The organism is Microbacterium galbinum, assembly GCF_023101185.1.
Taxonomy (GTDB): Bacteria; Actinomycetota; Actinomycetes; order Actinomycetales; family Microbacteriaceae; genus Microbacterium; species Microbacterium galbinum.
On record NZ_CP078077.1, the window covers coordinates 3,257,431 to 3,314,178 of the forward strand.

A 56,748-nucleotide genomic window follows, 5' to 3' on the forward strand; every position below is an offset into this window, starting at 1 on the left:
CGACCTCCGCGCCGGCCTCCGCGACGAGGTCGTAGAAGGGCGGGTACACCGGAGGGGTGACGACGACGCGCTCCCCCGGTTGGGTGACTCGGCGGAGGATCTCTACGATCCCCATGCTCACATCCGCCGTGCTGCGCATGAGCGACGGGTCGGGCGCCCACCCGAACCTGCGCTCGGCGAACGCCGCGTAGGCCTCCTTCAGGGGAGTCCGCGACGCGATGTACCCCGTGTCACCGAGATCGAGCGCGCGCTGGAGCGACGCCGTGATCGCCGGTGCGAGCGGGAAATCCGTCTCGGCCACGAACAACGGCAGGACGTCCTCGGGGTATTCGCGCCACTTCTCGCTCGTGCGTCGGCGCAGCTCGGAGAGAGGCAGCGCCTTCACCTCGAGCATCAGATGGCGAAGCCGAGTGCTCGCATCATGTCGCGGCCGTCGTCGGTGATCCGCTCGGGACCCCACGGCGGCATCCATACCCAGTTGATGCGGAAGCGGTCGACGACCTTGTCCAGGGCCTGCGCGGTCTGCTCCTCGAGCACGTCCGTCAGCGGGCACCCGGCGCTCGTCAGCGTCATGTGGATGACGAGAGCGTCGTTCTCGTCATCCCACGCCAGGTCGTAGATGAGTCCGAGGTCGACGACGTTGATCCCGAGCTCGGGATCCATGACGTCCTTCAGAGCCTCGGTGACCTCGTCGTACTTCTCGTCGGTCAGCGTCGCGGTCGCGGTCATGCGGTCAGCCTACGCCTCGATGGGAGCGGCGGGGTCGAGGAAACGGTCGTATCCCTCGTCTTCCAGCCGGTCGGCGAGCTCGGGACCGCCCTCTTCCACGATCTTGCCGGCGACGACCACGTGCACGAAGTCGGGGCGGATGTAGCGGAGGATGCGCGTGTAGTGCGTGATGAGGAGCACGCCGAGGCCGGTGGCCTCCTTGGCGCGGTTGACGCCTTCGGAGACGATCTTCAGCGCGTCGACGTCGAGGCCGGAGTCGGTCTCGTCGAGGATCGCGAACTTCGGCTGCAGAACCTCGAGCTGGAGGATCTCGTGGCGCTTCTTCTCGCCGCCGGAGAACCCCTCGTTGACATTGCGCTGAGCGAACTTCGGGTCCATGCGCAGGTTCGCCATGGCCGCCTTGACGTCCTTGGTCCACGCGCGGATCGCGGGGGCCTCACCGTCGAGCGCGGTCTTGGCGGTGCGCAGGAAGTTGGTGACCGTCACGCCGGGGATCTCGACGGGGTACTGCATCGCGAGGAACAGACCGGCGCGTGCGCGCTCGTCGACGCTCATCTCGAGCACGTCCTCACCGTCGAAGGTGATCGAACCACCGGTGACGGTGTACTTGGGGTGGCCGGCGATCGTGTAGGCCAGCGTGGACTTGCCCGAGCCGTTGGGGCCCATGATGGCGTGGGTCTCACCCGTGTTCATGGTCAGGGTGATTCCGTTGAGGATCGGGGTGGCCCCCGCCTCGGTCTCGACCGTCACGTGGAGGTCGCGGATCTCGAGAACAGACATTCAGATTTCCTTCGTCACAGTCGGGTCGATGAGCACGTCGTCGCCGTCGATCTCGACGACGTAGACGGGGACGGGCTCGTAAGCAGGGAGGTTCTGGGGCTTGCCGGTGAGCAGGGAGAACGCCGAGCCGTGGGCCCAGCACTCGACCGTGTCACCTTCGACGAAGCCCTCGGAAAGGGAGATGTCGCCGTGGGTGCAGGTGTCGCCGATCGCGTGGATCACGCCCTCGCCGTCCTTGATCACGGTGATCGGGACGCCATCGGGCTCGACGCGGATCGGCATGTCCTGCTCGAGCTCCGCGACACCGCACACGCGCTGAGCGCTCATGCCGAGACCGCCGCGAGCTCCGCCTCGATCGCAGCGAGGAGTTCGGACTCGAGCGCCGGGATGCCGAGGCGCTGGACGATGTCGGTGAGGAAGCCGAGCACGACGAGACGGCGTGCCTCTTCCTCGGTGATGCCACGAGCCTGCAGGTAGAAGAGCTGCTCGTCGTCGAAACGCCCCGTCGCGCTCGCGTGTCCGGCGCCGAGGATGTCGCCCGTCTCGATCTCGAGGTTCGGGATCGAGTCGGCGCGGGCGCCCTCGGTGAGCACGAGGTTGCGGTTCGCCTCGTAGGAGTCGGTGCCGGTGGCATCCGGGCCGATCAGCACATCGCCGATCCAGACGCTGTGGGCGCTCTCGCCCTGCAGCGCGCCCTTGTACAGGACGTCACCCTTGGTGTGCGGGCCCTTGTGGTGCAGGTAGACCTGGCTCTCGAGGTGCTGGCCGGCGTCGGCGTACGACAGACCGTAGAGGTAGCCCTCCGAGCCTGCACCCGCGAGCTCCACGTTGGGGTTCACGCGCACCACGCCACCACCGAAGCTGATGACGAAGTGCTTGAGCACGGCATCCGCATCGACACGGGCCTGGTGGGCCGACGTGTGCACCGCGGCATCCTGCCACTGCTGGAGGGTCACCACGGTGAGACGCGACCCGGCGCGGGCGATGATCTCGACGTTCTGCGCGTACTGCGCGGCACCGATGTGGTTCAGCACGACGGTCGCCGAGCTGTGCTCGAGAGCCTCGATCACGATGTGGGCGTCGGCGCGCTTCTCGGCACCGCGACCCTCGATGGTGAGGAGGATCGGCTCCGCGACCTCTTCCTCACGCGGGATGCGGATGTGCATCGCCTCCGTGGCACCCTGCCAGGCAACCGCGCCGGTGATGTCCTCGCCGCGGAAGAACTCGCCGCGAGGAGCCGCGCCGATCGCGAGCGGTGCCGCGAGGTACTGCTCGCCGGCGGAGAACTCGTAGGAGACGCCGTCGTTCTGCGCGGCGGTCTCGAAGAGCGCCGTCAGCTTCGCGACGGGGGTGTGCTTCCAGTTCACCTCGCGCCCCGTCGGCACGCCGAAGTCGGCGGGCTCGAAGGAGTGCGGGCGTTCGGAGCGGGTCTGCACCGGCACGAAGCCGGCGTCCGCCACCTGCGCCGCCGGGTCGACGTGCGCGCTCGAATAGTGCGACGCCGTGGGCGTCGTCGTCTGGGAGGTCATCTCAGCCGACCGATCCTTCCATGCCCATCTCGATGAGCTTGTTCAACTCCATCGCGTACTCCATCGGCAGCTCGCGCGCGATCGGCTCGATGAAGCCGCGCACGATCATCGCCATGGCCTCGTCCTCCGGCATGCCGCGCGACTGCAGGTAGAAGAGCTGCTCCTCGCTGACCTTGGAGACGGTGGCCTCGTGACCGAGCTGCACGTCGTCGACGCGGATGTCGATCGCCGGGTAGGTGTCGGAGCGCGACTTGGTGTCGACGAGCAGCGCGTCGCATCGCACGGTGTTCGCCGAGTGGTGGGCGTTCGCATCGACGCGGACCTCGCCGCGATATCCCGCACGACCGCCGCCACGGGCGATCGACTTCGAGACGATCGACGACTGCGTGTACGGAGCCATGTGGATCATCTTCGCGCCGGCATCCTGGTGCTGGCCGGGGCCGGCGAAGGCGACCGAGAGCGTCTCGCCCTTGGCGTGCTCGCCCATGAGGTAGATCGACGGGTACTTCATCGTCACCTTCGAGCCGATGTTGCCGTCGACCCATTCCATCGTCGCTCCCTCGTGCGCGACCGCGCGCTTGGTGACGAGGTTGTAGACGTTGTTCGACCAGTTCTGGATCGTCGTGTACCGAACGCGGGCGTTCTTCTTCACGATGATCTCGACGACGGCCGAGTGCAGCGAGTCGGACTTGTAGATCGGAGCCGTGCAGCCCTCGATGTAGTGCACGTAGCTGTCTTCGTCCGCGATGATCAGGGTGCGCTCGAACTGCCCCATGTTCTCGGTGTTGATGCGGAAGTACGCCTGGAGCGGGATCTCGACGTGCACGCCCTTGGGGACGTAGACGAAGGAGCCGCCCGACCAGACGGCCGTGTTGAGGGCGGCGAACTTGTTGTCGCCGGCGGGGATGACCGAGCCGAAGTACTCCTCGAAGAACTCGGGGTGCTCGCGGAGAGCGGTGTCGGTGTCCATGAAGATGACGCCCTGCTGCTCCAGGTCCTCGCGGATCTGGTGGTAGACGACCTCGGACTCGTACTGCGCGGCGACGCCGGCGACGAGACGCTGGCGCTCGGCCTCCGGGATGCCGAGGCGCTCGTAGGTCTCGCGGATCTCGGCGGGGAGGTCCTCCCACGACTGCGCCTGCTTCTCGGTCGAGCGCACGAAGTACTTGATGTTGTCGAAGTCGATGTCGCTGAGGTCGGCGCCCCAGGTCGGCATCGGCTTGCGGCCGAACAGCTGATAGCCCTTGAGACGGGTCTTCAGCATCCATTCGGGTTCGCTCTTGAGCGCCGAGATACCGCGGACGACCTCTTCGGAGATCCCGCGTTTCGCGACGGCGCCGGCGGCGTCAGCGTCGTGCCAGCCGAACTCGTACACCCCCAGGCCATCGAGCTCCGGGCGGTCGATCAGCACATCCGACATCACACTCTCCTCATTGGGCCTCAACGGTGTCATCCGCCCCGACACACCTGATCCCCGTCGAGTCTGCGGGGAGCGGGTGCCGCTGGTGGGCCCTCATCACCGGCGCATCCTTCGCGCCTAAACTGTTATCGATGCTTCCGCGCCCTCGAGCGCGCATCGCAACAATCCGATTCTACAGGCTCCGCTTCGCGGACGGGCCGCCCGTCCTGCGCGAAGCGCGCCGGAGGACCCATGCCCGACACCGCCACGCCCGCCCGCACCACCGCCGCGGAGCTCGATCTGCGACCCGCAGCATTCACTTCGCCGTGGGGACGCGTCCTCCGCGTGTTCGCGTGGCTGTCGTTCCTCACCGAGACGATCATCATCGGGACCGGTGGGGCCGTGCGCCTGACGGGCTCCGGACTCGGATGCTCGGAGTGGCCGCTCTGCACACCGGAGTCCCTCGTGCCGATTTTGGCGGACCAGGGCATCCATGGCGCGATCGAGTTCGGCAACCGGCTGATGACCGGAGTCGTGGGCGTCATCGCGCTGGTGGTCGTGCTGCTCGTGCTGCACCTGACCGACGGATCGCGCTCGGTCTTCCGTGCGCTCCGCTATGCGGCGGGCGGCATCGTCGCGGCCGCGGCCGCGTTCGCTCTCGTCACCCTCACCGGCCTTCCGGTGCCCGCGTTCCCCGTGGCATCCGCGGTCCTGCTCCTCGCGGTGATCGCCGCCGCGATCCACACGACGCGTCGCACCTCGGCGCGCCGCGATCTCCTCGTCCTGGCCTGGGTCGTGTTCGCCGGCGTCATGGCGCAGGCGCTCGTCGGCGGCATCACGGTGCTCACCGGCCTGAACCCGTTCATCGTCGGATTCCACTACACGTCGTCCCTGCTCCTGGTGTGCGTCACGGCCGCATTCCTGGTGCGCCTGTACGCGGCTCCGGGACCGCGCGAGCGCGCGGTGCCGACCTGGTTCATGATCCTCAGCCACGTCACCGGGCTGGCGCTCGCGGTCACCATCCTGTTCGGCGTGCTGACGACCGGATCCGGCCCGCACTCCGGCGACCAGGACGTGCTGCGGCACGGATTCGACGCGACCGTGCTCGCGCACGTGCACTCCTGGCCCGGGTACATCCTCGCCGCTCTCGTGCTCGCCCTGACGATCGCCGCCTGGGCGCTGCGCCTCCCGCCGCGGAAGTGGCTCGTCGTCCTGGTCCTGGCCATCGCGGTCCAGGTCGGCGTCGGGGTCTGGCAGGCGCGCGCGGGACTCCCGCCTCTGCTGGTCGGCATCCACATGGTGCTCGCCTCGCTCTCGGCAGCGACCTACACCGTCGTCGTCCTGAAGCTGAAGCGCCCGGCAGCCGACGAGGTCAGCACCCCCTCCGCCGGCTGAACGGACGTCTCAGAGTCCGCGGACAGCCGATCCATAGGCTGCGCATACCGGAGTCATCAGCGCGTCCGTGATCGTGGTCGGCATGAACAAGTCACTGACACGCAGCATCGGATTCTGGCTGCTCCTCGTGCTCGCACTCGCCTCGACCGCGGTGGGTGGGTGGCTCATCTCCGGGCAGATCGGGACGATGACCACGACGCTCCTCGACGGGACGGCCACGGGAATCGAGGTGTACGTCGGTCAGTCGCTGGTCGTCGTCGGCTCCGCGCTGCTCGGCGCGGGCGTGCTCGGCATCCTCCTCGCCGTCGCCCTCGTCGCCGTGCAGTCGCTGATCCCCGCGGCGACGCCCGTCGTCGTCGAGCCGATCGACTGGACGGCCGAGGCCGATGACACGACCGCTCCGGTGGACGACGACGCGACGGTCACGGCCGTCGACGGAGAGACCTCAGCGGCCGGGGCCCTCGGCACTCCGGCGAACGACGATGTCGAGGCGGATGCCGAGACCGACGATCAGAAGGGCAGCAGCGGGTCGACCGCGACCGCGACGAAGATCAACGTCAAGTAGGTGATCGAGGCGTGGAAGACTCGCATCGGCCGCGCCTCGGTCCCCCGCACCGCGCGGTTGTACAGGCGGTGCGACTCGTAGACGAACCATCCTCCGAAGACCAGGGCCGACACCGTGTAGACGAGGCCCATGTTCGCGATCGGCACCAGCAGCAGAGAACAGGCCAGCGTCGCCCAGGCGTAGAGGATGACCTGGAGTCCGACCTGCGAGGCGTTGCGCGTCACGCCGAGCATGGGCACGTCGACGTCGTCGTAGTCATCGCGGTACTTCATCGACAGCGGCCAGTAGTGCGGCGGAGTCCACAGGAAGATCAGCAGGAACAGGATGAACGCGGGCCAGTCGAGCGATCCGGTCACGGCCGCCCAGCCGATCAGCACCGGGAAGCACCCGGCGATCCCGCCCCAGACGATGTTCTGCTCGGTGCGGCGCTTGAGGAGCATCGTGTAGATCACGACGTAGAAGAAGATCGCGAAGGCCGAGAGAGCGGCCGCGAGCCAGTTCGTGGTGACCAGCAGCCAGACCGTCGAGAGCACCGCGAGGGTCCAGGAGAACACCAGCGCGCCGCGCGGCGTGACCTCGCCCGTCACGAGCGGGCGGTTCTCGGTACGGTGCATGTGCGCGTCGATGTCGCGGTCGAGGTACATGTTGAACGCCGCGGCGGAGCCGGCGCTCATCGCGCCGCCGATCACGGTCGCCAGCACCAGCCACAGATCGGGCATGCCGCCGTACGCCAGGAACATCACCGGCACGGTCGACACGAGGAGCAGCTCGAGGACGCGCGGCTTGGTGAGGGCGACGTACGCCTTCACCGTGCGACCGATGGACTGCTTCCCCACGGTCTGATCAGACATCGTCGAGATCTCGATCGCCTCCTCCACACGCGTCATGACAACCCTTCCAGTCTAGGGCACGCGGCGGGGCGGACTCGGAGCGTAAGACGGGGTTTGGGGTCGGACCCACCCCGCTATGCTGAAAACACTCGCGCCCGGCGCTGTGCACACTCTCCGTGACGATGCGGAGGCGCAGGGAATACGGGCGCCCTCGAAACTGTCGGAAAGGGCATGAACGTGTCGGAATTGCAGTGGGATGAGATCGATCGGCGCGCGGTGGACACCGCTCGCCTCCTGGCGGCGGACGCCGTGGAGAAGGTCGGAAACGGGCATCCCGGCACGGCCATGAGCCTCGCTCCCGCCGCCTACCTCCTCTACCAGCGCGTGCTGCGGCACGACCCGACCGACACCGATTGGCTCGGTCGCGACCGCTTCATCCTCTCGGTCGGACACTCCTCGCTCACGCAGTACGTGCAGCTCTACCTCGGCGGCTTCGGCCTCGAGCTCGACGACCTGAAGGCGCTCCGCACCTGGGGCTCGCTCACGCCGGGACACCCCGAGTACGGTCACACCAAGGGCGTCGAGATCACCACCGGTCCCCTGGGTCAGGGCCTCGCGTCGGCCGTGGGCTTCGCCTATGCCGCCCGCTACGAGCGCGGCCTGTTCGACCCCGAGGCGGCAGCGGGCACCAGCCCGTTCGACCACTTCGTCTACGTCATCGCCGGTGACGGCGACCTGCAGGAAGGCGTCACGAGCGAGGCCTCCTCTCTCGCGGGCCACCAGCAGCTCGGCAACCTCATCGCCATCTACGACTCGAACCAGATCTCCATCGAGGACGACACCAACGTCGCCTTCACGGAAGACGTCGCGAAGCGCTACGAGGCTTACGGCTGGCAGGTGCAGACGGTCGACTGGAAGAAGACCGGCGAGTACGTCGAGGACGTCGCCGAGCTGAACGCGGCCATCGACGCCGCGAAGGGCGAGACCTCCAAGCCCTCGCTCATCATCCTCAAGACGATCATCGGCTGGCCGTCGCCCGGCAAGCAGAACTCCGGCAAGATCCACGGTTCGGCACTCGGCGCCGACGAGCTCGCCGCCACCAAGAAGGTCCTCGGCTTCGACGCCGAGGAGACGTTCGTCGTCGCCGACGACGTCCTCGCCCACACCCGCGGTCTCGCCGACCGCGCCGCCGGCATCCGTGCCGAGTGGCAGGAGTCCTTCGACGCCTGGGCCGCGGCGAACCCCGAGCGCAAGCAGCTCCTCGACCGCCTCGAGGCGGGCGAACTGCCCGCCGACATCCAGAACACCCTGCCGGTCTTCGAGGCCGGCAAGGACGTCTCGACCCGTGCGGCCTCCGGCCAGGTCATCAACGCCCTCGCCGCCGAGCTCCCCGAGCTCTGGGGCGGATCGGCCGACCTCGCCGAGTCGAACCTCACGACGATCAAGGGCGCCCCGTCGTTCATCCCGGCCGAGTGGTCCACCCACGAGTGGTCGGGCAGCCCGTACGGCCGCGTGCTGCACTTCGGCATCCGCGAGCACGCCATGGGCGCGATCGTCAACGGCATCGTGCTGCACGGGAAGACGCGCGCCTTCGGCGGTACGTTCCTCATCTTCAGCGACTACATGCGCCCCGCCGTGCGTCTGGCCGCGCTCATGAACGTACCCAGCGTCTTCGTCTGGACCCACGACTCCGTCGCGCTCGGCGAGGACGGACCCACGCACCAGCCGATCGAGCAGCTCGCGACCCTGCGCGCCATCCCGAACCTCGCGGTGGTGCGCCCCGCCGACGCGAACGAGACCTCGGCCGCCTGGCTCGAGATCCTGCGCCGCCAGGCGGGTCCGGCCGGCATCGCCCTCACCCGTCAGAACATCCCGGTGTTCGAGCGCGGCGAGGGTGACGCGGAAGGCGAGGTCTTCGCCTCGGCCGACCGCACCGCCCGCGGTGCCTACGTGCTGGCGGAAGCCGCGAACGGCACCCCGGACGTCATCATCGTCGCCACCGGATCCGAGGTGCAGCTCGCCGTCGAGGCCCGCGCCGCACTCGCCTCCGAGGGAATCGGCGTGCGCGTCGTGTCGGCCCCCTCGCTCGAGTGGTTCGACGAGCAGGACGAGGCGTACCGCGAGAGCGTGCTCCCCGCCGCCGTCACCGCGCGCGTGTCGGTCGAGGCCGGCTCCGTGCTCACGTGGCGCGGCATCGTCGGCGACCGCGGACGCTCGGTCGGCATCGACCACTTCGGCGCATCCGCCGACTACAAGACCCTGTTCCAGAAGTTCGGTATCACCACGGAGGCCGTGATCGCGGCCGCTCGCGAGACCATCGCCGCACACAGCACCAAGGAGAACGCATGAGCACCCCCACCGCACAGCTCGCCGCCGCCGGCATCAGCATCTGGCTCGACGACCTCTCGCGCACCCGCATCTCCTCCGGCAACCTCGCCGAGCTGATCGAGACGCGCAACGTCGTCGGTGTCACCACGAACCCGACGATCTTCGCCAACGCGCTCACCGACAAGAGCAACACGTCGTACGACGCCCAGGTCACCGAGCTCGCCGCCGCCGGCGCCTCCGCCGAGGAGGCCGTGTTCGCGGCCACCACTCAGGACGTCGCCGCCGCACTCGACGTGTTCCGTCCGGTGTGGGAGGCCTCGAACCACGTCGACGGCCGCGTGTCGATCGAGGTCTCCCCCGACCTCGCTCACGACACCGACGGCACCGTCGCGTCGGCCAAGGAGCTGTGGAGCAAGATCGACCGTCCCAACCTCCTCGTCAAGATCCCCGCGACGAAGGCGGGCCTGCCGGCGATCACCGAGGCGATCGCCGCGGGCATCAGCGTCAACGTCACCCTGATCTTCAGCCTCGAGCGCTACGAAGAGGTCATCGACGCCTACCTCGCGGGCCTCGAGCGCGCGCAGGCGGCGGACATCGACCTCGCCGGCATCCACTCGGTCGCCTCGTTCTTCGTGTCGCGCGTCGACACCGAGACCGACAAGCGCCTCGACGCGATCGGCACCGATCAGGCGAAGGCCCTCAAGAGCAAGGCGGGCCTCGCCAACGCGCGTCTGGCCTACGAGCTGTTCGAGAAGAAGTTCGCCGAGAAGCGCGCGCAGGATCTCCTCGCCGCCGGCGCGAACCTGCAGCGCCCGCTCTGGGCCTCCACCGGCGTCAAGGACCCCTCGCTGCCCGACACGCTCTACGTGACCGAGCTCGTCGCGGCCGGCGTCGTGAACACGATGCCGGAGAAGACGCTCGAGGCGACCTTCGACCACGCCGTCGTCAGCGGTGACACCATCACGGGCGGTTACGCCGAGGCGCACGCCGTCTTCGACGCGCTGGCGGAGGTCGGAATCGACCTCGTCGACGTCACCCAGGTGCTGGAGGACGAGGGCGTCGCGAAGTTCATCGACTCCTGGCACGACCTGCTCGCACAGGTCGCCGAGACGCTGGAGGCACAGCGATGACCTTCGGCATCCACGCCTCCGGCGACGCTCGCGTCGCGATCGACGAGGTCGTCCCCGCACTCGTGCGCGACCTGGTCGCCTCGCGGATCACCGGCGGAGACCCGACCCTCTGGGGCCCGGCGGCCGAGGCCGAGGCCTCCATCCGTCTGGGCTGGGTCGAGGCCGTCTCGGTCTCGCGTCCGCTCGTCGACGAGATCGTCGCACTCCGCGAACAGCTCGCCTCGAAGGGCGTCGACCGCGTCGTCCTTGCGGGCATGGGCGGATCGTCGCTCGCCCCCGAGGTGATCGCTCAGACCGCGGGCAAGCCGCTCACGATCCTCGACTCGACGGCCCCGGGCCAGGTGCTCGCGGCCCTCGACGAAGGACTCGCCGACACCGTGCTCGTCGTCTCCTCGAAGTCGGGCTCGACGGTCGAGACCGACTCCCAGCGCCGCACGTTCGAGGCCGCCTTCCGCGACCTCGGCATCGACCCGCTGGAGCGCATCGTCGTCGTCACCGACCCGGGCTCCCCGCTCGACGTCTCGGCGCGCGAGACCGGCTACCGCGTGTTCAACGCCGACCCGAACGTCGGCGGACGCTACTCCGCGCTGACCGCGTTCGGCCTCGTGCCGTCCGGCCTCGCGGGCGTCGACATCGACGAGCTCCTGAACGAGGCCGAGGCCTCGCTGCTCGAGGTCGCGGTCGACTCGGCCGAGAACCCTGCACTGCGCCTCGGCGCGGCCATCGCCGCGACCGATCCCCGCCGCGACAAGCTCGGCCTCATCACCGACGGCACCCACATCAAGGGCCTGCCGGACTGGATCGAGCAGTTGATCGCCGAGTCGACGGGCAAGGACGGCACGGGAATCCTCCCCGTGGTCCTGCTGCCGGTCTCCCCCGAGCTCGATTCGAAGCCCGCCGACCTCCAGATCGTCCGTCTCGTCGACGACGCCAACGAGTTCCACCTGCACGAGCGTCACGAGGGCGAGATCCTCGTCAGCGGCTCGCTCGGCGCGCAGCTCATCGTCTGGGAGTACGCCACCGCGATCGCCGGCCACCTGCTGCGGATCAACCCGTTCGACCAGCCCGACGTCGAGTCGGCGAAGGTCGCGGCCCGCGGTCTTCTCGACGCGCGCCCGGAGCCGACCGCTCCGGCGTTCACCGAGAACGGCGTCGAGGTGCGCGTGTCCGACCCGGCTCTCGCCGTCTCGGGCACCGTCGAAGGCGTGCTGGACGCCCTGTGGGCGCAGCTCGCCGAAGACGGCTACGTCTCGATCCAGGCCTACGTCAACCGCCTCGAGGTCCCGCAGCTGCAGGGTCTCCGCGAGCTCGTCGCCGCCGACTCCGGCCGCCCGACGACGTTCGGCTGGGGACCGCGATTCCTGCACTCCACGGGTCAGTACCACAAGGGAGGCCCCGCCCAGGGCGTCTTCCTGCAGATCCTCGAGCGCACCGACGTCGATCTCGAGATCCCGGAGCGACCGTTCACGTTCGGCCAGCTCATCGAGGCTCAGGCTGCCGGCGACGCCGCAGTCCTGGCCGAGCACGGTCGCCCCGTCGTCTCCCTGACGATCACCGACTCGTCGGCCGACGTGCTCACCCTCTTCGAAGCCGCACAGAAGTAGTCAGCAGGAGAATCCCCCACCGATGTCTGTTCCCCTCTCGCGCGGGCACAACCCGCTGCGCGATCCCGATGACCGCCGTCTCAACAGGATCGCCGGGCCCAGCGCCCTGGTGATCTTCGGCGTCACCGGAGATCTGTCTCGCAAGAAGCTCATGCCGGCGGTCTACGACCTCGCCAACCGCGGTCTGCTCCCGCCCGGCTTCGCACTCGTCGGGTTCGCCCGACGCGATTGGGAGGACCAGGACTTCGCCCAGGTCGTCTACGAGGCCGTCAAGCAGCACGCGCGCACGCCGTTCCGTGAGGAGACGTGGGAGCAGCTGCTGCAGGGCATCCGGTTCGTCTCGGGCGAGTTCGACAACCCCGAGTCGTTCCAGAAGCTGAAGGACACCGTCGACCAGCTCGACGTCGAACGCGGCACCATGGGCAACCACGCCTACTACCTGTCGATCCCGCCGAAGGACTTCCCGCTCGTCGCGAAGCAGCTGAAGGACTCGGGACTGGTCGGGGAGGATGCCGACGAGGATTCGCGCTGGCGGCGCGTGGTGATCGAGAAGCCGTTCGGGCACGACCTGGACTCCGCGCGTGCGCTCAACGCCGCGCTCGAGGTCGCGTTCCCGGCCGACTCGATCTTCCGCATCGACCACTACCTGGGCAAGGAGACGGTGCAGAACATCCTCGCTCTGCGCTTCGCCAACGAGCTCTACGAGCCGATCTGGAACCGCAACTACGTCGACCACGTGCAGATCACGATGGCCGAGGACATCGGCGTCGGCGGGCGCGCGGGGTACTACGACGGGATCGGCGCCGCGCGCGACGTCATCCAGAACCACCTGCTCCAGCTGCTCGCGCTCACCGCGATGGAGGAGCCCATCAGCCTCTCCGCCGAGCATCTGCGCGCCGAGAAGGAGAAGGTCCTCGCAGCGGTGCACGTACCCGACGACCTCTCGCAGGCGACCGCGCGCGGCCAGTACGCGGGTGGATGGCAGGGCGGCGAGAAGGTCACCGGCTTCCTCGACGAGGAGGGCATGAACCCCGAGTCGACCACCGAGACGTACGCCGCGATCAAGCTCGAGATCGACACGCGCCGCTGGTCGGGTGTGCCGTTCTACCTCCGCACCGGCAAGCGACTGGGCCGCCGCGTCACCGAGATCGCCGTGGTCTTCAACCGCGCTCCGCAGCACCTGTTCGGACGCGGCAACGCCTCGGAGCTCGGTCAGAACGCACTGGTCATCCGCGTGCAGCCCGACGAGGGCGTCACGATCCGCTTCGGCTCGAAGGTGCCGGGCAGCGGGTCGAACGTGCGCGACGTGACGATGGACTTCGGATACGGCCACGCCTTCACCGAGGCCAGCCCCGAGGCCTACGAGCGCCTCATCCTCGACGTCCTGCTGGGCGATCCGCCGCTGTTCCCGCGGCACGAGGAGGTCGAGCTCTCGTGGAAGATCCTCGACCCCGTCGAGAAGTTCTGGGCGTCCGAGGGCGGCCCGGTTGAGCAGTACGCACCCGGTTCGTGGGGTCCGGCATCCGCCGACGCCCTGCTGGCCCGCGACGGACGAGTCTGGAGACGACCGTGATCATCGACCTTCCCGACACGACCGTCAGCCAGGTCGCCAAGCAACTCGTGAAGGTGCGCGAAGAGGGCGGCGCCGTCGCCCTCGGCCGCGTGCTGACCCTCGTGATCTCGGCCCGCAACGGCGTCGCCGAGGCGGCCATCGACGCGGCCAACGACGCATCGCGCGAGCACCCGATGCGCGTCATCGTGCTCACCACGGGCGAGGGCGAGTCCCGTCTCGACGCCCAGATCCGCGTCGGCGGGGATGCCGGAGCGAGCGAAGTCGTCGTCCTGCACGCTTACGGCGACGCCGCGAGCAACGAGGAGAGCCTCATCACGGGCCTGCTGCTGCCGGATGCTCCGGTCGTGGCCTGGTGGCCGGAAGAGGCACCGACCTCTCCGTCGTCGTCGCCGCTGGGCCGGATCGCCCAGCGCCGGATCACGGATGCCGCGACCGCGCACGACGTGCGCGACCGCCTCGCGCTGCTCGGCAAGACCCACGCCCCGGGTGACACCGACCTCGCGTGGACCCGTCTGACGCACTGGCGCGAGCAGCTCGCGGCCGTGCTCGATCAGCCGCCGTTCGAGCCGATCACCGCGATCGAGGTCCGCGGCGCCGCCGCCTCCCCGTCGACCGCGCTGCTGGCCGCCTGGCTGCAGCTCGCTCTCGAGGTTCCGGTCCGCTGGTTCTCCGAACAGCCGGAGGTCTGGCACGACGGCATCCGTTCCGTACGGCTGACCCGCGAGTCGGGAGACATCCTGCTCGAGCGCCCCTCGCCCGGCGTCGCCCAGCTCACGCAGCCCGATCAGCCGAACCACGACCTGCACCTCCCCCGGCGCACGCTTCGCGAATGCCTCGCCGAGGAACTGCGCCGCCTGGATCCCGACCTCCTTTACGGTCGAGTGATCACCGAGGGCTGGGAGAAGCTGGGCCCGCCCGAGACAGGAGAGTGACGACGTGAGCGACGCAACGTCCGCAGAGAAGCGGGTCGTGATCGAGGCCACGCCCACCGACGTGGCTGCACGGGTCGCCGATCGTTTCTTGACGCGCCTGCGCGCCCGTACCGTCAACGGTCGCGTCGCCCACGTCGCCCTCACGGGCGGTTCGATGGGCGGCGCGGTCCTGGCAGCGACACGTGACGACCCGCGGTCCGCATCGATCGACTGGTCGCTCGTGCACTTCTGGTGGGGCGACGAGCGCTTCGTGCCGCGTGACGACGCCGATCGCAACGCACTCCAGTCGCGCAACGCGTTGCTCGACCACATCCCGGTACCGCCCGAGAACATCCACGAGGTCGCCGGCTCCGATGACGGCCTCACCCTCGACGAGGCCGCGTACGCGTACGCCGCCGAGCTCGCGCGCTTCGGCACCGACGAGAACCCGTGGCCGGCGTTCGCCGTGTGCTTCCTGGGGGTCGGGCCCGACGGGCACATCGCCTCGCTCTTCCCCGATCGCGAAGAGGTCACGGTGACGGATGCGGCCGCTCTCCCCGTGCGCAACTCGCCGAAGCCTCCGCCCGAGCGCGTCACGCTGACGCGTCCGGTCATCAACACCTCGAAGCGCGTCTGGCTGGTGCTCACGGGCGCCGACAAGGCGTCGGCGCTGGGCCTGGCCCTCGCCGGTGCGAGCTACACGAGTGTTCCGGTCGCCGGTGCCCGCGGGCGCAAGCGCACGGTGTTCTTCGTCGACGAGGCCGCGGCCTCCGAGGTCTCGCCGGATCTCATCGATCAGGCGTACTGATCGGGCGGACCGAGAACCGCTCTACGGACGATCCGTCTCCTCGGACCCCGGTGCCTGCTCGGCGCCGGGGTTCGTCGTTGCGGTACCGCCGTCGCTGCCGCGCGTGATGCCGATCTCCTGGCTCTCGCTGAGCACCTGCGGGTGGTAGCGGGCGAGGTTGACCACGCCGTAGACCGCGATGGCCCCGGCGACGCCGTAGATCACGAGCGCCCATGGCGGCGCAGCGGCCGCCTCGCCGAGGATCACCATTCCGATGAGCACGGCGATGAGCGGGTCGACGACCGTGAGGCCGGCGATGACGAGGTCGGGCGGGCCGGAGCTGTAGGCGGTCTGCACGAAGTACGCCCCGACCGCCGCGGCCGCGACGAGGGCGATGACGCAGATCGCGGTTATCCACTCGAACTGTCCCGCCTCGATGCGCTTGATGACGACCTTCGCCAGGGTGGCGACGAAGCCGTAGAGCACACCGGCGCCGATCACGTAGAACAGGGCGCGCATGCGGTGCCGCAGAACGAGCCAGCAGGCGCCGAGCACGATGATCACGACGAGGAGGATCGCGAGGATCACGAACAGTTCGCGATCCTGCACCTCGCGCTCGGTGGCGAACAGCGCGGCGAAGAAGACGAACAGGAAGATGCCGCCGACACAGCAGATGATCGCGGTGATGGATTTCTTCGTCGGCGAGTGCCCGGAGATGCGGGCGTTCAACAGTGTCGTGATCACCAGCGCGATGGCGCCGAGCGGCTGCACGACCATGAGCGGAGCGCGCACGAGCGCGGCGAGCTGGCATACGATCGCCAGGCCCAGCATCAGGGTGCCGATGATCCACGAGGGGCGGGTGAGCAGCCGGCGGAGCTGGTCGAAGCTGAGGCCCGACGTCCCCTGCGAACCGCTCAGGCGCTCGACCTTCTCGACTCCGCGGTGCTGGTACTGCGCGCCGAGCGACATGAACACCGCGCCGGCCAGCGCGAGCGGGATGCCGAGGAGCAGCCCGGGGTTCTGGAAGACACCGACGAGCTGCTCGCCGACGTCTTCTACCGAGTTCATTTCCACACCCCTGCGCTCACCCTACGACCCTACCCGTCGCAGTGCGCCCAGTAGGGTTGTGACGTGGCTGTACTTCCGATTCGCATCATGGGCGACCCCGTCCTGCACTCCCCCGCTTCTCCCGTCGACGAGATCACCGATGAGATCCGCACCCTCGTCGCCGACATGTTCGAGACGATGGACATCGCTCCGGGTGTCGGCCTGGCCGCACCGCAGGTCGGCGTCGCCCTGCGCATCTACACCTACTCGTACGTCGACGACGACGATCAGCCCTGGCGCGGCGTGATCATCAATCCCGAGCTCTGGATCACTCCGATCGAGCCCGGCTCCCCCGATCCCGACCTGGAGTCCGAGGGCTGCCTGTCGTTCCCGGGCGAGCGCTTCCCTCTGCGTCGCTCCGAGCACGTCCGGGTCACCGGCATTGACCTCGAGGGCGCACCGGTGTCGATCGCGGTCGACGGATGGCGCGCACGCATCATGCAGCACGAGTTCGACCACCTCGACGGCATCCTCTACGTGGACCGCCTGTCGGACGGCGACTGGAAGACCGCGCAGAAGATCGCCCGTAAGCGCGGCTGGGGCCGACCCGGCGCCAGCTGGCTGCCCGGCGTCGACGACCTGGAAGGCTGAGGGCGCACATGACCCGGCGTACACACCGCGGCCTCGCCGCGCTCGCACTCACGGCGACTCTCTCACTCACCCTGCTCGGCTGCAGCAGTTCGGACGAACCCGAACGCGATTCCGGGACCGGTCAGGTGACGGAGGAGGGCACCATCGACATCGTCGCCCTCGAGCTCGGCGACTGCATGATGGACGCCCCCAGCGGGCTGCGCGAAGACATCGACGTGGTGCCCTGCACGGAGCCCCACGACCAGGAGGTCTTCCACGAGATCACCATGCCCGACGGCGATTTCTCGGAGACCGACATCGACGCGGCGAGCATGGAGTGCATCGGAGAGCCCTACACAGCGTTCATCGGTCTCGAGAAGGCCGAGTCGGTGTTCGAGGTGTTCCCCCTCATCCCGAGCGAGACCTCGTGGGACGAGCACGACGACCGGACCATCCAGTGCGTGATCTTCGACCCCTCAGGCCCCGTGACCGGCACGCTCGCGGGAGCTTCCCGCTAGAACGTCGCGGTCGTCGGGTCGGAGGTCGAGCCGGCGCAGGAGCTGGGCGTTGAGCGCGACGACGACCGTCGACAGCGACATCAGCACCGCACCGACCGACATCGGCAGCACGAACCCGATCGGCGCCAGCACACCCGCGGCCAGAGGCACGGAGAGCAGGTTGTACCCGGCCGCCCACCAGAGGTTCTGCGACATCTTGCGGTAGGTCGCACGCGACAGCTCGATCACGGACACGACGGAGCGCGGGTCGGAGCTGGCCAGGATCACCCCGGCCGAAGCGATCGCCACGTCGGTGCCCGCGCCGATCGCGATCCCGACGTCCGCCTGTGCCAGCGCGGGAGCATCGTTCACGCCGTCCCCCACCATCGCGACGATCCTGCCCTCCCGCTGCAGCTCCGCGACCTTCGCCGACTTGTCCTCCGGACGCACCCCCGCGAACACACGTCGTATGCCGAGCTCCGCGGCGACGGCATCCGCGACCGCCTGCGCATCTCCGGTGATCATGACGACCTCCACGCCGCGACGACGCAGGTCGTCGACCGCGGTACGGGACTCGGCGCGCACCTCATCGGCCAGCGCGAACGCGCCGATCACCGTACCGTCGACCACCGCGTGCAGGATGATCGCGCCCGTCGCCCGCCACGTCTCGGCGACGGGCAGCTCGTGCGCTCCGATCTCATCGAGCAGTTTCGGACCGCCCACGCGCACATCGGCACCGTCGACGGTCGCCCGAACCCCGACCGCCGGCGACGACGAGAAGCCGACGGCCGACGGGGTGTCGAGTCCACGCTCCTCCGCCGCGCGGACGATCGCCCGGGCGAGGGGGTGCTCGCTGTCACCCTCCGCCGACGCCGCCAGTGCGAGCACGCGGGCCGGATCGACTCCATCGACCGCCGCGATGTCGGTGACGACCGGCTCGCCGCGCGTCAGCGTTCCGGTCTTGTCGAACAGCACCGTGTCGACGGTGCGCATGCGCTCGAGCGCCAACCGGTCCTTCACCAGGATGCCCGCGCGAGCGGCCCGTTCGGTCGCGATCGAGACCACGAGCGGGATCGCCAGACCCAGCGCGTGCGGGCAGGCGATCACGAGGACCGTGATCGAGCGCACGACGGCGGCATCGACGTCGCCGACGGCCGACCACACCACGGCGGTCACCGCCGCCGAGATCAGGGCGAACCAGAAGAGCAGCGCCGCCGCACGGTCGGCGAGCCGCTGAGCGTGCGAGGTCGAGTTCTGCGCATCCTCGACGAGTCGACGGATGCCGGCCAGCGCCGTGTCGTCGCCGACAGCCGTGATCTCGACGCGGAGGCCCGAGTCGGTCGCCACCGTGCCCGCCGTGACGATGTCGCCGGGCGTACGGGTCACAGGACGCGACTCCCCGGTGATCATCGACTCGTCCATCGCCGCGCTGCCGTCGACGATCCGGCCGTCGGCGGGTACCCGCGCGCCGGGACGCACGACGACGAGATCGCCTACGCGGAGTGCATCCGGCGGCACGCGCACGGTGCGCTCGCCCTCGATGCGTTCGGCTTCATCGGGCAGGAGCGCGGCCAGCGAGTCGAGTGCCGACGTCGTCTGCGCGAGTGAGCGCATCTCGATCCAGTGACCGAGCAGCATGATGACGATGAGGAGGGCGAGTTCCCACCAGAACTCCAGCTCGTGATGCAGCACCCCGAGCGTCGCTCCCCACGAGGCGAAGAAGGCGACGGTGATCGCGAGGGCGATCAACAGCATCATGCCGGGGCGTCGCGCGCGCAGTTCGCCCACGGCGCCCTGGAGGAACGGCCGGCCACCCCACACGTACATCACCGAACCGATCACCGGGGCGACGAAACGCACCGGGCCGTCGGGGATCTCGTAGCCGATGATCATCGCGAACATCGGGGAGAGCAGCACGACGGGGACCGCGAGCACCAGGTTGATCCAGAAGAGTCGCCGGAACTGGCCCACGTGGTCGCCGTGGCCGGAATGACCGGCGTGCCCGGAGTGGCCGGAGTGCCCGGGGTGTCCGTCGTGCCCGGAATGGTCGTCGACTTTCGCCTGGCCTCCGTGGGGTGGCGCCGAGTGCTCGTGCTCCGGGTGCGCGTGTGGGTGCGTCTCGCTCATCGTTCTCTCCGCTCGTCGCGTGCGCCACTGCGGAATCCGCGCAGGCGCAGACTGTTGCCGACCACGAACACGCTCGACAACGCCATCGCGGCGCCGGCCAGCATCGGGTTCAGCAGTCCGAGGGCGGCGACCGGGATCGCCGCCACGTTGTACGCGAAGGCCCAGAACAGGTTTGTCCGGATCGTGCGCAGGGTGCGGCGCGACAGGCGGATCGCGTCGACGGCGCTGCGCAGATCCCCGCGGACCAGCGTGATGTCGGATGCCTGGATCGCGGCATCCGTTCCCGTTCCCATCGCGATGCCGAGGTCGGCACGCGCGAGCGCAGGCGCATCGTTGACGCCGTCGCCGACCATCGCGACCGTTCGTCCCTCGCTCTGCAGCCGCGCGACGACCTCGGCCTTCTGCGCGGGGAGCACCTCGGCGATGACCTCGTCGATGCCGACCTCGCGAGCGATATGACGCGCGACGGCCGCGTTGTCGCCCGTCAGCAGCACCGGGGTGAGGCCGAGCGCCTTCAGCTGCTCGACCGCTGCGGCGCTCGTCGGCCGCACGGCATCCGCCACGACGAGCACGCCTCGGACCGCTCCGTCCCAGCCGACCGTCACGACCGTGCGCCCCGCCACCTCGTGGGAACCGTGGATGGAGTGGTCGCGCGTGCTCGTCGCTCCGGCGAACATCGCCGCGCGGCCGACGCGCACACGATGCCCGTCCACGACGCCCTCCACTCCGATGCCCGGGTGGTTGACGAAGCCGTCGACCGCCGGAAGCGTCCCGGCTTCGGCCTCCGCCGCCTGCGCGATCGCCCGTCCGATCGGATGCTCGGAGGCGGCCTCGAGGGCACCGGCGAGGCGGAGCAGTCGTGTGCGATCCGCTCCCGGCTCGACGATCACGTCCACGAGGCTCATCGCGCCCCGGGTGACCGTTCCCGTCTTGTCGAGCACGACCGTGTCGACCGCGCGCGTGGATTCGAGCACTTCGGGGCCCTTGATGAGGATCCCCAGCTGGGCTCCGCGACCGGTACCCACGAGCAGCGCGGTCGGCGTCGCCAGGCCGAGGGCGCACGGGCAGGCGATGACCAGCACCGCGACGGCCGCCGTGAACGCCATCGTGGCCGACGCACCGACGGCGAACCAGGTGACGAGCGTGCCGAGCGCGATCACCAGAACGACCGGCACGAAGACACCCGAGATGCGATCGGCCAGGCGCTGCACCTCGGCCTTCCCGGTCTGCGCCTCCTCCACCAGTCGCGCCATCTGCGCGAGCTGGGTGTCGGCCCCGATCCGTGTCGCCCGGACGACGAGGCGGCCGCCGGCGTTCACGGTCGCGCCGGTGACGGAGTCTCCCACGGCGACCTCGACGGGAACGGACTCGCCCGTCATCATCGAGGCGTCGACGGCCGACGTACCCGACACGACGATGCCGTCGGTCGCGATCTTCTCACCGGGGCGCACCACGAACTCGTCGCCGATCCGTAGCTCGTCCGCCGGGACGCGTTGCTCGACACCTCCCCGGAGCACCGCGACGTCCTTCGCCCCGAGCTCCAGCAGAGCGCGCAGCGCCGCTCCCGCGCGACGCTTCGACCGCTTCTCGAAGTAGCGACCGGCGAGGATGAACATCGTCACGCCCGCCGCGACCTCGAGGTAGATCGCATCGGCGCCGTCGGACGGCGTCAGGACGAACTCGAACGGATGGGTCATCCCCGGCATGCCCGCCATGCCGAAGAACAGCGCGTAGAGCGACCAGAGGAACGCCGCGATCGTTCCCATCGACACGAGCGTGTCCATGGTCGCCGCACCGTGTCGGAGGTTCACCCAGGCCGCCCGGTGGAACGGCCACCCGCCCCACACCACGACGGGAGCCGCGAGCGTCAACGAGGCCCACTGCCAGTACGTGAACTGCAGCGCCGGGATCATCGCCATCGCGATGACGGGGACGGTCAGCGCGACGGAGACCCACAGCCGGGTGCGCAGGCCGTCGAGCTCGGGGTCGCCCGCGGCATCCGGTTCGGCATCCTGGGCGCGGGCGGGCAGCGCCGCCGTGTACCCGGCCTTCTCGATCTCGGCGATCAGGACGGCCGGGTCGTAGCCCTCCGGCGCCGCGACCGACGCCTTCTCGGTCGCGTAGTTGACCGTGGCGGTCACCCCGTCGAGCCGATTCAGCTTCTTCTCGATCCGCGTCGCGCACGACGCGCACGTCATCCCGCCGATCTCGAGGTCGACGCCGATCGCCCCGGCGGTCATCAGACGCGGACGGCCGAGTACCCGGCCTCGGATACGGCCGAGAGGATCTGCGCATCGTCGACGTCCGCAGCGGTGATGCGCAGCATGCCGGTCTGCGCGCTGACGTCGACGATCTCGACGCCCTCGATCTGCTCGACCTCCTCGCGGACCGACATCTCGCAATGGCCGCAGGTCATCCCGGTCACCCGGTAGTCGGCGGTGGTGTCGCTCATGAGAACTCCTTCGGAGTGTTCGTGGATACCCCCTGGGGGTATTAGATGCAACGCCACTCTACCCCTCGTATTCCCCGAGCGCACGCGAGAGCGGCCGGACACCTTCGCCGAACGCCTGAGCGGCGAGGCGAGGAGGGCCAGCCGAGAAAAGGGAAAAGCCCCTCCGAAGAGGGGCTTTTCATTGGCTCCCCGGCTTGGACTCGAACCAAGAACCTGCCGGTTAACAGCCGGCTGCTCTGCCAATTGAGCTACCGAGGAATGTGCTCCGCTGCGCGGGCAACTCGACAAGCTTAGCAAACTCCGAGCGGTGCACGTGACACCAGAGGCGGTTATCGCGCTCTCGGGCGTGTCGCGCTCAGCGCCGGGAATCCGCCTCCGCGTTCGGCACCCAGAGCAGGTCCTTCCCGACCCCCCGCGCGACCACGTGCCCGGCGCGGAGCATGAGCGTCTCGGCGTTGAGCTCACGGATGAAGTCGGCGTCGTTCGTGACGAGCAGAGCCGCCATCGACTGCTCCTTCCGGCGGCGGGTGATCGCATCGAAGACCACCGGACGCACCTCGAGATCGAGGTTCGCGAGGATCTCGTCGGCGATGAGCACCTGCGGTTCGAGCACGAACGAACGGGCGATCGCGACGCGCTGGCGCATTCCCGCGCTCAGCTCGTAGGGGAACTTCGCCGCGGTGCCGAGCGGCAGATGCAGCTCGTCGAGCAGCGTGGCGACGCGGATCGAGAGCGCCTTGCTGTTCACGCGCTTCTCGCGCATCAGGATGGGTTCGGCGATCACCTCGTTGACCGTGAGCCGGGGCGGAAGATCGGCGCCGGCTCCTTGCGGCACGAAACCCGTGCGGTAGGTGAGCACGCGGTGCTTGCGACCGGGACGCCGCGCGTCGACGCCGCAGACCTCCGCGCGGCCGCCGACGACCTTCACCGAGGGATCGGTGGATCCGGCCAGCGCCGCCACGAGGCTCGACTTACCCGACCCCGTAGGACCGGCGATGCAGAGGAGCGCGCCCGGGGCGAGCGAGAACGAGACGCCGTCGACCGCACGCGTCGGAGAGCCGTGCCCGATCCGGTCGATGACCAGATCGGAACAGTCGATGGCGTGGGTGGAGGCGTGCCTGCGGGACATGCATCCCATCCTGCCCTCCCCCGACGGCCGTGGGGGGTTACGACTCGACGAACCGCTGACGCTCGATGTCGATGTCGCGCAATCGCATGCGGAGCGCACGACCGCCGTCGGAGTCGGCGGGCACCCGCTGGACCGCGCCCAGGAGCTCCTGCTTCTCACTCTCGAGCTGCCGCATGATGAGGCGTCGCGCGAGATCGGTGGTGCTGGCCACGGCGCCCTCCTCGTTGCGCGCGGGGAAGGGCATCATGAGCAGTTCACCCGCGAGCGTGCGGTACGGCTCGCGCACGCTGTTGACGGCATCCGTCGCCCACCCCGCCCGCGTGCGGTCGGCAGCGGCGGCCACGGCCTCGCGCACCGCATCGAGGGCCGGGGTGCGCAGGGGGGCGCCGAGCGCCCGCGAGAGCAGCGGCTGGTCGATCTGGTGACCGTACTGCAGCGCTCCCATCAGCGCATCGCGCTCCACGGCGACATCGGCCGAGCGCGGCAGGCTCGCGAGCGTGACCGGTGCGATTCCGGATGCCGCTCCCTCACCCCCGCCGGACGGTACCGTCTCGCGCCGCGACGGGGCACTCTGCGAGCCGCCCCGCGCCGAGCGCTCCACTTCGGTGTGCACCTCGGTCGGATCCATGCCCAGACGGCGGGCGAGCACGCGCTCGTATCCGGGACGCAACAGGCGATCGCGGATCTCGGCCACGATCGGGGCGGCCGCGCGCAGGGCGCCGACGCGCCCCTCCACGGTCGCCAGGTCGAAGCCGGCGAGCTTGCGATCGATCGCGAACTCGAACATCGGCACCTTGGCGTCCATCAGCCCGCGCACGGCGGCGTCGCCACGCTGCAGTCGCAGATCGCAGGGATCGAGGCTGTCGGGAGCCACGGCCACGAAGGTCTGCGCGTTGAAGCGGTCGTCCTCGGTGAACGCGCGCAGCGCCGCCTTCTGTCCCGCCTCGTCGCCGTCGAACGTGAACACGACTTCGCCCGAGGCGTTGTCGTCGCCCATCACCCGGCGCAGCACCTTGATGTGCTCGGCCCCGAAGGCCGTTCCGCAGGTCGCCACCGCCGTCGTGAGGCCGGCGAGATGGCACGCCATGACATCGGTGTATCCCTCGACGACCACGACGCGCCGCGGATCGCCGCGGGAGATGTCGCGCTTGGCGAGATCGAGACCGTAGAGCACCTGCGCCTTCTTGTAGATCGGCGTCTCGGGGGTGTTGAGGTACTTCGGCCCCTGGTCGTCGTCGAAGAGCTTGCGCGCGCCGAACCCGATCGTCTGGCCCGACACATCGCGGATCGGCCAGACCAGGCGCCCGCGGAACCGGTCGTACACGCCGCGCTGCCCGGTGGAGACCAGGCCCGCGGTGCTGAGTTCCTCGCGCGTGAAGCCCTGGGCCGTCAGCGCCTTGAGCATGCCGTCCCATCCGCGCGGCGCGAAGCCCACGCCGAAGTGCGCGGCGGCACCCGCGTCGAAGCCGCGCTCGCCCAGGAACCGTCGCCCCGCCTCGGCATCCGCCGACAGCAGCTGCGACCGGAAGAACTCGGCCGCCGCGGTGTTCGCGGCGTAGAGCCGGCTCCGACCGCTCGTCTCGGGAGCAGCACCGCCGTCCTCGTAGTGGAGGGTGTATCCGATGCGGCCGGCGAGCCGCTCCACCGCCTCGGTGAAGCTCACGTGGTCCATCTCGCGCAGGAACGAGTACACGTCTCCCGACTCGCCGCACCCGAAGCAGTGGTAGTACCCCACCTGCGGGCGCACGTGGAAGCTCGGGCTCTTCTCGTCGTGGAACGGGCAGAGTCCCTTGAGCGATCCGACACCGGCTGATTTCAGCGCGACGCGCTCCCCCACGATGTCGGCGATGTTCGTGCGCGACTTGACCTCGTCGACGTCGGCCTGCCGGATGCGGGGCATCAGCGGGCCCCTTCGACGACGGTCGACCTCTCGGCGTGCGCGCGCGCCCCGGGGCGTGCGTGACGGGGGGTCCAGATGCCGACCTCGGCCGGGTCGATCTCGCCCACGAGGCGGTTGTGCCAGTCGATCGCGCTCTGGTCGGTGAGGCTGGCGATCTGGTCGACGATGACGCGGGCGCGCTGATCATCGGTGTCGGCGTCGTGAAAGTCCGCGGCGAACGCCGGTTCGAGCACATCGGCACCGGCCGACCACAGCGTGTCGGTCTGCCAGAGTGCGTCTGCGAGACGGGTGAGCACCCGGCGCTGCTCCTTGTAGACGCCCTTGCGCGCCTCGATCGTCACGATGGCCTGGCCCATGATGCCCTTGAGCACGGCGATCTCGGCCTCGACCACGCGCGGCACGACGACGTGTGCGTTGTAGCGCACCAGGGCCTTGCTGCCGTAGGCCTCGCGGGTCGCCGAGACGGCCGCGCGGGCGAAGCGCCCGATCAGGTCGCTCGTCAGGTTCTTCAGACGCGCGAGCGACTGGCGGCTGCGGTCGAACGACGAGAGCCACATCGACTGCGAAGAGAGACGGTAGAGCGCGTCGGCCAGCTCCTCGCGCGTGAAGTCGTACCCCACCCACTGCTGGATGCGTCCGAGCAGGGCCTCGTGCTCTGCCGGATCCGAGAGCTGGGCGACGTCGAGGTAGCCGTTGACGATCGCATCCTCGAAGTCGTGCACCGAGTAGCCGATGTCGTCGGAGAGGTCCATGATCTCGGCCTCGATGCAGCGCAGACGCCCGGGCGCACCCTCGCGCATCCAGCGGAAGACCGCCTCGTCCTCGGGGTACACGCCGAACTTGAGCCGGCCACCGGGGTCGGGCACCGGGCTGTCGACCGTCCACGGGTACTTGCACGTGGCGTCGAGACTCGCGCGCGTGAGGTTGAGTCCGACGGAGCGCTCGTCGTCGTCGAGCACCTTCGCCTCGAGACGGGTGAGGATGCGCAGCGACTGCGCGTTGCCCTCGAATCCGCCGATGTCGGCCGCCCATTCGTTGAGCGCACGCTCACCGTTGTGGCCGAAGGGCGGATGCCCGAGATCGTGACTGAGGCAGGCGGTGTCGACGACGTCGGCCGAGACACCCAGAGCGGTGGCGAGTTCGCGCCCCACCTGCGCCACCTCGAGCGAGTGGGTGAGGCGGTTGCGGGCGAAGTCGGCCGTGCTCGCGGGGCTCAGCACCTGCGTCTTGGCGGCGAGGCGGCGCAGGGCCGCCGAATGCAGGACGCGGGCCCGGTCGCGGGCGAAATCGTCGCGCTCCGAACGATGGGTCTCGGCGAAGAAGCGCTCGGCGTCGCGCGGGTCGTATCCGTCGCCGCGAGGTGCGCGCGCCGGTGTGACCGCGTCACCCACCGCTGTTCTCGATCTCTGCTCCGCGCATCATCTCCGAGGCCGATGCGGCGATCTCGCGCGAGTCGAGCCACTTGTCCGGAAGCGCCGGGCGCTTGGGACGGCCGGCGCGTCCGCGCTGGCCCTCGGCATCCGCTCCGGGATAGGGCGCGGTGTGATCGAGGCGTCCGAGCAGGTCGTCGATCTCGGCGAGGCTCGACGCCGTCGCGAGTCCGGTGCGGATGTCGCCTCCCACCGGGTAGCCCTTGAAGTACCAGGCCACGTGCTTGCGAACGTCGCGGCACCCGCGGTCCTCGTCCTCGAAGAACTCGACGAGCAGCTCGGCATGCCGGCGGAAGGCATCGGCCACGAATCCGAGGGTCGCGTCGACCGGGTGGCTCTCGGCGCCGAAGGCGGCGGCCAGTTCGCCGAACAGCCAGGGGCGGCCGAGGCATCCGCGTCCGACGACCACGCCGTCGCAGTCGGTCTCGGCCATCATGCGCACGGCGTCGTCGGCCGACCAGATGTCGCCGTTGCCGAGCACCGGAATGCTGGTGACGGCCTGCTTGAGCTCGCCGATCGCGTTCCAGTCGGCGTTGCCCGAGTAGAACTCGCTGGCGGTGCGGGCGTGCAGGGCGACCGCGGCGACACCCGCGTCTTCGGCTGCGCGCCCGGCGTCGAGGAACGTGAGGTGGTCGGGATCGATGCCCTTGCGCATCTTCACCGTGAGCGGAACGTCGCCCGCGGCCTTGACGGCCTGCGTGACGATGTCGCTGAAGAGCGAGCTCTTCCAGGGGAGCGCCGCTCCCCCGCCCTTGCGCGTCACCTTGGGGACGGGGCAACCGAAGTTCAGGTCGATGTGATCGGCGTGATCCTCGGCGACGATGATGCGCACGGCCTCGGCGATGGTCTTCGGGTCGACGCCGTAGAGCTGGATCGACCGCGGCGTCTCGCTCTCGTGATGGCGGATCAGACGCATCGTCGTCTCGTTGCGCTCGACGAGCGCGCGCGAGGTGATCATCTCGCTGACGTAGAGGCCGGCGCCGTACTCACGGCACAGACGACGGAAGGCGGTGTTCGTGATCCCGGCCATGGGCGCGAGGACCACCGGCACGTCGAGGTCGATGGGACCGATGCGAAGCGTGCGCGCGGATGCGGTGGCGAGAGTCATGTCCTGACCATTCTCCCAGACGCGGAGCCTGTGGTGCCCCATCGACCTAAGCTGTGGAGTATGACCGATTCCGCGCTCCGTTCGATCCCCTTCACCGATGCGCAGGGCAACGAGAAGACTCTCGATGACCTCGGCGCCGATGTGCTGCTGGTGGTGAACGTCGCGTCGAAGTGCGGACTCACCCCGCAGTACGAGCAGCTCGAGGAGTTGCAGCGTCTGTACGGTGATCGCGGCTTCAGTGTGGTGGGCTTCCCGAGCAACCAGTTCCTGCAGGAGCCCGGTTCCGTGGAGCAGATCACGGAGTTCTGCTCGACCACCTACGGCGTCACCTTCCCGGTGAACGACAAGGTGAAGGTCAACGGGCGGAACGCCGCCGAACTCTTCAAGGCTCTCAAGGAGACACCCGACGCGAACGGCAAGGCCGGACGCGTGGAGTGGAACTTCGAGAAGTTCCTGGTGCTGCCCGACGGCGAGGTCCTCCGGTTCCGGCCGAAGCAGAAGCCGGACGACCCCGCGATCGTGAGCGCCATCGAAGGCGCGCTCACGCGTTAGACGGCGGCGGCTTCGGCCTCCGCGTCGCCCTCGAGCTCGGCGTCTCCGCGCTTGGACCACAGGTCGCGCAGCACGTTCTCGAATGCGGCCGGCGGCTGCGCGCCGCTGATCCCGTACTGCCCGTCGATCACGAAGAACGGCACACCCTGGATGCCGTAGGCGCGCGCCTGCGCCTGGTCCTGACGGACGGCGGGAAGGTACTGCTCGGTCTCGAGCGCCTCCCGCGCCGCGTCGGCGTCGAGTCCGACCTCGACCGCGAGAGCAACGAGGTCGTCGATGCGGCCGACGTGCTTGCCCTCGGTGAAGTAGGCCGACATGAGACGCTCCTCCAGCTGGTGCTGGAGGCCCTGTGCCTTGGCGAAGTGCAGCAGCTCGTGCGCCTTGACGGTGTTCGTGTGCTGCAGCAGATCGAAGCGGTACTGGAGGCCCGCCTTCTCGGCGACGCCGGTGACGTTGGCGAGCATCTGCTCGACCTGGTCGCGCGGCATGCCCTTGTGGCCTGCGAGGAAGTCGATCTCGTCGCCGTCGAAGTCGACGGGGGTGTCGGGCGAGAGTTCGAACGAGTGGAAGGTGACGTTCACCTGCGGGGCGTCGTCATCACCGGCGACGGCTTCGAGCCCCTTCTCGAGATTGCGCTTGCCGATGTAGCACCACGGGCAGGCGATGTCGGACCAGATGTCGATGGAGATGGGTTCGCTCACACCCTCATCCAACCCCATCACTCCACTCCGTATTCCGGCGTCGCTAGGATCGACGGATGCTGTCCGCCGACGATCCGCTCCCCCGGGCGCCGCAGCGCGTGCTGGTGGCGGGGGTCACGGGTTCGGGCAAGACGACCCTGGCCGGCCGCGTCGCTCGGCTCTGGGGGCTGCGCCACGTCGAGATCGACGGGCTCTTCCACGGCCCGGACTGGACTCCGCGGCCGGAGTTCCTCGACGATGTGCGAGCCTTCGCGTCCGAGGACCGGTGGGTCACCGAGTGGCAGTACACGAGCAAGGGCACCGATCGGATCCTCGCCCCGCGCGCGCAACTCGTGATCTGGCTCGACTACCCCTACCGAGTCGTGCGCTCGCGACTGCTGCGTCGCACGATCGGTCGCAGCATCCTGCGCACCAAGATGTGGAACGGCAACGTCGAGAAGCCGATCTGGCGCATGTTCCGCGGTTCGCCCGAGGAGAGCATCCTCGCCTGGCAGATCGCGACGCTCGACAAATGGACGGAGCGGATGCCCGTGGCCGCCGCCGCGTTCCCGCATCTCACGATCGTGCGTCTGCGGCATCCGCGCAAGGCGGAACGGTGGCTCCGCGCTCAGGCCGAGGCGTCGGGCGCGTCGATCGCGCCGCCGAAGCGACGGTCGCGCGACAGGTAGATCCCGATCGCCCGCCAGAGCTCCTCGCGCGAGAAGTCCGGCCACAGCGTGTCGAGGAAGACCATCTCGGCGTAGGCCGACTCCCAGAGCAGGAAGTTCGAGGTGCGCTGCTCACCCGAGCTGCGCAGGAACAGGTCGACGTCCGGCATGTCCGGCACGTAGAGGTTGCGACGGATCATCTTCTCGGTGATCGCGTTCGGCTTCACCCGGCCGGCCGCGACATCCGCCGCGATCGAGCGCATCGCATCGACGAGTTCCACGCGTCCGCCGTAGTTCACGCACATCGTGAGCGTCAGGACGTCGTTGCCGCGCGTCAGCTGCTCGGCGTACTGCAGCTCCTTGATGACGCTGCCCCACAGCCGCGGCTTGCGCCCCGCCCAGCGCACGCGCACACCCCACTCGTTGAGCTGATCGCGGCGCCGGTGCAGCACGTCGCGGTTGTATCCCATGAGGAAGCGCACCTCCTCGGGCGAGCGTGCCCAGTTCTCGGTCGAGAAAGCGTAGACCGAGAGGTGCTTGACCCCCGCCTGGATGGCACCGGCGACGACATCGAGGAGCACCTCCTCGCCGGCCTTGTGGCCCTCGACGCGGCTCAGTCCCCGACGGTTCGCCCAGCGCCCGTTGCCGTCCATGACGATCGCCACGTGCTCGGGCACCGCGCGGAACGCCGGCGGGTGCACCCCCGTCCAGTCGAGGGGACGGTACGCGACGGCGTCCTTGTGCGTGTAGGGCTTCGGGGTCACCGTGCTCCTCCGGGGATGTCGGATACGTGCGCGAGCGAGCGGATGCCGCGCTCGAGGTGCCATTGGGCGTAGGCGCTGATGAGGCCCGATGCGGCGGCGGTGTCGGCCGCGGACGCCGCGTCGACGGCATCCCACTCGCCGGCCATGAGCGCGCGCAGCAGACCCAGCGCCTTCTCGCCGATGCGCGGGCTGCCCGCCGGCGCGCACGACGTGCACACCAGGCCACCCAGTTGAACGACGAAGGTCGAGTGCGGGCCGGGAGTACCGCATCGGGCGCACTCGCCGAACGAGGGCGCCCACCCCGACAGGGCCATGACGCGCAGGAGGTAGGAATCGAGGATGCTGCGGGGGGCGTGTTCACCTCGTGACAGCGCCCGCAGACCGCCGACGAGCAGCAGGTACTGATCGGGAGTCGCCTCGGCATCGCTCAACCGATCTGCCGTCTCGACCATCGCGTTGGCGGCGGTGAAACGCTCGTAGTGCGCGACGATGTCGGCGCCGTAGGAGCCGAGCGACTCCGCCTGCTGCACGATGTCGAGCGAGCGCCCCTGATAGAGCTGCACGTCCGCGACCATGAACGGCTCGAGCCGCGAGCCGAACTTCGACGACGTGCGCCGCACACCCTTCGCGACCGCGCGGATCTTGCCGTGCTGCCGCGACAGCATCGTGACGATGCGATCCGCCTCCCCCAGCTTGTGGGTGCGCAGGATCACCGCTTCGTCTCGATAGGTGGGCATCCCTCGATTATCCTCCGTGCGAGACAATGGACGGGTGACCGAACCGCTCTTCATCATCCCGTTCTGGGCGGATCTGCTGGGCGTGGGGCTCGGCGGCGTCCAGGGAGCCCTGTTCGCCTCCGGTTTCCAGGGTCAGCGACGCCTCGACTGGCTCGGCGTCGCGATCATCGGGATCATGATCGGGATGGGTGGCGGTCTCATCCGCGACATCCTGCTCGGGCAGACCCCGGCGACACTGCAGAACCAGTGGTATCTCGTGACGGCGACCGGGGCCGCGCTCTTCGGAATGCTGCTCGCCGGGCTCTTCACACGTCTGAACAAGGTGATCGTCGGGCTCGACGCGATCGTCATCGGCATGTTCGGCGCTTTCGGCACGAGCAAAGCCCTCGCCCTCGGCATCCCCGAGGTTCCCGCCGTCTTCATCGGCGTCTGCGCAGCGGTCGGCGGCAGCGTGCTGCGCGACATGCTCATGGGCCTGCCGACCGCGATCATGCACGTCGGCTCGCTGTACGCCGTGGCCGCGGGTGGCGGATGCGCGTTCATCGTCATCGCGCACGCCCTGGGCATGTCGATCCCCCTCGCGGCGGTCATCGGCATCGCCGTCACCGCGGTGATCCGCGTGCTCGCGGTCAGCTTCGACGTCTCGTTGCCCGAGCAACGGCGCCTCTACCGCCGCAAGGTCGCCGCCGAGACCGGGGCGATCCCGATCGTCAAGCCCTGACACGTTCTCACTGGGTCCCTGAGCTCGTCGAAGGGCCCCACCACGCGCAACGGCTCGTCGTGGGGAACGCTTCGACAGGCTCAGCGACCCAGTGCAGGTCAGCGACCTGGAAAGCCGCTCAGACGGCGGCGAGTTCGCCCTGCCGAGCGCGGATCGAGCGGTTCACACCCGACACGATCGCCTTGAGCGACGCGGTCGAGATGTCGCCGTCGATGCCGACGCCCCACAGACGCTGATCGCCGATCTGCAGCTCGACATAGGCCGCGGCCTGCGCGTCGCCGCCGGCGCTGAGAGCGTGCTCGACGTAGTCGTAGAGCGTGATGTCGAAGCCCTGTGCGCGCAGCACCTCGATGAAGGCGGCGATCGGTCCGTTGCCGTTCCCCGCGACAGCCACCTGCTGGTCGTCGTCACGGAGAGTGACGTCGAGCACCACGTCACCCGACATGTCGCTGCGGGTCTGCGTGGCGAGCAGTTCGAAGCGCCCCCACTTGTCCTCGCTCGATGCGGCCGGCAGGTACTCGTCGTTGAAGATCGACCAGATCTGGTCGCTCGTGACCTCACCGCCCTCGGCATCCGTCTTCGTCTGCACGACGCCCGAGAACTCGATCTGCAGCTTGCGCGGCAGGTCGATCGCGTGGTCGGCCTTCAGCAGGTAGGCGACGCCACCCTTTCCGGACTGCGAATTGACGCGGATGACGGCCTCGTAGGAACGACCCAGATCCTTCGGATCGACCGGCAGGTAGGGCACCGCCCATTCGATGTCGTCGACCGTGACGCCCTCGGCGTCGGCCCGCACGGCCATGGCCTCGAAGCCCTTCTTGATCGCGTCCTGGTGCGACCCGCTGAACGCGGTGAAGACCAGGTCTCCCGCCCAGGGGCTGCGCTCGGGCACCGGCAGCTGGTTGCAGTACTCGACCGTGCGCTTGACCTGGTCGATGTCGCTGAAGTCGATCTGCGGGTCGATGCCCTGGGTGAACAGGTTGATGCCGAGTGCGACGATGTCGACGTTTCCGGTGCGCTCGCCGTTGCCGAACAGGCATCCCTCGATGCGGTCGGCACCGGCCATGTAGCCGAGCTCGGCCGCGGCGATCGCGGTACCGCGATCGTTGTGCGGGTGCAGCGAGAGGATCACGTTCTCGCGGTGGTTCAGGTGCCGGCTCATCCACTCGATCGAGTCTGCGTACACGTTCGGCGATGCCATCTCGACCGTGGCGGGCAGGTTGATGATGACCTTGCGGTCGGGCGTCGGCTCGAAGACCTCGATCACCTGGTTGCAGATGTCGGCGGCGAACTCGAGTTCGGTACCCGTGTAGCTCTCGGGCGAGTACTCGTAGTAGACCTGCGTCTCGGGGATGCGCTTCTCGAACTCGCGGCAGAGTCGTGCACCCTCGAGGGCGATGTCGATGATGCCCTGCTTGTCGGTGCGGAAGACGACCTCGCGCTGCAGCACGCTCGTCGAGTTGTACAGGTGGACGATGGCCTGCTTCGCACCGGCGATCGACTCGTAGGTGCGCTCGATCAGGTGCTCGCGCGCCTGGGTCAGCACCTGGATCGTGACGTCGTCGGGGATCAGGTTCTCTTCGATCAACTGGCGGACGAAATCGAAGTCCGTCTGGCTGGCCGACGGGAAGCCGACCTCGATCTCCTTGTATCCCATGTTCACCAGGAGCTCGAACATCACGCGCTTGCGCTCGGGCGACATCGGGTCGATGAGAGCCTGGTTGCCGTCACGGAGGTCGACGGCGCACCAGCGCGGCGCAGTCGTGATGCGGGCATCGGGCCAGGTGCGGTCCGGGAGGTCGACGGTGATCTGCTCGTGGAACGGCCGGTACTTGTGGATCGGCATCCCGGAGGGGCGCTGCGTGTTCTGCATGATGGGCTTCTTCTCTTCGTCAGAATGTACGGGCCAACACAAGCGCCGCGACGAGGAAGGCCCTAGCTCTTAGGACTCGTCGCGGCAGCTAAGAAGAAGCAGACCGCCGAAAGGCATGTGGTCATGCTAGCAGGATGCCCCGTCCGGCGTGCACGTGAGACGAACGCCGTCTCGACGACACTGGTGGGTATGAGCACACCACTGCGTCGCCGTCTCCTCTGGTCCGCTGCCCTCGCGACGGCGCTCGCGTCGACCCTGGCCGCCTGCGCGACGGGTCCCGGCGCGGGCGGGTCACCGACGAGCAGCGCCGACCCTCAGGTGCAGGACTTCTCAGGCATCGTCACCGAGCCGCCGACGGGACGCGTGCGCGGCACCGGCACGGTGCTCGACGTCGACGGAGAGGTGCAACTGTGCCTCGGCGGCGTCGCCGAGTCGTACCCGCCGCAGTGCACGGGTGTGCCGCTCATCGGATGGAGCTGGGACGGCGTCGACGGGAGCGAGACCAGCGGTAAGACGACCTGGGGCGCCTACGCGGTGACCGGACGGTACGACGGCGAGAGCATCACCGTCACCGACCCGCCCGTGCTGCTGGCGCTGTACGACCCGGTGCGACCCGACGATCCGACCGGAGGCGTCGAGGGAGATGCGAGCGCCGGCGAGCTGACGGAGATCCAGGACGACCTGAGCTCACGCCTCGGCAGCGACGCACTGACCCTCTGGACCGAGCGCGGCTACGTCTGGGTGCAGGTCGTCTGGGACGACGGACAGCTCCAGCGGGCGGTCGACGCGGAGTACGGTGACGGCACGGTCATCGTCCTCCCCGCTCTGAACGAGTTCGACGCGTCCTAGGAGGACGATGGGCTCAGAGGACGCAGCGGACCGTCTTCGCCGTCCCGCCGACGTTCACCCATCCACCGGCGTTCGCCGTCGCGAGCACGCCGCCCGCGCTGTTGCGCGCCTGGGCGTAGCCGGAGCTCCGGGCATTGGCGAGGGACCGGGGCACGAAACCGCTCGGCACCGTGAGCGTTCCGCACGTGCCCCAGGACACGCTCGTGCCCGACAGCGAGCCGGCGCTGAAGGCGCAGATCCGTCCGGACGCGCAGTTTCCCACGGCGGCGCGGGCGAAGAGCCCACCCGGGCCCGACGGAACCGTGACCTCCATGTCGAGCGCCGGCCAGACCGCGCGATGCGCGTCGATCAGCACGCCCCCGGGAATCTCGTCGAGCATCTGCGCGATCTGCGGATCGACCTCGTCTCCCCCGGTCGCGGCGGAAGCCGCAGTGGGAGTGGCTACCACGAGCAGGCCTGCGACGATCAGGGCCGAGAGCACGGCACGGGGAGACCTCATCACAGAATCCCTTCGATGTCCCAGAGCTGGTACGAGATGATGGCGCCCGCGGCGAACGCCTCGTTGTCGAGGAGGTTGGTGCGCTCGACACCGACGATGCGCCCGGTGTCTGCGGAGAGCAGAACCACATCGCTCGAGGTGCCGTCCGGTGACGGGACGCGCAGCGCGGTCACGGGTCGCTCCAGTCGATCGGTCGAGGTGCCCAGCGCCTCGACCCCCGGCACCTGCTCCAGGATGCCGAGCATCTCGGCCTCCTGGGCGTTCGTGAGCGTCCACTGCCCCTTGGCCGAGCTGATCGCGGCGACGACGTCGAAGCCGGTCGGATCGCTCGGCAGCCAATAGGCCTCGAGCACCGCGCGCATGTTCTCCGGCGTGGCAGCGGGCATGTCGACGACGGGGGCGGCGAACTCGCCCGGCGCCATGTCGAGCTCCCACGCGACCTCGCCGCTGCTCGAGATCTCGGAGCCGACGTTCGCGGCGGCATCCGCGGGATCGTAAGGCACGCCCTCGATCGCGACCGTTCGCCCGGACAGATCCGGGTTCCAGGTCGTCGTCACGAGCTGCGGCACGACCTCGGTCTCGCGGGTGCCCATGTCCACCGCGAACGACCACGATGCGGACTGAACGGCGCGTTCCGCTCCGGCGGGTCCGTCGCTCGTCGCGAGGGCGGCCTGCGCGTCGTCGAGAATCTGAGCGGTCGTTCCGCCAGCATCGAACTCGAGCGGGAGGGGTGTGCCGGCCACGGCCGCGTTCTGCGGAACCATGACGGCGACCGCGACGACGGCGGATGCCGCAGCGACGGTGAGCCCCGACGCCCATCCGGCGACGACCGCGCGGCGCTGGCGCGGGGCGCGCGTATCGCGCAGGATCCGATCCCGCAACGCGATGGCTCGCGGGTCGGGTGCGGATTCCCGCGGTGTGCGCGCCGGGTCGGCGTCGGTGAGCACGCGCTCGAGCAGAGCACTGTCAGTCATCGACGATCACCCCCTCCGATCTCAGCGCTTCGCGCACGTGTTCCTGTGCGCGAAGCAACGTCTTGCGCACACGGGCCACGGAGATCCGCGCGAGTTCGGCGATCTCCCCTACCGACAACCCATCCCAGTACGTGAGCACGATGATACGCCTCTCGCGGACCGGGAGTACAGAGAGAGCACGCAGAACGGCCGCCTGCTCGGTCGCATCCGCCTCGTCGCGTGGACCGCGGATCCCCTCGTGCACCGCCGCCGCCGTGCTCGACCGGGTGCTCGCGCCGTGCGAGCGCGCGCGCAGCGCACGATCGGCGGCGCGCAGGAGCCACACGCGCCCCATCGGCTTGCGCGGATTCAGTCGCGCCCAGGCCGTCACGAAGACCTCCGAGACGATCTGGGTCACCTCGCCGTCATCGACGACGACGCCTTCGATGTGGTGACGGATCGCCGCCCAATGGGCGTCGAAGACCGTGGAGAAGACCTCGTCCCGCAGCGATTTCGGGTCGTCGCTGCCGGTGATCATGCGCTCGGGGGTGGCGGTCCCGCGTACGCCGCCTGAGTCCCTCGGGAAGTCATGTCAGAACCCGAGCCGGCCCAGCTGCTTCGGGTCGCGCTGCCACTCCTTCGCGACCTTCACGTGGAGGGCGAGGAACACGCGGGTGCCGAGGAGCTCCTCGACCTGCGCGCGGGCGCGCGCACCCACGTCACGCAAGCGCTTGCCCTTGTGCCCGATGATGATCGCCTTCTGACTGTCTCGCTCGACGATGATCGATGCGTGCACATCGGTGAGGTCGCTGCCCTCACGCGGGGCCACCTCGTCGACGACCACCGCGATCGAGTGCGGCAGTTCGTCGCGCACACCCTCGAGCGCGGCCTCGCGGATGTACTCCGCGATCCGGTCGTCCTGCGACTCGTCGGTCGTGATGCCCTCGGGGTACAGTGCCGGCCCCGTGGGCATGAGGGCCAGGATCTGATCCGAGAGCACGTCGAGCTGATCGCGCGTGAGCGCCGAGAGCGGGACCACAGCCGCCCAGTCCTCGCGCAGCGCATCGACCTCGAGAAGGCGCTCGGTGATCTCGTCGCGTCCCGCGGCATCCGTCTTCGTGACGATCGCGACCTTCTTCGCGCGCGGGTATCCGTCGAGCGAGGCGGCGATCCGCCGATCGCCCGGGCCGATCTTCTCGGTGGCCGGGACGCAGAAGCCGATCACGTCGACGTCGCCGAGCACCTGCTCGACGAGATCGTTCAGACGCTCACCGAGGAGCGTCCGCGGCTTGTGGATGCCGGGGGTGTCGACGATCACGAGCTGGCCGTCGGGGCGGTTGAGGATGCCGCGGATCGCGCGCCGGGTCGTCTGCGGCTTCTCGCTGGTGATCGCGATCTTCTCGCCGACCAGGGCGTTCGTGAGAGTCGACTTCCCGACGTTCGGTCGGCCCACGAAGGTCACGAACCCGCTTCGGTTCTGCTCAGTCATCGTGTCGTTCTCCTTCGTCGTCCGCAGCATCCTCGCCACGCGCTGCTCTCTCCACGAACACCGTGGCGATCCCTCTGCCGCGTCCTCGGGACGCGCCGCCCGTCAGGACGAGCCCGTTGACGACGGCCGTCGCACCGGGCTGCGGAACCTGCCCGAGCGCCTTGCCGAGGAGGCCGCCGATCGAGTCGACGTCCTCGTCCTCCAGTTCGAGCCCGAACAGATCGCCCACGTCCTCGAGCGAGAGGCGGGAGCTCACGCGGTAGCGCCCGTCGCCCAGGTCGAAGAATTCGGCGGATACCCGATCGTACTCGTCCGATATCTCGCCGACGAGTTCCTCGATGAGGTCCTCGAGCGTCACGAGTCCCGAGATCCCGCCGTGCTCGTCGATCACCAGGCAGACGTGCACCGCATCGCGCTTCATCTGCTGCAGGAGCGTCTCGGCGCGCATCGACTCGGGAACGAAGGTCGCAGGCCGCGAGATGGGGCGGATGGACGCTCCGCGCCAGGCACCCTCGTCACGGTAGGCGAACTGCACGAGGTCCTTGAGGTAGAGCACGCCCACGACGTCATCCGCCTCGTCGTCGACCACGGGCATGCGCGACACCCCTCGGTTGAGGAAGAGTTCCATCGCCTCGCTGGTCGACGCCGTGGCATCGACGGTGACCATCTCGGTGCGCGGCACCATGACGGCGCGCACGAACTGGTCGGTGAAATCGAACACGGAGTGGATGAGGTCGCGGTCGTCGGCCTCGATGAGGTCGTTCGACGCCGCCTCGTCGACCATGCTGAGCAGTTGCTCCTCGGACGAGAAGGAGCTGCGTCCGGCGCCCGGCGTCACGCGGTTGCCGAGGAGGACGAGCCCCTGCGCGATCGGGCCCAGGATGATGCGCAGGCCGCGCACGATCGGGGCGTTCGCACGCAGCAGACCGTCGGCGCGGTGACGTCCGACCGTGCGCGGGCTCGCACCGACCAGCACGAACGTGATGCCGGTCATGAGCACGGCGGCGGCGAGCATCGCCCACCAGATGTCGTCGAACAGCGAGGTGAACGCGACCGTGACGAGCACGGCCGCCGTCACCTCGGCGAGCACGCGGATGAAGGCGACGGAGTTGACGTGGGCGTCGGGATCGGCGGCGATGCGCGCGAGCTGAGCGGCGTTGCGCCCCTCGGTGCCCATCTCCTCGAGGTCGGCGCGCGACCGCACGCTGAACGCGGCGTCGATCGCCGACATCAAGCCACCGAAGGCGACGAGGAGGACGGCGGCGGCGAGGAGGGAGACGGCGACGAGCGTCATCGCCGACGCTCGGCCGCGGCGAAGCTCTGGATGAGCTCCTTCTGCAGGCCGAACATCTCACGCTCCTCATCGGGCTCGGCGTGGTCGTAGCCGAGCAGGTGGAGCAGGCCGTGCGTGGTGAGCAGGATGAGCTCGTCCATCAGGGTGTGCCCGGCGGCCTGGGCCTGCGTCTCGGCGACCTGCGGGCAGAGCACGATGTCTCCGAGCAGACCGGGAGCGGTCGGACGGTCCTCGGTGCCGGGACGCAGTTCGTCCATCGGGAAGCTGAGCACGTCGGTGGGACCGGGCTCGTCCATCCACTGCACGTGCAGGGCTTCCATGGCGCCCTCGTCGACGAGGACGATCGCGACCTCGGCATCCGCACTCACGTGCAGTTGAGCGAGGTTGTGGTCGGTCAACCGCTGCAGCACGGTCTCGTCGACGTCGATCGCCGACTCGTTGTTGATCTCGATCATGAGAGTCCTCGTTTCGGCATGCGGTCACGGGGACCGGGTCGTTGCGCGCCACGTCGATCGGCGCGGTTCGCGAACTCGGCGGCCTGCTCGCGCTCGAACCGCTGCGCCGTGCGCTTCTCGTCGTACTCGCTGTAGGCGTCGACGATGCGGCCGACGAGCGAGTGGCGCACCACGTCGTCGCTGGTCAGTCGGGAGAAATGGATGTCGTCGATGTCGCCGAGCACGCGTGTCACCATGCGCAGACCGGACGAACCCTGCGGGAGATCGACCTGGGTGATGTCGCCGGTGACGACCATCTTCGTGCCGAAGCCGAGACGCGTCAGGAACATCTTCATCTGCTCGGGGGTGGTGTTCTGCGCCTCGTCGAGCACCACGAACGAGTCGTTGAGCGTGCGACCGCGCATGTAGGCGAGCGGCGCGACCTCGATCGTTCCCGTCGCCATGAGCCGCGGCACGATCTCCGGGTCCATCATCTCGTTGAGCGCGTCGTAGAGCGGTCGCAGGTAGGGGTCGATCTTGTCGGTCAGGGTGCCGGGCAGGAAGCCCAGGCGCTCGCCCGCCTCGACGGCGGGGCGGGTGAGGATGATCCGCGTGACCTCCTTGCGCTGCAGTGCCTGCACCGCTTTGGCCATCGCCAGGTAGGTCTTGCCCGTTCCGGCGGGACCGATGCCGAAGACGATCGTGTTCTCCTCGATCGCGTCGACGTACTCCTTCTGCCCGAGAGTCTTCGGGCGGATGACCTTGCCGCGGGTCGACAGGATCGCCTCGCCGAGCACCTCGCTCGGACGAGGTCCCCCGTCGCGGAGCATCCGGGCGGAGCTGGTGACGTCGCTCGGAGCCAGATCGGCACCGCCCCGGGTCATCTGGAGCAGCTCCTCGACGAGCGTCTTCGCCGCGGCGACCGCCGATGCCGAACCGCTGAGCGTGATCTCGTTGCCGCGCACGAGGACCTGCACATCGCGGTGCTCCTTCTCGAGCATCCGCAGGAGCCGGTCCTGCGGACCGAGCAGCTGCACCATCGCGACGCCGTCGGCGTAGATCTTCTCGACGGACTCCGGAGCGGATGCTCCGCTGCGGCGTTCCGGGATCTCAGGACTCTGGTCGTGGTTTTCAGGCACCGACACTCTTCTCGTTCAGTCCCCCGCCCAGCACGTGGGCGTGGACGTGGAACACGGTCTGTCCGGCGTTCGGGCCGGAGTTGAAGACGAGGCGGTAGTCGCCGTCGTCGGTGTGCTGCGCGGCGAGTTCCTTCGCGAAGGAGACCATCTCGGCGAGCAGCGTCGGGTCGCCCGCCGCGATCTCGGCGACGTCGCGGTACTCCGCGGTCTTCGGGATCACCAGGAGGTGGACCGGCGCCTGGGGCGCGATGTCACGGATGGCGAACACGCGTTCGGTCTCACCGAGGACCTCTGCGGGGATCTCACCGTTCAGGATGCGCGTGAAGATCGAGGGTTCGCTCATGTTCCCAGTCTAGCGGCGGGGTCCGCCGGCACGGCGGTGCGCTCACCAGCGGCGGAGGGCGACGGAGAGCACCGCGATCGCCGCGGGTCCGGCCGTCGAGGTGCGCAGCACCGTGTCTCCCAGCAGCACGCGCTCGGCGCCCGCCGCGGTCAACCGGGCGATCTCGTCGTCCGAGACACCGCCCTCGGGTCCGACGACCAGCACGATGTCGCGGTCGTCCGCGGTGATCTCCGACAGCCGGGTCGTCGCCGACGGGTCGAGGATCAGCACGCGCTCCGCGCTCGCACGGGTCGCCAGCTCCCCCGTGCTCGCGGGAGCCGCGACCTCGGGGACCCACGGCCGATGAGCCTGTTTGGCGGCCTCGCGAACGATCGTCGCCCACCGCTCACGGCCCTTCACGGCCTTGGGCCCCTCCCAGCGGGAGACGCTCCGGCTCGCCTGCCAGGGCACGATCTCGTCGACGCCCAGCTCGCAGGCGGCCTGCACCGCGAGCTCGTCGCGGTCACCCTTCGCGAGCGCCTGCGCGAGGACGATGCGCGGGGTCGGCGACGGGTGCACGGCCCGATCGGAGATCCGCACGTCCACTCGTGCGGGAGCGACCTCCTCGGCGACGCCCTGGAGCCAGATGCCCCGACCGTCACCGATCGTCACCTGCTCCCCCACACGGAGGCGACGGACGACCGCCGCATGCTTCGCCTCGGCACCGGTCAGCGACACGAGGTCGCCGGGCTCGGCATCCGACGACGTTTCGACGAGGAAATGCAGCGCCATGGCTCAGTGCGTGCGGAAGCGGTCGCGGAGCTTGGAGAAGAGACCCTGCTGGAACTGCGCCAGCTGGGGCCCCGGAGCCTTCGCCTTCTTCGCGAAGTCCTCGATGAGCGCCCGCTGCGCGGAGTCGAGCTTGGTCGGAGTCACCACCTGCACGCCGACGCGCAGGTCGCCACGCTGCGAACCGCGCAGCGGCGTGATGCCGCGTCCCTTGATCGTGAGCACGTCGCCGGACTGCACGCCCGCGCGCACCTCGAGATCCACCGCACCGTCGAGGCCCTGGATCGAGGTCTCGGTGCCGAGGATCGCATCGGTCATCGACACCTCGAGCGTCGCGAGCAGGTCGTCTCCGTCACGGCTGAACGCCGCGTGCGGGTTGACCGTGACCTCGACGTACAGGTCGCCGTTCGGGCCGCCGGCTTTGCCGACCTCACCGGAGCCGGGCAGCTGCAGGCGCAGGCCGGTCTCGACGCCGGCGGGGATGTCGAGCGAGACGGTACGACGAGAGCGCACGCGCCCCTGACCGCCGCAGGTACCGCACGGGTACGGGATGGTCGTGCCGTAGCCCTCGCACGTGCCGCAGGGCTGCGAGGTGACGACGTTGCCGAGCAGGCTGCGCACCGTGCGCTGGACGTGTCCGGAGCCGCCGCAGATGTCGCAGGTGACGGGCGACGTGCCCTCCTGGCAGCAGGAACCCTGGCATGTCTCGCAGAGCACAGCGGTGTCGACCTCGATGTCGCGATGCGCACCGAAGACGACGTCGCCGAGGTCGAGGGTGACCCGCACCAGCGCGTCCTGCCCCCGTTCGCGACGGGAACGCGGGCGCGCACGCCCTCCACCCTGTCCCGCGCCGAAGAACGTCTCGAAGATGTCGCCGAAGCCGCCGAACCCTCCGCCGAAGTTCCCGGCCGCGCCGTCTCCCCCGCCCATGTCGTAGCGGCGGCGGGAATCGTCGTCGCTGAGCACGTCGTACGCGTGCGTGACGAGCTTGAACTTCTCCGCCGCGTCCTCGCCCGGATTCACATCCGGGTGCAGCTGACGCGCGAGGCGCCGATACGCCTTCTTGATCTCGTCGGTGGAAGCGTCCCGGGACACCCCGAGAACCTCATAGTGGTCCGCCACGATCGCCTTTCTGCGTTGTTCTTCGTCGACGGCCGCTCAGCGGCTCGTCTCGTCTTCGTCGAGCATCCGCGTCAGGTAGCGGGCCACGGCCCGCGCCGCCGCGAGATTGCTCGGATAGTCCATGCGCGTCGGGCCCATCACGCCGACCCGCGCCGTGCCGCTGGGGGCGGCGTAGTTGCTCGCGACGATCGACGCCTCGCCCAGCCCGAACGGGGCGTTCTCGGTGCCGATGCTGGCCGCGAGGCCGTGCTCGTCGGTGACCATCTCGCTCATGAGCCGCAGGAGCGTCACCTGCTCCTCGATGGCCTCGAGCAGCGGATGGATGCTTCCGCGGAAGTCCTGCTCGCGACGCGCGAGCGTCGCGGCCCCCGCCATCACCAGGCGCTCCTGACGGAACGTACCCAGCTCGTCGACGATCACGGTGGCGAGAGCCCGCAGTGCGGCATCGCCGGGAGCGGCCTCGGGCGCCGCCAGCAGCGTCTGCAGACGGTCGGCCGCGTCACTGACCGCCTGCCCCGTGAGCAGGGCGGAGAGCCGCGCGCGGAGCATGATCGCATCACCGTCATCGATCTCGATCGGCAACGGGGCCATCCGCTGCGAGACGCCGCCGGCGTCGGTGACGAGCACGACGAGCATGCGGGTCGGGGCGAGCGGCACGAGTTCGATGTGGGTGAGGTGCGCACGGGCGAACGACGGGTACTGCGCGAGCGCGACCTGACCCGTCAGCTGCGTCAGCACGCGCACGGTGCGCACCATCAGGTCGTCGAGATCGCTCGGCGCCGCCAGGAACGACTCGATCGCCGTTCGCTGAGCGGACGAGAGCGGGCGCAGCTGGGCGAGATGATTGACGAAGACGCGGTACCCCTTGTCGGTGGGCACGCGGCCCGACGAGGTGTGCGGCGCGGTGATGAGCTCCTCGTCCTCGAGGAGCGCCATGTCGTTGCGGATCGTGGCCGCGGAGACCCCGAAGGAGTGGCGGTCCACGATGGAACGGCTGCCGACGGGTTCGTGGGTCTCGACGTAGTCCTGCACGATCGCGCGGAGAACCTGGAGTCCTCGCTCTGTGACCATCGCCCTTCCCTTCCGTTGGCACTCGGACGTTCAGAGTGCCAATCCTACCCCGCCCGCGGCTCGTCTCGTCGGAGGTCGGGGCTCCGCCCTAGGATGACGACCATGACCGCCCCCACCGCCGAGCTGTCCACCGGAATCGTCGAGGGATCGAGCGAGGGCGGGGTATCCCGGTTCCTCGGCATCCCCTACGCCGCCCCTCCCTTCGGAGAGAACCGGTTCCGGGAACCGCGGCCGGCGACTCCGTGGACCGGCGTGCGTCCCGCCACGGCCTTCGGGCCCACGGCGCCGCAGTCGCCGTATCCCGGCGCGATCGGCGAGCTGCTCGGATCGGTCAGGATCGACGGTGACGACATCCTGACCGCCAACATCTGGGCGCCGACGGATGCCGAGCGCGCCCCGGTGCTGCTGTGGATCCACGGCGGAGCGCTCGAGCGCGGCACCGCGGCGCTTCCGCTCTACGACGGGGCCGGCTTCGCCGCCGCAGGGATCGTCTTCGTGTCGATCAACTACCGCCTCGGCTCGGAGGGTTTCTCGGTGCTCGACGACGCCCCGCGCAATCTCGGCCTCCGCGACGCGGCCGCAGCTCTCGAGTGGGTGCATCGCGAGATCGGCGCGTTCGGCGGCGACCCCGCACGCATCACCCTCATGGGGGAATCGGCCGGAGGCGCGATCGTCGCGGGCCTTCTCGCGCGCGACGAGTCCCGCACACTCGTCGCGCGCGCGATCATCGAGTCCGGCCCGTTGGAGGCGCAGCCGCCGCAGAAGGCGGGGCGGGTGACCGCGGCTCTCGCGAAACGGCTCGGCATCCAAGCCGATCGTGCGTCGTTCGCGTCCGTCCCTCCCGAGAAGCTGCTCGAGGCGCGTCGCGCGCAGTCCGCGGGTTCGTCGCCGCTGGGCGGAGCGCCGGGGTTCCAATTCGCGATCGATCCGGACAGCCTTCCGCGCTCGCCTCACGAGGTCCTGCCGACCATCGACACGCCGCTGCTCATCGGCAGCAACACCGATGAGTACCGGCTCTGGTTCACACCCGAGACCCTCGCCGAGATCCGCCCGCTCAAGCTCTTCATCGCCCGTCTGGCCCTGGGAATCCCGCGCCGAGCCGTATCGGAGTACCGGAAGGCGTTCCCGAAGGCCTCCACCGGCGAGATCTTCGGACAGTTGGCGACCGACGTGATGCTGCGCGCGCCACTCTCGCGCGCGGCGCGCGCTCGCCCCGCGCTCACCTTCGTCTACGAGTTCGCTTGGCCGAGCCCGGTGCGCGACCTGCGTGCCGCGCACGCTCTCGAGCTCGGATTCGTCTTCGATCGTCTGGCGGATGCCGAGGCGCAGCGCCTCGCGGGCGCCGACGCACCCCAGGCTCTCGCCGACGAGATGCACGCCGCCTGGATCTCGTTCGTCACGACAGGTTCACCCGGCTGGGCGGCGTACGGCGCCGACCGCACGACACGGGTGTTCGACACGACGAGCGGCACGCTCCCCCAGCGGCGCACAGCCGGAATGGATCTGCTCCCGACCCGGAGCTGATCGCTTCGCTCCCGCGTCAGTCGGTGAGCTCGCGCACGACGGCATCGGCCAGGAGCCGTCCGCGCAGCGTCAACTGCACCCGACCCTGCACCGCGGCGCGGGCGTCGACGAGGCCGTCGGCGATGAGACCCGCGACGTTCGCGCGATTGCCGGCCGGCAGGTCGGCCACCGCGATGCCCTCGACGAGGCGGCTCTGCAGCAGCACCCGTTCGAGCATCCGTGCGTCCTCGTCCGGACGCTCGGTGCCGGCCGCCGGAGAATCGGATGCCGACAGCCGCTGCGCGTACGCCGCCGGATGCTTGACGTTCCACCAGCGGAGTCCGGCGACGTGGCTGTGCGCTCCCGGTCCGAAGCCCCACCAGTCGCTCCCCCGCCAGTAGGCGAGATTGTGACGCGAGCGCTGTGCATCACTGCGGGCCCAGTTGCTCACCTCGTACCACTCGAAGCCCGCCGCGGCGAGGCGGCGATCGGCCAGCTCGTACATGTCGGCCTGCAGATCGTCGTCGGGCGTCGGCACCTCGCCACGCCGGATCTGGCGGGCGAGCTTCGTGCCGTCCTCGATGATGAGCGCGTAGGCCGAGATGTGATCGGAGTCGAGTTCGAGGGCCGCATCCAGCGACGCCTCCCAGTCGGCGAGGGACTCGCCCGGCGCGCCGTAGATCAGATCGACGCTGACCGCGAGCCCGGCCTCCTTCGCCGCGGCGACGGCCGTGCGCACGTTGTCGGGGTCGTGCGTGCGGTCGAGCGCGGCGAGCACGTGCGGCACCGCCGACTGCATGCCGATCGAGAGACGCGTCACGCCGGCATCCGCGAGCGTGCGGGCGACCTCCGGCGTGACGGTGTCGGGGTTGGCCTCGACCGTGACCTCCGCACCCTTGGCGAGGCCGAAGGCCGAGACCGCGGCGCCGAGCATCAGCGCGAGATCGCCCGCGGGGAGCAGCGTGGGTGTTCCCCCGCCGAAGAAGACCGTGTCCATCGGGCGCAGCGCACCCGCCTCGTCGAGCACGTTTCGCGCGAGATCGATCTCGGCGAGCAGCGTGGAGGCGTAGTCCTCCTGACGGGCGCCGCGCAGTTCGCTCGAGGTGTAGGTGTTGAAGTCGCAGTATCCGCACCGCACGCGGCAGAACGGGATGTGGAGGTACGCCGAGAAGGGAACCGAGGGATCGATCGGCAGATCGGCCGGCAGGCGGCCGTCGGACGGTGCGGGATCGCCGAGAGGAAGGGGCCCCGCCATCAGAGGGGGGTCGCGTAGAGCGGGGAGATCGCCCGGAGATAGCGGGCGAAGAGCTCGCGACGGCGACGCTTCACGAGCGGCGGCACCGTGCGGTAGAGCAAGGAGTTGGGGGCGTCGAACGCGCGCACCGTGAACCAGACCTCGTCGTTGTCCTCGCGCCAGTCGACGTCGAAGGACTCCTCGCCGCTGACGACCGAGCCGCCGACCGTGCCGAGCACGAAACCGATGCGTCGAGCCTCCTCGGTGACCGAGATCACACGCAACTCGGCATCCGCGCGCATGCCCGACAGACGACCGCGCACGCGCAGCGTCATCCCCGGACCCACGAACGGAGTCCCTTCGGCATCGTAACGGGGCTCGAGGTCGCGCTTGCTGGGGGCGATCGGGTTGCCCTCGGCGTCGAAGCTCACGCCGGCGTACGCCGGGCCGGGCGCGGGGCGCACGTCTTCGATCGCGAGGCCGGCCGCGCGCTGCGCCGTCCACGACAGCAGAGCTTCGCCGGCGGTCTGGAACCGCTCCGCTCCGGAGCCGATCCGCCAGGACTCCTCCGCCGGGAAGCTGCGCTCCGGCGGGTACTGCATCAGATCGGGCGCGTGGGTGGCACCCACGGCCGCATAGTCCACCGTGTCGTCTCGGAAGTTCCCGCGCCGCATGAGATCCAGCCTACTGGCGGTTGCCTGGACGAACACCCCACTCGCGCGCCTCGGCGGCGACGATGCGGGTGTACCGCGCGTGGGTGCGGCGCTGGATCAGCCTCAGCGCGGGCGACAGCAACCACCACACGAGGGTCGCGGGGCGCGAGATCGAACGGGCGGTGAACACGCCGTCGTCGAGCACGAACGATTCCTCTCCGTAGATCGGATGCCCCGGGCGCGTCTCGTACCCGAAACCCCGCTCATCCGCCCACACCACCCGGATCGGTTCGGAGAATCGGATACCGAGCACACGCTTGGCCAGCACGCCCTCGGCGTTCGCGACCGGCGCGGACGCCGGGCCGTCGAAACCCGCCCGACGCTTGAACTCCCAGGAGCGGATCAGCGTGCGCACGGCATCCTGAGCCTCCGGAGCGACCGCGATGCTGCGCTCGGACAGGTGCATCCCTGCCGGCACGTCGACGATCGGATGCCGCGTCACCCCGCGCATGTACGGCGGGAGCGGCCTCACTACTTCTTGTCCTTGCCCTCGACGTCGCCCGACAGCGCGGCGATGAACGCCTCCTGGGGGACCTCGACGCGGCCGACCATCTTCATGCGCTTCTTGCCCTCCTTCTGCTTCTCGAGGAGCTTGCGCTTGCGGGTGATGTCACCGCCGTAGCACTTGGCGAGCACGTCCTTGCGGATGGCGCGGATCGTCTCGCGGGCGATGATGCGTGCACCGATCGCCGCCTGGATCGGCACCTCGAACTGCTGGCGAGGGATGAGCTTGCGCAGACGCTCGGCCATCATCGTGCCGTAGGCGTAGGCCTTGTCGCGGTGGACGATCGAGCTGAACGCGTCGACCTTCTCGCCCTGGAGCAGGATGTCGACCTTCACGAGGTCGGCCTCCTGCTGCCCCGCGGGCTCGTAGTCGAGCGAGGCATAGCCCTGCGTCTTGGACTTGAGCTGGTCGAAGAAGTCGAAGACGATCTCGCCGAGCGGCATCATGTAGCGCAGCTCGACGCGCTCCTCCGAGAAGTACTCCATGCCGAGCAGCGAGCCGCGACGCGACTGGCAGAGCTCCATGACCGTGCCGACGTAGTCCTTCGGGAGCAGGATCGCGGTCTTGACGATCGGTTCCGACACGGAGCCGATGCGGCCGTCGGGGTACTCACTCGGGTTCGTGACCGTCACGGTCTCGCCGGTGTCGGAGGTCAGCACCTCGTAGATCACGCTCGGCGCCGTGGTGATGAGGTCGAGTCCGAACTCGCGTGAGAGCCGCTCGGTGATGATCTCGAGGTGCAGCAGGCCGAGGAAGCCGCAGCGGAAACCGAAACCGAGAGCCACCGACGTCTCCGGCTCGTACTGCAGGGAGGCATCCGAGAGCTTGAGCTTGTCGAGGGCTTCGCGGAGTTCGGCGTAGTCGCTGCCGTCGATGGGATAGATGCCCGAGAAGACCATGGGCTTGGGGTCGGTGTATCCGGACAGCGCGTCGGTCGCGGGCTTGCGCGCCGACGTGACGGTGTCGCCGACCTTCGACAGTCGCACATCCTTCACGCCCGTGATGAGGTACCCCACCTCGCCGACGCCGAGGCCCTTGGTCGGGATCGGCTCGGGGCTCGACACGCCGACTTCGAGCGCCTCGTGGTTCGCGCCGGTCGACATCATCTGGATGCGCTCGCGCGGCGACAGACTGCCGTCGACCATGCGGACGTAGGTGACGACGCCGCGGTAGGCGTCGTAGACGGAGTCGAAGATCATCGCGCGCGCCGGAGCATCCGCGTCACCCACCGGAGCGGGGATCTCCTTGACGAGTCGATCGAGCAGCGCCTCGACGCCGACACCTGTCTTGCCGGAGACGCGGAGAACGTCTTCCGGCTTGCCGCCGATGAGCGAAGCGAGCTCCTTGGCGTACTTGTCGGGATCGGCCGCCGGGAGGTCGATCTTGTTCAGCACCGGGATGATGTGCAGATCGTTCTCGAGCGCGAGGTAGAGGTTCGCCAGGGTCTGCGCCTCGATGCCCTGCGCCGCGTCGACGAGCAGGATCGCTCCCTCGCACGCGGCCAGCGAGCGGGAGACCTCGTACGTGAAGTCGACGTGGCCCGGGGTGTCGATCATGTTGAGCGCGAACGTCTCGCCCTCGATCTCCCACGGCATGCGCACGGCCTGGCTCTTGATCGTGATGCCGCGCTCACGCTCGATGTCCATGCGGTCCAGGTACTGAGCGCGCATGTCTCGGTCGGAGACGACGCCGGTGATCTGCAGCATGCGGTCGGCGAGAGTCGACTTGCCGTGATCGATGTGCGCGATGATGCAGAAATTTCGGATCTGCGTCGCGGGCGTCGCGGCAGGCTGAAGCGGAGTGAGAGCGCGTGGGGACATGTTGCGTCGATTCTACGGTGAGGGAGGCCTAATGCCCGATTCCGCCGATCCGGTGGTAACGTCGCCCAGGTCTCCGGCGTGGAACCGAGTTCCACGGAGGAAACGACCCCGTAACATCTTTTTGGTATACCGGAACGTGCGAAGAGGCGCGTCCGGAGTGAAGCACATTGATCGGATCCGCAACGGTGATCCCGTTCGGCTCTGGTGAAGAGAGAGATACCGACCTTGATCAAGTACCTGCTGCGTCGAGCACTGGGCTGGCTGCTCATGATCGTCGTGGCGACGAACCTCACGTACTTCCTCGCCTGGCTCTATCTGGACCCGCGCAGCAACTACGTCGGGCGCCGCCCCCCTCTCAACGAGGAGCAGATCGAAGCGCTGCTCCGCCCCCGCAACCTCGACGACACGGTGCCCCTCCTCGAGCGCTGGTGGACGTGGTTCAGCAACATCCTCTTCCACTGGAACTGGGGGCTCAGCCCCACGGGCGACTCGGTGAACGACCAGGTCGCGTACCGGGTCTGGGTCAGCGCCGAACTCGTCCTCGGGGCCACCATCCTGTTCACCGTGATCGGCATCGCGCTCGGCGTCTACACCGCCTCCCGCCAGTACAAGCTCGCCGACCGGATCGGCCAGGCGACCTCGATCATCACGATGAACATCCCGATCGTCGTCGCGTCGCTGGGAATCGTGCTGCTCGCGATCCAGGCGAACAGCGCGACCGGGACGCGGATCTTCTTCGTCACGGGCGCGGCGAGTCCGGGGGTGAGCGGGTTCTTCCCCGTGCTCATCGATGCGCTGCAACATCTGATACTCCCGACGATCGCGCTGATCCTCGTCAGCTACGCCGGCATCCACTTCCTGCAGCGCTCGCTGCTGCTCGACAACATCAACGCCGACTACGTGCGCACCGCGCGTGCCAAGGGGTTGACCAAGTCCCAGGCGATCCGCCGCCACGCGCTGCGCACCTCGCTGATCCCCGTGACGACCCAGGTGGCCTTCTCCATCCCGGCGGTCTTCACCGGCGCCGTCCTGACCGAATCGATCTTCGGCTGGAACGGCATGGGCAAGTACTTCACACAGACCATCGCGACGAACGACATCCACGGCGTCGTCGCCGTCGCGGCCTTCGGCGCAGTGATGACCGCGATCGGCGCCGTCCTCTCGGACATCGCCGTCGTCATCCTCGATCCACGAGTGCGGGTGAGCTGAACCATGAGCATCGCAGACCTCTCCGATCCCCTCCGCCACGGCGACGACCCGCCGGCGACCCCGGTGCGCACACCGCGCAAGCGGATGTCGAAGTTCGAGCTCTACGGTCGCCGCTTCCTGCGCAACCGCGGTGCCGTCGCGGGCGCGGTGATCTTCGTCATCATCGTGCTGTTCGCCCTCATCGGCCCCCTCTTCCAGCAGTACGACCACATCGAACTGGACTTCCTCGCACTGACGAAGCCCCCGTCGGCCGAGCACTGGTTCGGTACGAACGGCGCGGGCAACGACCTCTACGCCCAGGTCGTCGTCGGCCTGCAGCGGTCGCTCATGATCGCGCTGGCCGTGTCGATCGGAACGACCGTGCTCTCCGCGCTCATCGGCGCGGCAGCCGCGTACTTCGGTGGCGTGTTCGAGCGCGGCGTGCTCGTCGTCATCCACTTCCTCATGGTCGTGCCGACGTTCCTCATCCTCGCGATGATCTCGAACAGCGCCGGCGGCGACTGGCGGATCATCGCGGTGATCATGATCGCGATCAACTGGTTCTTCCCCGCCCGCGTGATCTGGACGCTCTCCCTCTCCCTGCGCGAACGCGAATACATCTCCGCCGCGAAGTACATGGGCGTGCCCGGATTCCGGATCGTGCTGCGGCACATGCTCCCCAACATCGGATCGCTGCTGGTCATCAACTTCACGCTCGGCGTCGTCGGCGCGGTGCAGACCGAGACCAGCCTGTCGTTCCTCGGCTTCGGCGTGAAAGCTCCGGACGTGTCTCTCGGCTCGCTCATCGGCTCCGGCTCCGCGACCATCACGAGCGCACCCTGGCTGTTCTACTTCCCCGCGGCCGCGCTCACCCTCCTCACCATCTCGATGGCTCTGATCGCCGACGGTCTGCGCGATGCCCTCGACCCGACCTCTGCCGCGGGAGGCCGCGCATGACCGCTCCCATCCTCTCCGTCCGCGACCTGCGCGTCAGCTTCCCCTCGGAGGCCGGTCGTGTCGACGCGGTGCGCGGCATCTCGTTCGACCTCGAAGCCGGCCGCACGCTGAGCATCGTGGGCGAATCCGGCTCGGGCAAGTCCGTCACCTCGCTGGCGATCATGGGCCTGCTGACCGAGAACGCGAAGGTCGAAGGATCGATCGTCTTCGACGGCCAGGAACTGATCGGCAAGACGGATGCCCAGTTGTCGATGATCCGTGGAAACGGCCTGTCGATGGTCTTCCAGGATCCGCTCACGTCGCTGACGCCCGTTTTCACGATCGGCGATCAGCTGGTCGAAGCGCTCACCGTGCACAAGAGCATGGGCAAGAAAGAGGCCCAGGCCCGCGCGATCGAGCTCCTCCGTCTCGTCGGCATCCCGAATCCGGAGCGGCGCCTGAAGGCCTTCCCGCACGAGTTCTCGGGCGGGATGCGCCAGCGCGTGGTCATCGCCATCGCCATGGCGAACAACCCCAAACTGATCATCGCCGACGAGCCCACGACCGCGCTCGACGTCACGATCCAGGCGCAGATCCTCGACCTGCTCGGAACGGCGCAGCGCGAGACCGGCGCCGCCGTGATCCTCATCACCCACGACATGGGGGTCGTCGCCAAGACGGCCGACGACGTCCTCGTCATGTACGCGGGACGCGCCGTCGAGCAGGCGCCGGTGCGCGAGCTCTTCCACCACACGCGGATGCCGTACTCGATCGGACTCCTCGGCGCGATGCCCCGGGTCGACGCCGCCGAGAAGGTCCCGCTCATCCCGATCCACGGCAATCCCCCACTGCTGATCGACCTTCCGGACGCCTGCCCGTTCGCGGACAGATGCCCGATCGCGATCGACGCGTGCCGCGCGTCGGAGCCCGAACTGCTCCCGGTGCCGACCAGCACGTCCAGCGAGCACCGCGCCGCGTGCATCCGATCGCACGAGATCGACGACGGCGGCATGCTCGGCGGGCTGCCCGTCTACCCCGTGCCGCCGATCCCGGAGAGCGCGCTGACCCGCACCCCGCGGGAGGAGCGCCCGATCGCACTCGAGGTCACCAACCTCACCAAGACGTTCCCGCTCCTCAAGGGCGCCTTCGTCAAGCGCCGCGTGGGTTCGGTCCACGCGGTCAAGGGCGTCACCTTCGACGTGCGCAAGGGCGAGACGATGGCGATCGTCGGCGAGTCCGGGAGCGGTAAGTCGACGACGCTCCTGCAGATCATGGACTTCGTGCCGCAGGAGAACGGCGACATCCGCATCGGCGGCAAGAGCGTCTCCGACGTCAAGCGCGGCGCCGAGGAGCGCCACCTGCGGCGCGACATCCAGATCGTGTTCCAAGACCCGATGGGCGCGCTCGACCCGCGCATGACCGTCGCCGACATCATCGCCGAACCGCTGCACGCCATCGGCGTCAAGGGAGACGAGGCCGACAACCGCGTCGACGAGCTCATGGATCTCGTCGGCCTGGATCCGGCGCACTCGGATCGGTTCCCCGGAGCCTTCTCGGGTGGACAGCGACAGCGCATCGGCATCGCCCGCGCCCTTGCCACCAACCCCAAGATCATCGTGCTCGACGAGCCCGTCTCGGCGCTCGACGTGTCGATCCAGGCCGGCGTGATCAACCTGCTCGACGAACTCAAGGTGAAGCTCGGGATCTCCTACCTCTTCGTGGCGCACGACCTCGCCGTTGTCCGCCACATCGCCGATCGCGTCGCGGTGATGTACCTCGGCGCCTTCGTCGAGGAGGGCGACGTCGACAGCGTGTTCGACGATCCGCAGCATCCGTACACGCAGGCACTGCTGTCGGCTATCCCCGTTCCCGATCCCGACATCGAGCGCGCGCGCGAGCGGATCGTCCTCTCGGGCGATCTCCCCAGCCCGACCGAGGAGGTGCGCGGCTGCTCGTTCGTCAGCCGGTGCCCCCTCTACCCGACGCTCGCGCCGGAGCAGCAGGCGCGGTGCGAGGGCGAAGTTCCCGCATTGACGGGTGCGTCGTCCACGCACATGAACGCGTGCCACTTCCGGTAACGGTTAACAACGATTAATCGACCTCGGCGCGCGACAGGTTTAACCTCTCCCCATCCCCACAGGCCGACACGGCACAAGAAGGAGCACCACACCATGAAAAGGCATCAGAAGCTGCTGGGCGCTCTCGCCCTCAGCGGCGCCCTCGCACTCGTCATGAGCGGCTGCGCATCGGGCGGCGACGGCGGTAGCACCGACAACGGCGGCGAAGCCGAAGCCGTCACGGGCGCGGACTACAACCCGCAGCCCCGTGAGAATCTGCAGGAGGGCGGCGAGGTCACCTTCCCCATCGGTGAGATCACCCCGCAGATGAACGCCAACCACTCCGACGCCACGGTCGACACCGCGACGCTCTGGGAGTGGTACAACCCTCAGACGATCCTCATGACGCCGGAGGGCGAGGCATACGCCAACCCGAACTACCTGACCGACTGGACCACCGAGGTCGTGGACGACAAGACCGTCGTCACCTACACGATCAACCCCGACGCCGTCTGGAACGACGGGACGCCGATCGACTGGACCGCCTACGAGCAGACTTGGAAGGCGCTGCGGTCGACGGATGAGGGCTACGTCCCCAACTCCACCGACGGTTACTCGCTGATCGAGAGCGTCGAGCAGGGCACCGACGACCGCCAGGCCGTCGTGACGTTCACCCAGGTCTACCCCTGGACGAACGGCCTGTTCTGGCACCTCGTCAACCCGAACATCAACACGCCGGAGCTCTTCAACGAGGGCTACCTCAACGAGGCGAACCCCGACTGGGGTGCAGGCCCCTATGAGATGACCGAGTTCGACCCCAAGGGCGGCACGGTCATCTTCGAGCCGAACCCGGACTGGTGGGGCGACAAGCCGCTGCTCGACAAGGTCACCTTCCGTCAGCTCGACGACACCGCCGAGATCAACGCGTTCAAGGCCGGCGAGATCAACATGGCATCGACCGGCACGTCCGACCGCCTCGCGCAGGTCGCCGACATGGATGACGTCGTCACCTACAAGGCCCAGCGCACCGCCACCAACCTCATGCAGCTGAACGCCGAGCGCCCTCAGCTCGCCGACATCAAGGTGCGCGAGGCGATCATGAAGGCGATCGACCGTGAGCAGCTCAAGGAGGTCGTCTGGAACGGCCTGGGCTACACCGAGGAGCCCGCCGGCTCGCTCATCCTCTTCCCGTTCCAGGACGGCTACGTCGACTCGCTGAGCGAGGCCGGCTGGAAGTTCGACGACGACGAGGCGAACAGCATCCTGGACGAGGCGGGATGGGTCGCCGGCAGCGACGGCGTTCGCGAGAAGGACGGCGTGCGACTCGCCGTCAACCTTCCCGTCTTCGGTGACGACCCCATCGTCGAGACCCGCGGTAAGGTCATCCAGGCGCAGCTCAAGGCGATCGGCGTCGAGGTCACGGTCGACGTGCGCCCGAGCTCGGAGTTCTCGACGACGGTGACGACGAAGGACTGGGACATCATCCTCATGGGCTTCTCGTCGAGCGACCCCTACGGCTTCGCGTACTTCTGCCAGGTCTACTGCTCCGACAGCGGCCTGAACCTGTCGGCCACCGGCACCCCGGAGCTCGACGAGAAGATCGCGGGCGTCGCCGACCTCCCCACCGCGGAGGAGCAGATCGCCGAGGGCACCAAGGTCGAGACCGAGGTCATCAAGGAGACGTGGGGCATCCTGCCGCTGTACTCCGGCCCCGAGATCCGCACGGTGACCAAGGGACTCGCCAACCTCACCCCCGAGACCTACACGGGTCTCGACCTCTTCGGGCTCCTGCCCGTCGAGAACGTGGGCTGGGAGAAGTGATCTAGCACTCACCCATAGTGTGGGGGTCGGCGAGAGATCGCCGGCCCCCACACGCGTCTACCCAGGGAATCCGCACTGCGCAACCCCCCTGGACGAGGCTGCGCATTCGGATTAATTTCTCGCACAACGCACAGACGGAGTCCAAAGGAGGGCGCTCATGCTGAAAGACAAGAAGACGACTGTCCGGAACTCGATCGTCGGGGTCGCGGCGGCTTTGATGCTCACCCTGGGGTCGGCGATCCCCGCAGGTGCTGTCGTCGACATCACGCATCCCGGTGACGGCGGAGGTGGGGGCGGTGCGGGTCCTTGGCCCATCAAGTGCATCAAATACTGCCCCGGACCGCGTTGACGCACCCCGCGACGAGCAGGCGGGGTCGGTGGTCTTCCACCGGCCCCGCCTTCTCGTGCGGTGCGCGGCTGCGCACCTAGGCTGAGAGCGTGAGCGTCCAGATCGTCTTCGTGCACGGCATCCGCACGTCGGCCACCATGTGGCGTTCGCAGCAGGCGTTCCTCGACGCGCGGGGGTACGCGCACACCGCGGTCGACCTGCCGGGGCACGGCGCGCGCATCGCCGAGGACTTCACGCTCCACGAGGCCCTGCACACGATCGATGCCGCCGTCCGCGATGCGGCGAGGCGCGGACCGGTGCTGCTGGTCGGACACTCCATGGGCGGGATCCTGTCTCTCTCCTACACCGGAGGCGGGGAGACGACACCGGTCGCGGGTCTGGTCGCGGCGTCGTGCACCGCGTTGCCCGTTGGTGCCGGGCTCGCCGCCTATCGCTGGCTCGCGCGCGCGATGGATTCGCTGCCCGACCGCGGACGCTGGCTCTCGGATCGTGTGCTCGACGCGACGATCCCCCCGGAGACCCGCGAAGACTTCGGCGCGGGCGGCTACGCGCTCGACGCGCAGGACATCGCCCTGGGCAGCCTCTCGGCGCTCGACCTCGCCGCGGCGGTCGCCCGCATCCGACTGCCGCTCTGGTTCGTCAACGGCCAGTACGACCAGCTGCGTCGCCACGAGACACTTTTCTGCTCGCTGGCCCCCCAGGCCGAGCTCATCGTGGTGCCGCGCACCACGCATCTCGTCACGGCGATGCGACCTCGCATCTTCAACGCCGTGCTGCAGCTCGCGA

55 protein-coding genes and 1 tRNA gene (2 of these 56 cut by a window edge) are annotated in these 56,748 nt (G+C 68.9%); 21 read left to right on the top strand and 35 right to left on the bottom strand.

The window, feature by feature from the left end:
* The 6 genes in view from KV396_RS15775 to sufB are tightly spaced (at most 9 nt apart) and all read right to left on the bottom strand, a layout consistent with a single transcriptional unit that may run on beyond the window.
* A protein-coding gene (locus KV396_RS15775; RefSeq protein WP_247956308.1) for a MalY/PatB family protein crosses the window boundary here: on the bottom strand, positions 1-394 show its beginning. 761 nt of this gene lie to the left of the window's left edge; 394 of the gene's 1,155 nt are visible here — the first part of the coding sequence; its start codon is at positions 392-394; its stop codon lies beyond the left edge, outside the window.
* Positions 394-729 carry a metal-sulfur cluster assembly factor gene (locus KV396_RS15780; RefSeq protein ID WP_247622261.1) on the bottom strand — a complete coding sequence of 112 codons (336 nt, stop codon included), beginning with the start codon at positions 727-729 and terminating at the stop codon, positions 394-396. The genes KV396_RS15775 and KV396_RS15780 overlap by 1 nt, the downstream gene beginning before the upstream one ends.
* Before the next feature lie 9 nt (positions 730-738).
* Positions 739-1,509: a Fe-S cluster assembly ATPase SufC gene (gene sufC / locus KV396_RS15785; protein WP_247622260.1), complete on the bottom strand. Its 771-nt coding sequence runs from the start codon at positions 1,507-1,509 to the stop codon at positions 739-741.
* Positions 1,510-1,836, bottom strand: coding sequence for a non-heme iron oxygenase ferredoxin subunit (locus KV396_RS15790; protein ID WP_247622259.1), 327 nt, complete (start codon positions 1,834-1,836; stop codon positions 1,510-1,512).
* Positions 1,833-3,038, bottom strand: a complete 1,206-nt coding sequence (gene sufD / locus KV396_RS15795; RefSeq protein WP_247956309.1) for a Fe-S cluster assembly protein SufD — start codon at positions 3,036-3,038, stop codon at positions 1,833-1,835. The genes KV396_RS15790 and sufD overlap by 4 nt, the downstream gene beginning before the upstream one ends.
* A 1-nt stretch (position 3,039) precedes the next feature.
* A complete protein-coding gene (gene sufB, locus KV396_RS15800; protein ID WP_247622257.1) occupies positions 3,040-4,458 on the bottom strand; it encodes a Fe-S cluster assembly protein SufB in 1,419 nt (472 codons plus the stop codon).
* Positions 4,459-4,689: 231 nt separating this feature from the next.
* Between sufB and KV396_RS15805 the strand changes: the two genes are divergently transcribed.
* Complete coding sequence (locus KV396_RS15805) at positions 4,690-5,832, top strand: COX15/CtaA family protein (RefSeq protein WP_247632063.1); 1,143 nt, start codon at positions 4,690-4,692, stop codon at positions 5,830-5,832.
* 82 nt (positions 5,833-5,914) lie between these two features.
* The gene (locus tag KV396_RS15810; protein WP_247632062.1) at positions 5,915-6,397 is read left to right on the top strand and encodes a hypothetical protein; all 483 of its coding nucleotides are present in this window, start codon (positions 5,915-5,917) and stop codon (positions 6,395-6,397) included.
* Here KV396_RS15810 and KV396_RS15815 read toward each other — a convergent pair.
* Entirely contained in the window at positions 6,343-7,257 is a 915-nt protein-coding gene (locus KV396_RS15815) for a heme o synthase (RefSeq protein ID WP_407665606.1), read from the bottom strand. The genes KV396_RS15810 and KV396_RS15815 overlap by 55 nt on opposite strands.
* A 207-nt stretch (positions 7,258-7,464) precedes the next feature.
* On the opposite strand from KV396_RS15815, the gene tkt reads away from it, so the two are divergent.
* The 6 genes from tkt to pgl are packed head-to-tail and all read left to right on the top strand — an operon-like array spanning position 7,465 to position 15,581.
* On the top strand, positions 7,465-9,576 hold the full coding sequence (tkt, locus tag KV396_RS15820) for a transketolase (RefSeq protein ID WP_247957610.1): 2,112 nt from the start codon (positions 7,465-7,467) through the stop codon (positions 9,574-9,576).
* Entirely contained in the window at positions 9,573-10,685 is a 1,113-nt protein-coding gene (gene tal / locus KV396_RS15825) for a transaldolase (RefSeq protein WP_247956310.1), read from the top strand. Before tkt ends, tal begins: the two co-directional genes overlap by 4 nt.
* Positions 10,682-12,289 carry a glucose-6-phosphate isomerase gene (locus tag KV396_RS15830; protein WP_247956311.1) on the top strand — a complete coding sequence of 536 codons (1,608 nt, stop codon included), beginning with the start codon at positions 10,682-10,684 and terminating at the stop codon, positions 12,287-12,289. The genes tal and KV396_RS15830 overlap by 4 nt, the downstream gene beginning before the upstream one ends.
* Positions 12,290-12,311: 22 nt before the next feature.
* Complete coding sequence (gene zwf / locus KV396_RS15835) at positions 12,312-13,862, top strand: glucose-6-phosphate dehydrogenase (RefSeq protein WP_247956312.1); 1,551 nt, start codon at positions 12,312-12,314, stop codon at positions 13,860-13,862.
* Positions 13,859-14,794, top strand: coding sequence for a glucose-6-phosphate dehydrogenase assembly protein OpcA (locus KV396_RS15840; protein ID WP_247956313.1), 936 nt, complete (start codon positions 13,859-13,861; stop codon positions 14,792-14,794). Before zwf ends, KV396_RS15840 begins: the two co-directional genes overlap by 4 nt.
* Before the next feature lie 4 nt (positions 14,795-14,798).
* Positions 14,799-15,581, top strand: coding sequence for a 6-phosphogluconolactonase (gene pgl / locus KV396_RS15845; RefSeq protein ID WP_247956314.1), 783 nt, complete (start codon positions 14,799-14,801; stop codon positions 15,579-15,581).
* Positions 15,582-15,602: 21 nt separating this feature from the next.
* Here pgl and KV396_RS15850 read toward each other — a convergent pair whose 3' ends face one another.
* A complete protein-coding gene (locus KV396_RS15850; protein ID WP_247956315.1) occupies positions 15,603-16,628 on the bottom strand; it encodes a DMT family transporter in 1,026 nt (341 codons plus the stop codon).
* Positions 16,629-16,691: 63 nt separating this feature from the next.
* Here KV396_RS15850 and def point away from each other — a divergent pair, with 63 nt between their 5' ends.
* Positions 16,692-17,258, top strand: a complete 567-nt coding sequence (gene def / locus KV396_RS15855; RefSeq protein WP_247956316.1) for a peptide deformylase — start codon at positions 16,692-16,694, stop codon at positions 17,256-17,258.
* A gap of 8 nt (positions 17,259-17,266) precedes the next feature.
* Positions 17,267-17,755: a hypothetical protein gene (locus KV396_RS15860; RefSeq protein ID WP_247956317.1), complete on the top strand. Its 489-nt coding sequence runs from the start codon at positions 17,267-17,269 to the stop codon at positions 17,753-17,755.
* Here the strand turns inward: KV396_RS15860 and KV396_RS15865 are convergent.
* The 8 genes from KV396_RS15865 to dusB all read right to left on the bottom strand — a co-directional run bounded on the left by KV396_RS15865 (position 17,714) and on the right by dusB (position 27,880).
* A complete protein-coding gene (locus KV396_RS15865; protein ID WP_247956318.1) occupies positions 17,714-19,861 on the bottom strand; it encodes a heavy metal translocating P-type ATPase in 2,148 nt (715 codons plus the stop codon). The genes KV396_RS15860 and KV396_RS15865 overlap by 42 nt on opposite strands.
* Positions 19,858-22,101: a heavy metal translocating P-type ATPase gene (locus KV396_RS15870; RefSeq protein ID WP_247632054.1), complete on the bottom strand. Its 2,244-nt coding sequence runs from the start codon at positions 22,099-22,101 to the stop codon at positions 19,858-19,860. The genes KV396_RS15865 and KV396_RS15870 overlap by 4 nt, the downstream gene beginning before the upstream one ends.
* Positions 22,101-22,313 carry a heavy-metal-associated domain-containing protein gene (locus KV396_RS15875; protein ID WP_247622244.1) on the bottom strand — a complete coding sequence of 71 codons (213 nt, stop codon included), beginning with the start codon at positions 22,311-22,313 and terminating at the stop codon, positions 22,101-22,103. The genes KV396_RS15870 and KV396_RS15875 overlap by 1 nt, the downstream gene beginning before the upstream one ends.
* 182 nt (positions 22,314-22,495) lie before the next feature.
* Positions 22,496-22,571 (bottom strand) — tRNA-Asn (locus KV396_RS15880).
* 97 nt (positions 22,572-22,668) lie between these two features.
* Entirely contained in the window at positions 22,669-23,442 is a 774-nt protein-coding gene (locus KV396_RS15885; RefSeq protein WP_247622243.1) for an ATP-binding cassette domain-containing protein, read from the bottom strand.
* Between the two features lie 37 nt (positions 23,443-23,479).
* A complete protein-coding gene (gene dnaG / locus KV396_RS15890) occupies positions 23,480-25,342 on the bottom strand; it encodes a DNA primase (protein WP_247956319.1) in 1,863 nt (620 codons plus the stop codon).
* Complete coding sequence (locus tag KV396_RS15895; RefSeq protein ID WP_247632053.1) at positions 25,342-26,733, bottom strand: deoxyguanosinetriphosphate triphosphohydrolase; 1,392 nt, start codon at positions 26,731-26,733, stop codon at positions 25,342-25,344. The genes dnaG and KV396_RS15895 overlap by 1 nt, the downstream gene beginning before the upstream one ends.
* Positions 26,726-27,880, bottom strand: coding sequence for a tRNA dihydrouridine synthase DusB (dusB, locus tag KV396_RS15900; RefSeq protein ID WP_247622240.1), 1,155 nt, complete (start codon positions 27,878-27,880; stop codon positions 26,726-26,728). Before dusB ends, KV396_RS15895 begins: the two co-directional genes overlap by 8 nt.
* Positions 27,881-27,940: 60 nt before the next feature.
* Between dusB and KV396_RS15905 the strand changes: the two genes are divergently transcribed.
* Positions 27,941-28,432 (top strand): glutathione peroxidase, encoded by a 492-nt coding sequence (locus KV396_RS15905; protein ID WP_247622239.1) that lies wholly within the window; start codon positions 27,941-27,943, stop codon positions 28,430-28,432.
* Here the strand turns inward: KV396_RS15905 and KV396_RS15910 are convergent.
* The gene (locus tag KV396_RS15910) at positions 28,429-29,133 is read right to left on the bottom strand and encodes a DsbA family oxidoreductase (protein WP_247956320.1); all 705 of its coding nucleotides are present in this window, start codon (positions 29,131-29,133) and stop codon (positions 28,429-28,431) included. The genes KV396_RS15905 and KV396_RS15910 overlap by 4 nt on opposite strands.
* A 56-nt stretch (positions 29,134-29,189) precedes the next feature.
* Here KV396_RS15910 and KV396_RS15915 point away from each other — a divergent pair, with 56 nt between their 5' ends.
* The gene (locus KV396_RS15915) at positions 29,190-29,801 is read left to right on the top strand and encodes a P-loop NTPase family protein (RefSeq protein WP_247956321.1); all 612 of its coding nucleotides are present in this window, start codon (positions 29,190-29,192) and stop codon (positions 29,799-29,801) included.
* On the opposite strand, the gene KV396_RS15920 is transcribed toward KV396_RS15915, so the two are convergent.
* A complete protein-coding gene (locus KV396_RS15920) occupies positions 29,741-30,544 on the bottom strand; it encodes an isoprenyl transferase (RefSeq protein WP_247622236.1) in 804 nt (267 codons plus the stop codon). The genes KV396_RS15915 and KV396_RS15920 overlap by 61 nt on opposite strands.
* Positions 30,541-31,281, bottom strand: a complete 741-nt coding sequence (gene recO / locus KV396_RS15925) for a DNA repair protein RecO (protein WP_247622235.1) — start codon at positions 31,279-31,281, stop codon at positions 30,541-30,543. The genes KV396_RS15920 and recO overlap by 4 nt, the downstream gene beginning before the upstream one ends.
* 34 nt (positions 31,282-31,315) lie before the next feature.
* Here recO and KV396_RS15930 point away from each other — a divergent pair, with 34 nt between their 5' ends.
* Positions 31,316-32,002 carry a trimeric intracellular cation channel family protein gene (locus KV396_RS15930; protein WP_247622234.1) on the top strand — a complete coding sequence of 229 codons (687 nt, stop codon included), beginning with the start codon at positions 31,316-31,318 and terminating at the stop codon, positions 32,000-32,002.
* Positions 32,003-32,120: 118 nt separating this feature from the next.
* Here the strand turns inward: KV396_RS15930 and leuA are convergent, their stop codons facing one another.
* Positions 32,121-33,875, bottom strand: a complete 1,755-nt coding sequence (gene leuA, locus KV396_RS15935) for a 2-isopropylmalate synthase (RefSeq protein WP_247622233.1) — start codon at positions 33,873-33,875, stop codon at positions 32,121-32,123.
* Between the two features lie 189 nt (positions 33,876-34,064).
* Here leuA and KV396_RS15940 point away from each other — a divergent pair, with 189 nt between their 5' ends.
* A complete protein-coding gene (locus KV396_RS15940; RefSeq protein WP_247956322.1) occupies positions 34,065-34,724 on the top strand; it encodes a hypothetical protein in 660 nt (219 codons plus the stop codon).
* A 13-nt stretch (positions 34,725-34,737) separates the two neighbouring features.
* On the opposite strand, the gene KV396_RS15945 is transcribed toward KV396_RS15940, so the two are convergent.
* From KV396_RS15945 to hrcA, 11 genes are all read right to left on the bottom strand, one after another.
* On the bottom strand, positions 34,738-35,223 hold the full coding sequence (locus tag KV396_RS15945) for a hypothetical protein (RefSeq protein ID WP_247956323.1): 486 nt from the start codon (positions 35,221-35,223) through the stop codon (positions 34,738-34,740).
* Positions 35,223-36,197, bottom strand: coding sequence for a hypothetical protein (locus tag KV396_RS15950; RefSeq protein ID WP_247956324.1), 975 nt, complete (start codon positions 36,195-36,197; stop codon positions 35,223-35,225). The genes KV396_RS15945 and KV396_RS15950 overlap by 1 nt, the downstream gene beginning before the upstream one ends.
* On the bottom strand, positions 36,190-36,714 hold the full coding sequence (locus KV396_RS15955) for a sigma-70 family RNA polymerase sigma factor (protein WP_247956325.1): 525 nt from the start codon (positions 36,712-36,714) through the stop codon (positions 36,190-36,192). Before KV396_RS15955 ends, KV396_RS15950 begins: the two co-directional genes overlap by 8 nt.
* Before the next feature lie 54 nt (positions 36,715-36,768).
* The gene (gene era / locus KV396_RS15960) at positions 36,769-37,665 is read right to left on the bottom strand and encodes a GTPase Era (protein ID WP_247622228.1); all 897 of its coding nucleotides are present in this window, start codon (positions 37,663-37,665) and stop codon (positions 36,769-36,771) included.
* Positions 37,658-38,959, bottom strand: a complete 1,302-nt coding sequence (locus tag KV396_RS15965; protein WP_247956326.1) for a hemolysin family protein — start codon at positions 38,957-38,959, stop codon at positions 37,658-37,660. Before KV396_RS15965 ends, era begins: the two co-directional genes overlap by 8 nt.
* The gene (ybeY, locus tag KV396_RS15970; protein ID WP_247622226.1) at positions 38,956-39,414 is read right to left on the bottom strand and encodes an rRNA maturation RNase YbeY; all 459 of its coding nucleotides are present in this window, start codon (positions 39,412-39,414) and stop codon (positions 38,956-38,958) included. Before ybeY ends, KV396_RS15965 begins: the two co-directional genes overlap by 4 nt.
* Positions 39,411-40,433: a PhoH family protein gene (locus KV396_RS15975; protein WP_247624677.1), complete on the bottom strand. Its 1,023-nt coding sequence runs from the start codon at positions 40,431-40,433 to the stop codon at positions 39,411-39,413. The genes ybeY and KV396_RS15975 overlap by 4 nt, the downstream gene beginning before the upstream one ends.
* Positions 40,434-40,524: 91 nt before the next feature.
* The gene (locus tag KV396_RS15980; RefSeq protein WP_247622225.1) at positions 40,525-40,875 is read right to left on the bottom strand and encodes a histidine triad nucleotide-binding protein; all 351 of its coding nucleotides are present in this window, start codon (positions 40,873-40,875) and stop codon (positions 40,525-40,527) included.
* A 42-nt stretch (positions 40,876-40,917) separates the two neighbouring features.
* On the bottom strand, positions 40,918-41,646 hold the full coding sequence (locus KV396_RS15985) for a 16S rRNA (uracil(1498)-N(3))-methyltransferase (RefSeq protein WP_247956327.1): 729 nt from the start codon (positions 41,644-41,646) through the stop codon (positions 40,918-40,920).
* Between the two features lie 3 nt (positions 41,647-41,649).
* The gene (gene dnaJ / locus KV396_RS15990) at positions 41,650-42,765 is read right to left on the bottom strand and encodes a molecular chaperone DnaJ (protein WP_247956328.1); all 1,116 of its coding nucleotides are present in this window, start codon (positions 42,763-42,765) and stop codon (positions 41,650-41,652) included.
* Positions 42,766-42,801: 36 nt separating this feature from the next.
* A complete protein-coding gene (hrcA, locus tag KV396_RS15995) occupies positions 42,802-43,836 on the bottom strand; it encodes a heat-inducible transcriptional repressor HrcA (RefSeq protein ID WP_247622222.1) in 1,035 nt (344 codons plus the stop codon).
* Between the two features lie 102 nt (positions 43,837-43,938).
* Here hrcA and KV396_RS16000 point away from each other — a divergent pair, with 102 nt between their 5' ends.
* Positions 43,939-45,360 (top strand): carboxylesterase/lipase family protein, encoded by a 1,422-nt coding sequence (locus tag KV396_RS16000; RefSeq protein ID WP_247956329.1) that lies wholly within the window; start codon positions 43,939-43,941, stop codon positions 45,358-45,360.
* Between the two features lie 16 nt (positions 45,361-45,376).
* Here the strand turns inward: KV396_RS16000 and hemW are convergent, their stop codons facing one another.
* The 4 genes from hemW to lepA are packed head-to-tail and all read right to left on the bottom strand — an operon-like array spanning position 45,377 to position 49,611.
* The gene (gene hemW / locus KV396_RS16005; RefSeq protein WP_247956330.1) at positions 45,377-46,594 is read right to left on the bottom strand and encodes a radical SAM family heme chaperone HemW; all 1,218 of its coding nucleotides are present in this window, start codon (positions 46,592-46,594) and stop codon (positions 45,377-45,379) included.
* A complete protein-coding gene (locus KV396_RS16010) occupies positions 46,594-47,247 on the bottom strand; it encodes a DUF1990 family protein (protein ID WP_247956331.1) in 654 nt (217 codons plus the stop codon). The genes hemW and KV396_RS16010 overlap by 1 nt, the downstream gene beginning before the upstream one ends.
* Positions 47,248-47,257: 10 nt before the next feature.
* The gene (locus tag KV396_RS16015) at positions 47,258-47,758 is read right to left on the bottom strand and encodes a DUF1990 family protein (RefSeq protein ID WP_247632039.1); all 501 of its coding nucleotides are present in this window, start codon (positions 47,756-47,758) and stop codon (positions 47,258-47,260) included.
* Positions 47,758-49,611, bottom strand: a complete 1,854-nt coding sequence (gene lepA / locus KV396_RS16020; protein WP_247622217.1) for a translation elongation factor 4 — start codon at positions 49,609-49,611, stop codon at positions 47,758-47,760. Before lepA ends, KV396_RS16015 begins: the two co-directional genes overlap by 1 nt.
* Before the next feature lie 225 nt (positions 49,612-49,836).
* Here lepA and KV396_RS16025 point away from each other — a divergent pair, with 225 nt between their 5' ends.
* The 6 genes from KV396_RS16025 to KV396_RS16050 form a co-directional block, all read left to right on the top strand.
* Positions 49,837-50,820: an ABC transporter permease gene (locus tag KV396_RS16025; RefSeq protein ID WP_247622216.1), complete on the top strand. Its 984-nt coding sequence runs from the start codon at positions 49,837-49,839 to the stop codon at positions 50,818-50,820.
* A gap of 3 nt (positions 50,821-50,823) precedes the next feature.
* The gene (locus KV396_RS16030) at positions 50,824-51,756 is read left to right on the top strand and encodes an ABC transporter permease (RefSeq protein WP_247632038.1); all 933 of its coding nucleotides are present in this window, start codon (positions 50,824-50,826) and stop codon (positions 51,754-51,756) included.
* The gene (locus KV396_RS16035; RefSeq protein ID WP_247956332.1) at positions 51,753-53,813 is read left to right on the top strand and encodes an ABC transporter ATP-binding protein; all 2,061 of its coding nucleotides are present in this window, start codon (positions 51,753-51,755) and stop codon (positions 53,811-53,813) included. Before KV396_RS16030 ends, KV396_RS16035 begins: the two co-directional genes overlap by 4 nt.
* A 93-nt stretch (positions 53,814-53,906) precedes the next feature.
* On the top strand, positions 53,907-55,613 hold the full coding sequence (locus tag KV396_RS16040; RefSeq protein ID WP_247622213.1) for an ABC transporter family substrate-binding protein: 1,707 nt from the start codon (positions 53,907-53,909) through the stop codon (positions 55,611-55,613).
* A gap of 157 nt (positions 55,614-55,770) precedes the next feature.
* On the top strand, positions 55,771-55,962 hold the full coding sequence (locus tag KV396_RS16045) for a hypothetical protein (protein ID WP_247956333.1): 192 nt from the start codon (positions 55,771-55,773) through the stop codon (positions 55,960-55,962).
* A gap of 89 nt (positions 55,963-56,051) precedes the next feature.
* On the top strand, positions 56,052-56,748 hold the 5' portion of the coding sequence (locus KV396_RS16050) for an alpha/beta fold hydrolase (RefSeq protein ID WP_247956334.1). It continues 29 nt past the right edge of the window; the window shows 697 of its 726 coding nt (coding positions 1-697); its start codon is at positions 56,052-56,054; the stop codon falls past the right edge of the window.

Bases quoted from the DNA above. Each gene is read 5' to 3' on its own strand.
- KV396_RS15780 (WP_247622261.1), bottom strand. From the start codon at position 729: ATGACCGCGACCGCGACGCTGACCGACGAGAAGTACGACGAGGTCACC.
- sufC (WP_247622260.1), bottom strand. From the start codon at position 1,509: ATGTCTGTTCTCGAGATCCGCGACCTCCACGTGACGGTCGAGACCGAG.
- KV396_RS15790 (WP_247622259.1), bottom strand. From the start codon at position 1,836: ATGAGCGCTCAGCGCGTGTGCGGTGTCGCGGAGCTCGAGCAGGACATG.
- sufD (WP_247956309.1), bottom strand. From the start codon at position 3,038: ATGACCTCCCAGACGACGACGCCCACGGCGTCGCACTATTCGAGCGCG.
- sufB (WP_247622257.1), bottom strand. From the start codon at position 4,458: ATGTCGGATGTGCTGATCGACCGCCCGGAGCTCGATGGCCTGGGGGTG.
- KV396_RS15805 (WP_247632063.1), top strand. From the start codon at position 4,690: ATGCCCGACACCGCCACGCCCGCCCGCACCACCGCCGCGGAGCTCGAT.
- KV396_RS15810 (WP_247632062.1), top strand. From the start codon at position 5,915: ATGAACAAGTCACTGACACGCAGCATCGGATTCTGGCTGCTCCTCGTG.
- tal (WP_247956310.1), top strand. From the start codon at position 9,573: ATGAGCACCCCCACCGCACAGCTCGCCGCCGCCGGCATCAGCATCTGG.
- KV396_RS15830 (WP_247956311.1), top strand. From the start codon at position 10,682: ATGACCTTCGGCATCCACGCCTCCGGCGACGCTCGCGTCGCGATCGAC.
- zwf (WP_247956312.1), top strand. From the start codon at position 12,312: ATGTCTGTTCCCCTCTCGCGCGGGCACAACCCGCTGCGCGATCCCGAT.
- KV396_RS15850 (WP_247956315.1), bottom strand. From the start codon at position 16,628: ATGAACTCGGTAGAAGACGTCGGCGAGCAGCTCGTCGGTGTCTTCCAG.
- KV396_RS15860 (WP_247956317.1), top strand. From the start codon at position 17,267: ATGACCCGGCGTACACACCGCGGCCTCGCCGCGCTCGCACTCACGGCG.
- KV396_RS15865 (WP_247956318.1), bottom strand. From the start codon at position 19,861: ATGAGCGAGACGCACCCACACGCGCACCCGGAGCACGAGCACTCGGCG.
- KV396_RS15870 (WP_247632054.1), bottom strand. From the start codon at position 22,101: ATGACCGCCGGGGCGATCGGCGTCGACCTCGAGATCGGCGGGATGACG.
- KV396_RS15875 (WP_247622244.1), bottom strand. From the start codon at position 22,313: ATGAGCGACACCACCGCCGACTACCGGGTGACCGGGATGACCTGCGGC.
- KV396_RS15885 (WP_247622243.1), bottom strand. From the start codon at position 23,442: ATGTCCCGCAGGCACGCCTCCACCCACGCCATCGACTGTTCCGATCTG.
- dnaG (WP_247956319.1), bottom strand. From the start codon at position 25,342: ATGCCCCGCATCCGGCAGGCCGACGTCGACGAGGTCAAGTCGCGCACG.
- dusB (WP_247622240.1), bottom strand. From the start codon at position 27,880: ATGACTCTCGCCACCGCATCCGCGCGCACGCTTCGCATCGGTCCCATC.
- KV396_RS15905 (WP_247622239.1), top strand. From the start codon at position 27,941: ATGACCGATTCCGCGCTCCGTTCGATCCCCTTCACCGATGCGCAGGGC.
- KV396_RS15915 (WP_247956321.1), top strand. From the start codon at position 29,190: ATGCTGTCCGCCGACGATCCGCTCCCCCGGGCGCCGCAGCGCGTGCTG.
- recO (WP_247622235.1), bottom strand. From the start codon at position 31,281: ATGCCCACCTATCGAGACGAAGCGGTGATCCTGCGCACCCACAAGCTG.
- leuA (WP_247622233.1), bottom strand. From the start codon at position 33,875: ATGCAGAACACGCAGCGCCCCTCCGGGATGCCGATCCACAAGTACCGG.
- KV396_RS15940 (WP_247956322.1), top strand. From the start codon at position 34,065: ATGAGCACACCACTGCGTCGCCGTCTCCTCTGGTCCGCTGCCCTCGCG.
- KV396_RS15945 (WP_247956323.1), bottom strand. From the start codon at position 35,223: ATGAGGTCTCCCCGTGCCGTGCTCTCGGCCCTGATCGTCGCAGGCCTG.
- KV396_RS15950 (WP_247956324.1), bottom strand. From the start codon at position 36,197: ATGACTGACAGTGCTCTGCTCGAGCGCGTGCTCACCGACGCCGACCCG.
- KV396_RS15955 (WP_247956325.1), bottom strand. From the start codon at position 36,714: ATGATCACCGGCAGCGACGACCCGAAATCGCTGCGGGACGAGGTCTTC.
- era (WP_247622228.1), bottom strand. From the start codon at position 37,665: ATGACTGAGCAGAACCGAAGCGGGTTCGTGACCTTCGTGGGCCGACCG.
- KV396_RS15965 (WP_247956326.1), bottom strand. From the start codon at position 38,959: ATGACGCTCGTCGCCGTCTCCCTCCTCGCCGCCGCCGTCCTCCTCGTC.
- ybeY (WP_247622226.1), bottom strand. From the start codon at position 39,414: ATGATCGAGATCAACAACGAGTCGGCGATCGACGTCGACGAGACCGTG.
- KV396_RS15975 (WP_247624677.1), bottom strand. From the start codon at position 40,433: ATGGTGCAGCTGCTCGGTCCGCAGGACCGGCTCCTGCGGATGCTCGAG.
- KV396_RS15980 (WP_247622225.1), bottom strand. From the start codon at position 40,875: ATGAGCGAACCCTCGATCTTCACGCGCATCCTGAACGGTGAGATCCCC.
- KV396_RS15985 (WP_247956327.1), bottom strand. From the start codon at position 41,646: ATGGCGCTGCATTTCCTCGTCGAAACGTCGTCGGATGCCGAGCCCGGC.
- hrcA (WP_247622222.1), bottom strand. From the start codon at position 43,836: ATGGTCACAGAGCGAGGACTCCAGGTTCTCCGCGCGATCGTGCAGGAC.
- KV396_RS16000 (WP_247956329.1), top strand. From the start codon at position 43,939: ATGACCGCCCCCACCGCCGAGCTGTCCACCGGAATCGTCGAGGGATCG.
- hemW (WP_247956330.1), bottom strand. From the start codon at position 46,594: ATGGCGGGGCCCCTTCCTCTCGGCGATCCCGCACCGTCCGACGGCCGC.
- KV396_RS16010 (WP_247956331.1), bottom strand. From the start codon at position 47,247: ATGCGGCGCGGGAACTTCCGAGACGACACGGTGGACTATGCGGCCGTG.
- lepA (WP_247622217.1), bottom strand. From the start codon at position 49,611: ATGTCCCCACGCGCTCTCACTCCGCTTCAGCCTGCCGCGACGCCCGCG.
- KV396_RS16030 (WP_247632038.1), top strand. From the start codon at position 50,824: ATGAGCATCGCAGACCTCTCCGATCCCCTCCGCCACGGCGACGACCCG.
- KV396_RS16035 (WP_247956332.1), top strand. From the start codon at position 51,753: ATGACCGCTCCCATCCTCTCCGTCCGCGACCTGCGCGTCAGCTTCCCC.
- KV396_RS16040 (WP_247622213.1), top strand. From the start codon at position 53,907: ATGAAAAGGCATCAGAAGCTGCTGGGCGCTCTCGCCCTCAGCGGCGCC.
- KV396_RS16045 (WP_247956333.1), top strand. From the start codon at position 55,771: ATGCTGAAAGACAAGAAGACGACTGTCCGGAACTCGATCGTCGGGGTC.